Source organism: Mycobacterium sp. E2733 (assembly GCF_001667585.1).
In the GTDB taxonomy this organism is placed as follows: domain Bacteria; phylum Actinomycetota; class Actinomycetes; order Mycobacteriales; family Mycobacteriaceae; genus Mycobacterium.
In genome coordinates, this window is the sequence record NZ_LZJZ01000048.1 from 1 (window position 1) to 52425 (window position 52425).

Consider the following 52425-nt stretch of genomic DNA (forward strand, 5'->3'; position numbering starts at 1 on the left):
ACGGCTCCGCGATCATCCGGTTGCGGTCGGTCACGGTGATCAGTTCGTCGACCGTGCGCTCCACGGGCGCGGCCGCGCTACTGATGTCGGTCGACGCGGCGCGTCGCCTCGGGGTGCCCGAGGAGAACTGGGTCTACCTGCACGGCCACGCCGATATCGAGGAACAGGCGCTGCTCGAGCGACCCGATCTTGGGCATGCGCCGTCGCACGTGCTGGCGGTGCGCGAGGCGCTTGCGATGGCCGGCATCGGCGTCGACGACATCGCGACGTTCGATCTGTACAGCTGCTTTCCGGTGCCGGTGTTCAACATCTGCGACGGCATGGGCATCGCGCCCGACGATCCACGCGGCCTCACCCTGACCGGGGGGCTGCCGTTCTTCGGCGGCGCCGGCAACAACTATTCGATGCATGCCGTCGCCGAGACCGTCGCGCAAATGCGAAGGGCGCCGGGAGGATTCGGCCTCGTAGGCGCCAACGGGGGCATCCTGAGCAAGTACTCGGTCGGCGTGTACTCCACCACTCCGGCGGAGTGGGAGCCGGACCGCAGCGCGCAGGCGCAGGCGCAGGTCGCCGACTGGCCGACCGTGCCGGTGACTGAGCAGGCCGATGGCGTCGGCACCGTCGAGACGTACACGGTGCGGCGCGACGACGGCCGCCCGACCGGGATCGTCGTCGGCCGGCTCGATGACGGCAGCCGGTTCCTGTCCACCACCGAAGACGACGACCTCATCGCGCTGCTGATCGACGGCGACCCGCTCGGCCACTCGGTGCGGGTGCGCTCCTTCGACTACGGCAACCGCTGCACGATGGCCTGACGCCCCAGTGGTGAGCAGACGCAAACTCGCATAGGTCCGGGGCGCCGCATGCGATTTTGCGTCTGCTCGCGCGTCAGACGAGGGCGGCCAGCTTGCCGGCCAGGCGCTCCACGTAGGCGGCGATCTCGTCCTCGGGGCGGTCCGGCAGGCCGAACAGCACCTCGGTCACGCCCAGCTCGGCCCACTTCGCCAGCTTCTCGGGGACCGGCTTGAAGTCGAGCGCCACGATCTGCGGGGCGCCGTCGCGGCCGGCGGCCGCCCAGGTGTCCTGCAGCAACTTCACCGGCTCGTCGATGTCGAAGTCGCGCGGGGTGGTGATCCAGCCGTCGGCGCTGCGGGCGATCCACTTGAAGTTCTTCTCGTTGCCGGCCGCGCCGACCAGCACGGGGATGTGTGGCTGCACGGGCTTGGGCCACGCCCAGCTGGGCCCGAACTGGACGAACTCGCCGTCGTAGGCCGCTTCCTCTTTGGTCCACAGCTCCCGCATGGCTTCGATGTATTCGCGCAGCATGGTGCGGCGCCGCCCGGGCGGCACGCCGTGGTCGGCGAGCTCGTCGGTGTTCCATCCGAATCCGACGCCGAGGCTGACGCGTCCGCCGGACAGATGGTCCAGGGTGGCAATGCTTTTCGCCAACGTGATCGGGTCGTGTTCGACGGGCAGCGCCACCGCGGTGGACAGCCGCACCCGGGACGTGACGGCGCACGCCGCGCCCAGGCTTACCCATGGGTCTAGCGTCCGCATGTAGCGGTCGTCGGGCAGCGACGCGTCGCCCGTAGTCGGGTGCGCCGCCTCGCGCTTGATCGGGATGTGCGTGTGCTCTGGCACGTAGAAGGTTGTGAAGCCGTGGTCGTCGGCAAGCTTCGCGGCCGACGCCGGCGAGATGCCACGGTCGCTGGTAAAAAGCACAAGCCCGTAATCCATGGAGAGAATTAGAACGTGTTCTACCTTCGCTGAGCAAGCCGCCGCCGCAGCCGTCCAAGCCGGTCGGCACGGCACCGGCGTTCCGAAGTGCGCTAGCGTGGTTGATCGACCGCGTCGCAACGCAACCGCCGGGCACGGCGTTTATGGAACGGCGCGCCCGCAAGCACAGCGTCGCGACGCAACTGTGGCGCCCGCAAAGGCACTTCAAGGCACTGGAAGCAACAGGAGGAGCCATGACCTACTCGCCCGGTAGCCCCGGATATCAGCCCGCACAACAACCCGGGGGCTCCTACGCAGGCGCCACACCGTCGTTCACCAAGGACGACGACGGCACCACGAAGCTCCCGCTCTACCTGAACATCGCGGTGGTCGTGTTCGGCCTGGCGGTGTTTCTGCTGAACTTCGGGCCGACGTTCACCCTCGGGGCCGACCTCGGCCCGGGCGTCGGCGGACGCGCCGGCGACGCGGGTACCGCGGTCATCGTCGCGGTGCTGGCCGCGCTGCTCGCGGGCCTGAGCCTGCTGCCGAAGGCCAAGAGCTACACCGGAGTCGTCGCGGTCATCGCGGTGCTGGGTGCGCTGCTGGCCATCACCGAGACCATCAACCTGCCCGCCGGTTTTGCGATCGGCTGGGCGATGTGGCCCCTGGTGGCGTGCAGCGTGCTGGAGGCGATCGCCGCCGTCGTCGTCCTCCTGCTGGAATCGGGCGTGATCACGGCGCCGGCACCGCGGCCCAAGTACGACCCCTACGCCCAGTACGGCCAGTACGGCCAGTACGGGCAGTACGGCCAGCAGCCCTACTACGGTCAACCCGGGCAGCAGCAGTCGCCGCAGCACCCCGGGTACGGATCGCAGTACGGCGGTTATCCGGCCAGTCAGGCGCCGGCCCAAAGCGCGGTTCCGACCGGCGGTTTCGGTGCCCAGCCGCAGTCCGGCCCCCAAGCGACCGCGCAGCAGGGACCGTCCACGCCGCCCACCGGCTTCCCGAGCTTCAGCCCGCCGCCCGCGTCCGGCGCGAGCTCCGAGGGTTCGGCACCCAACTACTCCAGCCAGGGTGGCGGCCAGCAGCCGTACGGCCAGGAGCAGCAGCCGCCCTCTTCGTCGTCGGGTCCAGCGCCCTCCTAACCGTGCGCCCTCGCGCCTAGTCGGGATGTGCGCCAAAGAGTGAAAAGGGTGTTGGAAGGCGCGGACAACCGGCCAGCGGGCGCCCGCCAGGCACGTGACCTCGTCCGGGTAGCGTTCGGCCCGGCGGTGGTGGCCTTGGTCATCATCGCCGCGGTCACGTTGTTGCAGTTGTTGATCGCCAACAGCGACATGACCGGGGCACTCGGCGCGATCGCCAGCATGTGGCTGGGCGTGCACCAGGTGCCGATCTCGATCGGCGGCCGCGAACTGGGCGTCATGCCGCTGCTGCCGGTGCTGATCATGATCTGGGCCACTGCACGCAACACGGCGCGGGCCACCTCTCCCTATTCCTCGTGGTTGGTCGTCCGCTGGGTGGTCGCTTCGGCGCTGGGCGGCCCGTTGCTGATCGCGGCGATCGCCCTGGCCGTCATCCACGACGCGTCGTCGGTCATCACCGAGCTGCAGACGCCCAGCGCCCTGCGGGCGTTCACCAGCGTGCTCGTCGTGCATGCCCTCGGCGCCGCGATCGGCGTGTGCTCCCGGGTGGGACGGCGGGCGTTGGCGGCGTCGTCACTGCCGTTCTGGCTCGGCGATGCCCTGCGGGCCGCGTCGGCCGGTGTGCTGGCGTTGCTCGGGCTCTCCGGCATGGTCACGGCGGCTTCGCTGGTGGTGCATTGGGCGACGATGCAAGACCTCTACGGGATCACCGATTCGATATTCGGGCAGTTCAGCCTGACGGTGCTGTCCATGTTGTACGCGCCCAACGTCATTGTCGGCACCTCGGCGATGGCGGTGGGGTCCAGCGCTCACCTCGGTTTCGCGACGTTCAGTTCGTTCACCGTCTTCGGCGGCGACATCCCGGCGCTGCCGATCTTGGCCGCGGCCCCCCACCCGCCGCTCGGCCCGGTGTGGGTGGCCCTGCTCATCATCGGCGCGTCGTCCGGGGTGGCGGTCGGGCAGCAATGCGCGCGGCGTGCACTTCCGCTGATTCCGGCAATGGCCAAGCTTCTGGTCGCTTCCGTCGCCGGGGCGCTGGCGATGTGCCTGCTCGCATACGGCGGCAGCGGCCGGCTGGGAAACTTCGGTGACGTCGGCGTCGATCAGGGTGCCCTGCTGATCGGGGTGTTCTTCTGGTTCTCGGTCGTCGGCGGGATCACGCTCGTGATGAGCGGCGGCGTCAGGGCCCGGCCCCGGCGGCCCAAGCCCGCGCCCGCCGCTGCCGAAGAACCGGCGGACTTTGCCGGCGCCTTCGACGCAGCGGACGACGAACCGCCGCCCGTCTTCGCCGATCCAGACGACTTCGCCGCGCATGACACAGCGGGCAGTGACGGCGACGCAGAGGTGGGCGACGGCGACACCGCGGCGCCCCCCGACGAGGCGCAGCCGACCGCGACCGACCGCGAGCCCGGCGAGTAGCTCCCACTAGGCTCTCTGCTTGTGGCCGAACCGCTCCATGTGCCCCCGAGTGCGCCGGCGCGGGTGGTGGTGCTGGCATCGGGCACCGGGTCGCTGCTGAGCTCCCTGCTCGACGCCGCCGTCGGCGACTACCCCGCCCGGGTGGTCGCGGTCGGCGCCGATCGCGAGTGCCTGGCCACCGAGATCGCCGCGAGGGCGGCGCTGCCGACGTTTACCGCCCGGCTGAGCGATCACCCGGACCGCGCCGCCTGGGATGCCGCGGTCACCGAAGCCACCGCCGCGCACTCGCCCGACCTGGTGGTGTCCGCAGGATTCATGAAAATACTTGGGCCCCAGTTCCTTTCACGTTTCTACGGCCGGATCATCAATACCCATCCGGCATTGTTGCCGGCGTTCCCGGGTGCGCACGGCGTGGCCGACGCGTTGGCCTACGGTGTCAAGGTCACAGGTTGTACGGTTCACCTGGTGGACGCCGGGACGGACACCGGGCCGATCCTGGCGCAGCAATCCGTCCCGGTGCTCGACGGCGACAGCGAAGAGACCCTGCATGAACGCATCAAGGTCACCGAACGGAAGCTCCTGGTGGACGTGGTGGCCGAGATCGCGACCGGCGGCCTGACCCTGGTCGGGAGAACAGCGACGATCGGACGAAAGGCGACCGAGCGATGAGCACCGACGACTGGCCGGAGACGGCGAAGAGGCCGATTCACCGCGCGCTGATCAGCGTCTACGACAAGACCGGGCTGGTCGAACTCGCCCGGGGACTGGCGGAGGCGGGCGTCGAGATCGTCTCGACCGGGTCGACGGCGAAGACCATTGCCGGGAAAGGGATTCCGGTCACGCGGGTAGAGGAGCTGACCGGCTTTCCCGAGGTGCTCGACGGGCGGGTCAAGACGCTGCACCCGCGCGTGCATGCCGGTCTGCTGGCCGATCTCCGCAAGCCCGAACACGCCGCGGCGCTCGAAGAACTGGGCGTTGCGGCGTTCGAACTCGTCGTCGTCAACCTGTACCCGTTCAGCGAGACCGTCGACTCCGGCGCCAGCATCGACGACTGCGTCGAGCAGATCGACATCGGCGGGCCGTCGATGGTCCGCGCGGCCGCGAAGAACCACCCCAGCGTGGCGGTGATCACCGACCCGCTCGGCTATGACGGCGTGCTCGCCGCGGTACGCCACGGCGGCTTCACCCTCGCCGAGCGCAAAAAGCTGGCGGCGCTGGCGTTTCAACACACCGCCGAATACGACATCGCCGTGGCGGGCTGGATGGAGTCGACGCTGGCGCCCGAGCACCCGCCGACGGCGTTCCCCAAGTGGTTGGGGCGCAGCTGGAGCCGCTCGACGATGCTGCGCTATGGCGAAAACCCGCACCAGCAGGCGGCGCTCTACAGCGACCCCGGCGCCTGGCCGGGACTGGCGCAGGCCGAGCAGCTGCACGGAAAAGAGATGTCCTACAACAACTTCACCGACGCGGACGCGGCCTGGCGGGCCGCCTTCGACCACGAACAGACCTGCGTCGCAATCATCAAGCACGCCAACCCCTGCGGGATCGCCATCTCGTCGGAATCGGTGGCCGACGCGCACCGCAAGGCGCACGAATGCGACCCGCTGAGCGCCTTCGGCGGCGTCATCGCGGCGAACACCGAAGTCAGCCTCGAGATGGCCGACTATGTGAGCACCATCTTCACCGAGGTCATCGTCGCGCCCGCGTACGCGCCGGAGGCCCTGGAAGCCCTGACGCGCAAGAAGAACATCCGGGTGCTGCTGGCATCCGAGCCGCTGACCGGCGGCACCGAGCTGCGGCCGATCAGCGGTGGGCTGCTGGTGCAGCAGCGTGATGAGCTCGACGCGCACGGCGACAACCCGGCGAACTGGACGCTGGCGACGGGATCACCGGCCGATCCGGCCACGCTGACCGACCTGGTCTTCGCGTGGCGGGCATGCCGCGCGGTCAAGTCGAACGCCATCGTGATCGCCCGCGGCGGCGCGACCATCGGCGTCGGCATGGGACAGGTGAACCGGGTGGACGCAGCCCGGCTGGCCATTGAAAGAGGGAATGCGCGCGGCGACGACCGGGTCCGCGGCGCCGTGGCCGCATCGGACGCGTTCTTTCCGTTCCCCGACGGGCTCGAGACGCTGACCGCGGCCGGGGTGAAAGCGATAGTGCACCCCGGCGGGTCGGTGCGTGACGAGGAGGTGACCGCGGCGGCGGCCAGCGCCGGCGTCACGTTGTACCTCACCGGGGCCCGCCACTTCGCACACTGAACGCTCAGCGCGTGGCGGCTTTCCGCTACGCGTAGCGTGGAGTGGTGCCATCACCCAGCAATCTGCCCCGCACCGTCGGCGAGCTGCGTGCCGCCGGCCATCGTGAACGGGGAGTCAAACAGGAAATTCGGGAAAACCTGCTGACCGCATTGGCCGAGGGCGACGATGTTTGGCCGGGAATCCTGGGCTTCGAGGACACCGTCCTGCCCCAGCTGGAGCGGGCGCTCATCGCCGGACATGACTTCGTGCTCCTCGGCGAACGTGGTCAGGGCAAGACCCGTCTCCTGCGGGCGCTGACCGGGCTGCTTGACGAGTGGACACCCGTGATCGCCGGGGCGGAACTGGGCGAGCATCCCTACTCGCCGATCACGCCGGAGTCGATCCGCAAGGCCGCCACCCTGGGCGACGACCTGCCGGTGGAGTGGAAGCACCGCAGCGAGCGCTACACCGAGAAGCTGGCAACCCCCGACACCAGCGTCGCGGACCTCGTCGGCGACATCGACCCGATCAAGGTCGCCGAAGGCCGCACCCTCGGGGACCCGGAAACCATCGCCTACGGCTTGATCCCCCGCGCACACCGCGGCATCGTCGCCGTCAACGAGCTTCCCGACCTCGCCGAGCGCATCCAGGTGTCGATGCTCAACGTGATGGAGGAGCGCGACATCCAGGTCCGTGGCTACACGCTGCGCCTGCCGCTGGACGTGTTGGTGGTCGCCAGCGCCAACCCCGAGGACTACACGAACCGGGGCCGCATCATCACGCCGCTCAAAGACCGGTTTGGTGCCGAGATTCGCACCCACTATCCGCTGGAGCTGGAGGCGGAGGTGGGTGTCATCGTCCAGGAGGCGCACCTGTCCGCGCAGGTGCCCGATTACCTGATGCAGGTGATCGCCCGGTTCGCCCGGTATCTGCGCGAGTCCAACTCCGTCGACCAACGCTCCGGGGTGTCGGCGCGGTTCGCGATCGCCGCGGCCGAAACCGTGGCCGCCGCCGCCCGGCACCGCGGCGCGGTGCTGGGGGAGACGGATCCGGTGGCCCGCGTGGTCGACCTCGGCACGGTGATCGACGTCCTGCGCGGCAAGCTGGAATTCGAGTCCGGTGAGGAGGGCCGCGAGCAGGCCGTGCTCGAACACCTGCTGCGCCGCGCGACGGCCGACACCGCGTCGCGGGTGCTCGGTGGCATCGACGTCGGGTCGTTGGTGTCCGCGGTCGAGGGCGGTTCGGCGGTCACGACGGGTGAGCGGGTGTCGGCCAAGGACGTACTGGCCGCGGTTCCCGCCCTGCCCGTGGTGGAGAAGATCGCCGCCAAGGTCAACGCCCAGTCGGAGGGCGAACGCGCCGCGGCGCTGGAACTCGCGCTGGAGGCGTTGTATCTGGCCAAGCGGATCGACAAGGTATCCGGGGAGGGTCAAACCGTCTATGGCTGAGTTTGACGGTGACGACCCGCCGCGCCCGGCTACGCCGCGCTTGCGATCGTCACGAGGGCATTCGTCGCGGTACTCGGCGTATACCGGCGGGCCGGACCCGCTGGCCCCGCCGGTGGACCTGCGCGAGGCTCTCGAGCAGATCGGGCAGGACGTCATGGCCGGCACGTCGCCGCGCCGTGCGCTGTCCGAGCTGCTGCGCCGTGGCACCAAGAACATGCCGGGCGCCGACCGGCTGGCGGCCGAGGCGAACCGCCGCCGCCGGGAGTTGTTGCGCCGCAACAATTTAGATGGCACCTTGCAGGAGATCAAGAAGCTGCTCGACGAGGCCGTGCTCGCCGAACGCAAGGAACTGGCCCGCGCACTCGACGACGATGCCCGCTTCGGCGAACTGCAACTCGACGCCCTGCCGGCGTCGCCGGCCAAGGCCGTTCAAGAGCTTTCCGAATACAACTGGCGCAGCAACGAGGCCCGCGAGAAGTACGACCAGATCAAGGATCTGCTCGGCCGCGAGATGCTGGACCAGCGGTTCGCCGGCATGAAGGAGGCGCTGCAGGGCGCCACCGACGAGGATCGCCAGCGCGTCAACGACATGCTGAACGATCTCAACGAGCTGCTGGACAAGCATGCCCGCGGTGAGGACACCCAGCAGGACTTCCAAGACTTCATGAACAAGCACGGCGAGTTCTTCCCGGAGAACCCGCGCAACGTCGACGAGCTGTTGGACTCCCTTGCCAAGCGCGCCGCCGCCGCGCAACGCTTCCGCAACAGCCTGAGCCCGGACCAGCGCGCCGAGCTGGATGCCTTGGCGCAGCAGGCATTCGGATCACCTTCGCTGATGCAGGCGCTCAACCGGCTGGACGCGCATCTACAGGCCGCCCGGCCGGGGGAGGACTGGACGGGGTCCGAGCAGTTCTCCGGTGACAACCCGCTCGGGATGGGCGAGGGCACCCAGGCGCTGGCCGACGTCGCCGAGCTCGAGCAGCTGGCCGAGCAGCTCTCGCAAAGCTATCCGGGCGCCACCATGGACGACGTCGACCTGGACGCGCTGGCGCGCCAACTCGGCGACCAGGCCGCCGTCGACGCCCGCACACTCGCCGAATTGGAACGCGCACTGGTCAATCAGGGGTTTCTGGACCGGGGGTCCGACGGCCAGTGGCGGCTCTCGCCGAAGGCCATGCGCCGGCTCGGTGAGACGGCGCTACGCGATGTGGCACAACAGCTTTCCGGCCGGCGCGGCGAACGGGACCATCGGCGCGCGGGGGCGGCCGGCGAACTCACCGGCGCCACCCGGCCCTGGCAGTTCGGTGACACCGAGCCGTGGAACATCTCCCGCACGCTGACCAATGCGGTGCTGCGGCAAGCGGGAACGGCCACGCTGGACGGCACCGCCGGATCGCTGAAGATCACCGTCGACGACGTCGAGGTCTCCGAGACCGAGACGCGCACCCAGGCCGCGGTCGCGCTGCTGGTCGACACCTCGTTCTCGATGGTGATGGAGAATCGCTGGCTGCCCATGAAGCAGACGGCGCTCGCGCTAAACCACTTGGTGTGCACCCGATTTCGTTCGGACGCCTTGCAGATCATCGCCTTCGGCCGATACGCCCGGACGGTGACCGCCGCGGAGCTCACCGGCCTCGAGGGCGTCTACGAGCAGGGCACCAACCTACATCACGCGCTGGCCTTGGCCGGCCGACACCTGCGGCGGCATCCCAACGCGCAGCCCGTCGTGCTGGTGGTGACCGACGGTGAGCCCACCGCTCACCTGGAGGACTTCGACGGCGACGGCACGACCGTGTTCTTCGACTACCCGCCGCACCCGCGGACCATCGCCCACACCGTGCGCGGCTTCGACGACATGGCCCGCCTCGGTGCGCAGATCACCATCTTCCGGTTGGGCAGCGACCCCGGGCTGGCCCGCTTCATCGATCAGGTCGCGCGGCGCGTCGAGGGACGTGTCGTGGTGCCCGATCTCGACGGCCTGGGCGCCGCCGTGGTGGGCGACTACCTCCGGTCCCGCCGCCGCTAGCCCGTCGTCGGTCAAGGGATAGGTGCTCGCTCGAGCGGGTACAGGGACCGAGAAGGAGGAGATGCATGAGCAAGGTTCCAACGATCGAACTCAACGACGGTGTCCGCATTCCGCAGCTCGGCTTCGGCGTGTTCCAGATCAAGCCCAACGAGACCGCGGCGGCGGTCAAGACCGCGCTCGAAATCGGATACCGGCACATCGACACCGCCGAGATGTACGGCAACGAAAAGCAAGTCGCGCAAGGCATCCGCGACGCCGGTCTCGATCGTGCCGACGTGTTCGTCACCAGCAAGCTCAACAACGGCTTTCACAAACCCGACGACGCGCGCCGTGCCTTCGACGAAACGCTGAAGGCCCTGGACTCCGACTACGTCGACCTGTTTCTCATTCACTGGCCGCTGCCCACCCTCTACGACGGTGACTTCGTCTCGACCTGGAAGGTCTTCGAAGAGTTCGCCCGCGACGGGCGCGCCCGCAGCATCGGCGTCTCGAATTTCCAAGTCGCACACCTGGAGCGGCTCGCCAACGAAACCGACACCGTGCCGTCGGTCAACCAGATCGAGCTTCATCCGTACTTCGGGAACAAAGAGGTCCGCGCGTACGGGCGCGAGCACGGCATCGCCACCGAGGCGTGGGCACCGATCGCGCAGGGCAAGGTGCTCGACGATCCGGTGATCAACCGTGTCGCCGAGGGGCAGGGCAAATCGGCGGCGCAGGTGGTGTTGCGCTGGCACATTCAGCGCGGCGACATCGTGTTCCCCAAGTCGGTGACCCCGGAACGGGTCAAAGAGAACTTCGAGCTTTTCGACTTCGAGTTAGATGACTCCGACATGGACGCGATCTCAGCCCTGGACAAGGGTGAAGCGGGTCGGAACGGGCCTAACCCCGACAAGTTCGACTACGTGCCCGGCTGACGCTGGCCGCGGGGGCGGCGGGCCTTGCGAACGATGCCGACGGCGCCCCACAGCGAGAAGCCGCGAATGTTCACCTTGGGCGCGCCGGGGGTGCCCTGGCCCAGGACGCTGCGGTCGAAGTTGCCCATCACGCCGCGGCCGTGAATCTCGACGTTCACTTCGGGCGGCAGCAAAATCTTTGTCGCGCCCATGATCGACATCGCGTGGATGTCGACCTCGGTCGAGGTGAAGTCGGCGTAGCGCAGATCCACCACGCCGTTGCCCCACAAGGCGAAGGTGGTCAGCTTCTTGGGCACGTTCCACCGGCCCCGCCGCTCGAAGCCGCTCAACAGAGCCAGCAGCAGCGTGGACGGCGCCGGGTTGGGCTTGCCGCCCCGGCGCGGGTTGATCGGCGAACCCGGCAGATCGGCGCGCAACTGGTCCAGTTCCTCGTACGTCGTCGCTGCATAGGCCCTGGTCAGGCGGTCTTCGTAGTCCTTCATCTGCAGCCGGCCCTGCTCGGCCGCGTACGCCAGCAACTGCGCGAGCTGGATGCGATCAGTGTCGGCCGCGCGCGACGATTCGCCGCGCGTGTCCTTCGCGTCGCGTTGCGCAGAGTTGCTCATCACCCACGAGCCTACGACGTCCGGCTATCGCCGCAAGAGGATTGGTCAAACTGCAACCTTGGCCCGCGCCGGACGGTTCGGCCGGCGGCGTTTGTTTGACACCTGGCTAACTCGTCCAGCTCGGGGCGCGCTTTTGCAGAAACGCCATCATGCCCTCGCGGGCTTCGTCGGAGACGAAGAGCCGGGCCGATTCCTCGGCGAGCCGCTCGGCGTCGCGGTCGAATCCTTCCAGCACCGCCGCAGTGGTCAGCGCCTTGGAGGCCGCCAGTCCCTGGGGCGAACCGCGGCCCACATCGGCGAGCAGCTGCGCCACCGCGGCGTCGACGTCCTCGGCTGCCATGGTGATCAGTCCGATGTCCGCCGCTACGCGGGCGTCGAATGTCTCGCCGGTCAGGTAGTAGCGCGCCGCGGCCCGCGGCGCCAGTTTCGGCAACAGCGTCAGCGAAATGATCGCCGGGGCAACGCCGATCCGGGCCTCGGTCAGGGCGAAGGTGCTGCGCGGGCCGGCGACGGCGATGTCACAGGCACCGACCAAGCCGAACCCGCCCGCGCGAACATGCCCGTCGATGGCGGCGATCACCGGCAGCGGCGAGGAGACGATGGCCCGCATCACCACGGTCATCTCGCGGGCCCGGGCGACGGCCATGTCGTATGCCGTTGGTGGCGACCCGTCCCCCGCAAGCGGGAGGTGCCCCCCGCGCTCGGCTTCGTTGCGCTCGCGATCGCCACGTGGATCACCCGCGCCGGCCTCACTGAGATCCGCACCGGCGCAGAAGGTGTTGCCCGTATGCCCCAGCACCACTGCGCGCACGGCCGGGTCCGCCGCGGCGTCGCGCAGCCCTTGATGCAACTGCTCGACGAGCGCGGTCGAGAGCGCATTGCGGTTGTGGGGCGAGTCCAGCGTCAGCCGCGCGAACGGGCCGCCGGTATCGGCGGGCCCCGCGTATTCGACCAGCGTTTCCATCAGTAGCTTCGGGGCAGGCCCAGCGACGTCTGCGCCACGAAGTTGAGCACCATTTCCCGGCTCACCGGGGCGATCCGCCCGAGCCTGGCCGAGGCGAGCATGGCCGCGACACCGTACTCCTTGGTCAGCCCGTTGCCGCCCATCGACTGCACCGCCTGGTCGACCGAACGGGTAGCCGCTTCGGCCGCAGCGTATTTGGCCATGTTGGCGGCCTCGGCCGCGCCCGCGTCGTCGCCGCTGTCGTAAAGCGTGGCGGCCTTCTGCATCATCAGCTTGGCCAGTTGCACCTCGATGTGGCACTGCGCCAACGGGTGCGAGAGTCCTTGGTGCGCACCGATCGGCGTGCCCCACACCTGGCGGGTCTTGACGTAGTCGGCGGCCCTGTCGAGGGCGAACCGTCCCATCCCGACCGAGCTGGCGGCGCCCATGATTCGCTCGGGGTTCAGGCCCGCGAAGAGCTGCGCGATCGCGGCGTCCTCGGAACCGACCAGCGCGTCAGCCGGGAGCCGGACATCGTCGAGGAAGACCTGGAACTGCCGCTCGGGGCTGATCAGCTCCATTTCGATTGGCGTATAGGAGAATCCGGGGGCATCGGTGGGCACCACGAACAGTGCCGGGCGCAGTGATTCGGCCTTGGCCCCCGTCTCTTTGAAAGCGCGGCCGACGACCAGGACGGCCTGCGCCTGGTCGATGCCGGAGATGTAGACCTTCTGCCCCTTGAGGATCCAGTCGCCGCCGTCGCGCCGGGCGGTGGTGGTGATCTTGTGTGAGTTGGAGCCGGCGTCCGGCTCGGTGATGGCGAAGGCCATGGTCAGCGTTCCGTCGGCGATGCCGGGAATCCAGCGCTTCTTCTGCTCTTCGGTGCCGAACTTGCTGATGATGGTGCCGTTGATCGCCGGCGACACGACCATCAGCAGCAACGCGCTGCCCGCCGCCGCCATCTCCTCCATCACCAGTGACAGCTCGTACATGCCGGCGCCGCCGCCGCCGTACTCCTCGGGCAGGTTCACCCCGAGGAAGCCGAGTTTGCCTGCCTCGGACCATAATTCGTCGGTGTGCTGGTGCGCGCGTGCCTTCTTGAGGTAGTACTCGCTGCCGTAGTTGGCGGCCCACGCGGCCACCGACTTGCGCAGGGCCTGCCGCTCCTCGCTCTCAATGAAGCTGGTGTCGGTCATCTAGGAATCTCCTTCTGCTTGCGGCGCTTCCACTCGTGCCAGGACGGCGCCCACTTCGACCTGCTGACCGGTTTCGACGTTGAGCTCGACGAGCACGCCGTCGGAGGGTGCGGTGATGGTGTGCTCCATCTTCATCGCCTCCAGCCAGATCAGTGGCTGCCCGGCGGCGACGTTGTCGCCGACTGCGGCGGCGAGGCGGATGACGTTGCCGGGCATGGGCGCCACCAGGGAACCCTTTTCGAGGGTCGAACCCGGCTCCGGGAACCGTGGCAGCGCGACCAGGTGAACGGGTCCGCGCGCCGAGTCGACGTAGACGTCGTCACCGTGCCGGGCGACCGCGAAGCTGCACGCCACCCCGTCACCGTCGGCCAGTACGACCTCGTCCGGCGCGGACGAGATCAGGTGCACCGGCTCGGTGGGGTCGGCCAGGACCAATCCGTTGCGGGCGAAGCGGTATGCGACGCGGTGCTCGTTCCCCTCGCGGTCGCGGTATTCCTTGACCTGGTATCCGGACGCCAGGTTTCGCCACCCGCTGGGGACCGGGCCGAGGACGGGTGCGGCCGCGCGGTTATGGGCGGCGTCGGCCAGCGCGGCCGCGATCGCGGACAACCGGACGACAGCGGCGTCGGCCAGCGGTGCCGACAACTTGTCCAGCCCATGCGTGTCGAAAAACGCTGTGTCGGTGGCGCCGTCAAGGAACGCGGGGTGTCGCAGCACGTTGACCAGCAACTCACGGTTGGTGCGCACGCCGTGCAGGCGGGCGCGGGCCAGGGCGTCGGCGAGGACCAGCGCCGACTGCCGACGCGTCGGGGCGTACGAGATGACCTTCGCCAGCATCGGGTCGTAATGGATCGACACGGTGAATCCGTCAACGATCCCGGAGTCCAGCCGGATCCCGGTCCGCCGGCCCAGCGAGCCGAACTCGGTTCGAACCGCCGGCACGTCGATCGCGTGCAGCACGCCGGCCTGGGGCTGCCAGCCGCGGGCGGGGTCTTCCGCGTACAGCCGGGCCTCGATCGAATGACCCCGGGCGGCAGGGGGTTCGGCAGCGAGCCGGCCACCGTCGGCAACCATGAGCTGCAGCTCGACCAGGTCGAGTCCCGTGGTCTCTTCGGTCACCGGGTGCTCGACCTGCAGGCGGGTGTTCATCTCCAGGAAGTAGAACTCGCCGTCTTGAGAATTTGGGTCGGCGAGGAATTCCACCGTCCCGGCGCCGGTGTAGCCGATCGCGCCGGCCGCCAGCCGGGCCGCGTCGAACAGCTTGGCCCGCATGCCGGGGGTGCGCTCGACCAGCGGGGACGGGGCCTCCTCGATGATCTTCTGGTGGCGGCGCTGGATCGAGCATTCCCGTTCCCCCACGGCCCAGACGGTGCCGTGGGTGTCGGCCATGACCTGAACCTCGATGTGATGCCCGGTGGGCAGGTAGCGCTCGCAGAACACGGTCGGGTCACCGAACGCCGACTGCGCCTCACGCCGCGCCGCCTCCACTTCGCCCGCGAGGGAAGCCAATTCGTGGACAACCCGCATCCCGCGGCCGCCGCCGCCCGCGGAGGCCTTGACCAGCACGGGCAGCTGGTCCTCGGTGACCGTGTCGGGATCGAGTTCGTCGAGCACCGGAACACCGGTCGCGGCCATCAGTTTCTTGGACTCGATCTTGGAGCCCATCGCCCGCACCGCGTCCTCCGGCGGCCCGACCCAGGTCAGGCCCGCCTGCTGCACGGCCGCCGCGAAATCGGCGTTCTCCGAGAGGAACCCGTAGCCGGGATGCACCGCGTCGGCGCCCGCGGCGCGGGCGGCGGCGATGATCGCCTCGGCGTTCAGATAGTCGTTGGTCTTTTCGAGCCGCACCCGCGCGTCGGCCTCGGCCACGTGCGGTGCGGCGGCGTCGGGGTCGGTGTAGACGGCGACGGTGCCCAGGCCCAGCCGCCGGCAGGTGGCGAACACCCGCCGGGCGATCTCGCCGCGGTTGGCGACCAGCACTCGAGTGACCATGGGGCTCACATCCGGAAGACGCCGAAGTTCGACGTCCCCTTGATCGGGCCATTGGCGATGGCGGAGAGACACATTCCCAGCACGGTACGGGTGTCGCGCGGGTCGATCACTCCGTCGTCGTAGAGCATCCCGGACAAGACCAGCGGCAGCGACTCGGCCTCGATCTGCCCCTCGACGGCCGCGCGCATCGCGGCGTCGGCTTCCTCGTCGACCTGCTGGCCGCGGGCCTCGGCGGCTGCGCGGGCCACGATCGACAGGACGCCCGCAAGCTGGGCACCGCCCATCACCGCGGATTTGGCGCTGGGCCAGGCGAACAAAAACCTCGGGTCGTAGGCGCGCCCGCACATGCCGTAGTGACCGGCGCCGTAGGAGGCGCCGATCAACAGCGAGATGTGCGGAACGGTCGAGTTGGAAACGGCGTTGATCATCATCGACCCGTGCTTGATCATCCCGCCCTCTTCGTAGTCCTTGCCCACCATGTAGCCGGTGGTGTTGTGCAGGAACAACAATGGCGTGTTAGACCGGTTGGCCAGCTGGATGAATTGGGTTGCCTTCTGCGACTCCTCGCTGAACAGCACGCCGCGCGCGTTGGCCAGGATGCCCAGGGGGTAGCCGTGCAGCCGGGCCCAGCCGGTGACCAGCGACGAGCCGTACATGGCCTTGAATTCGTCGAATTCGGACCCGTCGACGATGCGGGCGATCACCTCGCGGGGGTCGAACGGGATGCGCAGGTCTGCGGGCACGATGCCGATGAGCTCGTCCGCGTCGTACAGCGGCTCGGCCACGGGCCCGGGGGCCGGTCCCTGCTTGACCCAGTTCAGCCGCGCCACGATGCGGCGCCCGATCCTGATGGCGTCGAGCTCGTCGGCGGCGAAGTAGTCGGCCAAACCGGAGATGCGGGCGTGCATTTCGGCGCCGCCCAACGACTCGTCGTCGGACTCCTCGCCGGTGGCCATCTTGACCAGAGGCGGACCGGCAAGGAAGACCTTAGAACGTTCCTTGATCATCACAACGTGGTCGGACATGCCCGGTATGTAGGCGCCACCGGCGGTGGAGTTGCCGAAAACCAGGGCGATGGTGGGAATTCCGGCCGCCGAGAGGCGGGTGAGGTCGCGGAACATCTGGCCGCCGGGGATGAAGATCTCTTTCTGCGTGGGCAGGTCCGCCCCGCCGGATTCCACCAACGAAATGACGGGCAGCCGGTTTTCGAACGCGATCTGATTGGCCCGCAGTATCTTTTTCAGGGTCCACGGGTTGCTGGTGCCACCCTTGACCGTCGGGTCGTTGGCGACGATCAGGCATTCCACACCCGACACCACGCCTATCCCGGTGACCGTGCTGGCGCCGACGGTGAATGCGCTGCCATAGGCGGCCAGCGGGCTGAGCTCCAGGAATGGGGAGTCGGGGTCGACGAGCAGCTCGATGCGTTCCCGCGCGGTCAGCTTGCCGCGGGCGTGGTGACGCTCGACGTACTTGGGCCCGCCTCCCGCAAGCGCTTTGGCGAGCTCGGCGTCGATCTCGTCGAGCCGCGAGGTCGCCGTCGACGCCGCGTCGGTGTAAGCCGCGGAGTTCGGGTCGAGTGTTGACTGCAGTGTCGTCATGATTGGAATCCAAGCGTTTTCGCGGCCAGCGCGGTCAGGATCTCGGTGGTTCCGCCGCCGATGCCGAGGATCCGCATGTCCCGGTATTGGCGCTCGACTTCGGATTCGGCCATGTAGCCCATGCCGCCGAACAGCTGCACGGCCTGGTTGGCCACCCATTCGCCCGCCTCCACGGCGGTGTTCTTCGCGAAGCACACCTCCGCGATCAGGTTGGTTTCGCCTGCCAGCTGACGCTCGACCACATGGCGCGAGTAGACCCGGGCGACGTCGATGCGCCGGGCCATCTCGGCGAGCGTGTTCTGTACCGACTGCCGGGAGATCAGCGGGCGTCCGAAGGTTTCCCGGTCGCGGCACCACTGCAACGTCAGGTCCAGACAACGCTGGGCGCTCGAATAGGCCTGGGCGGCAAGGCCGATGCGCTCGGCGACGAAGGCCTGCGCGATTTGCAGGAACCCGCTGTTCTCGGCGCCGACCAGGTTGGCCGCCGGCACCCGCGCGTCGACGAAGGAGAGCTCGGCGGTGTCCGAGGACCGCCACCCCATCTTGGCGAGCTTGCGGCTCACCTCGAAACCCGGTGTGCCCTTCTCGATCACCAGTAACGAGACACCGGCCGCACCGGCGCCGCCGGTGCGCACCGCGGTGACGACGTAGTCGGCGCGGACACCGGAGGTGATGTAGGTCTTGGCGCCGTTGACCACGTAGTGATCCCCTTGCGGACCGGAAGAGCGCACCGCCGACGTTCGTAGGTGCCCGACGTCCGAGCCGCCGCCCGGCTCGGTGATGGCGAGGGCGCCGATCTTGTCGCCGGTCAACGTCGGCCGGACGAACTCCTCGATCAGTCGCCGATCGCCCGAGGCGATCATGTGCGGCACCGCGATTCCGCAGGTGAAAAGTGAGGCGAAGACGCCTCCCGGGGCGCCGGCCTGATGCACCTCTTCGCAGATGATCACCGCGTCCGCGCCGTCACCACCACCCCCGCCGACCGCCTCGGGGAAGCCCGCACCCAGCAGGCCGGCCGCGCCGGCGCGCCGGTGCAAGTCGCGCGGCAGCTCGCCGATGCGCTCCCACTCGTCGGCGTGGGGCAGGATCTCGCGTTCGGTGAAGGAGCGCACCGTCTTTCGCAACTGTTCGCGCTCCGGCGTGGTCCACAGATTCATAAGAGCCTTTCGGGGATGTCGACATGCCGGCCGCGCAGCCATTCACCCAGCCCCTTGGCCTGCGGATCGAAACGTGCCTGATAGGCGACGCCCTGGCCCAGGATGCCGTCGATGACGAAGTTGACCGCGCGCAGGTTCGGCAGCACGTGGCGGGTGACGTCGAACTCCGCGGCTTCGGGCAGCAACTCCTTGAGCAGCTCGACGGTCAGCGTGTTGGCCAGCCAACGCCACTGTTCGTCGGTGCGGACCCAGACCCCGACGTTGGCCGATCCGCCCTTGTCTCCGCTGCGGGCGCCGGCGATGCGGCCCAGCGGCACCCGGCGGGTCGGACCGGCCGGCAGCGGATCGGGCAGCGGCGGGGGAGCGGCGGGAGCCAGTTCCAAAGTCTCGGTGGCGCAAGGGATGTAGGTCCCGGTGCCGTCGGCATGCACGGCGACATGCGGCACCTTCGTGGCGTCGACATAGCCGGCGGTGAACACGCCGTACACCTGGCCGTCGCCAGGCGGGGCCGTCACGTGAAACCCCGGATAGCTGGCAAGCGCCAATTCCACTGCCGCGGAAGAAAATTGGCGCCCAACGTTTGCCGGATCGGGGTCGCGGACCACGCAGTGCAGCAGCGCGCTGGCGGCCTCTTCAGTGTCGGCGTCGGTGTGGTCCGTGCGGGCCAGCGACCACTGCAGCTCCGTGGGCTTCACTGTCAACGCGGCCTCGAGCTGGCGGCGCACCAAGTCGGCCTTGGCCTCGATGTCCAGGCCGGTCAACACGAACGTCATGGAGTTGCGGAACCCGCCGATGCTGTTCAGCGACACCTTGTACGTGGGTGGCGGCGGTTCGCCGCGCACCCCGCTGATGCGCACCCGGTCGGGGCCTTCAGAAGCGGACAGCGCGATGGTGTCCATCCGGGCGGTGACGTCGGGGTTGGCGTAGCGGGCGCCGGTGATCTCGTAGAGCAGTTGCGCGGTGACGGTGTCGACGCTGACCACGCCGCCGGTGCCGGGGTGCTTGGTGATCACCGACGAGCCGTCGGCGTGGACCTCGGCCAGCGGGAAGCCGGCGTGGGTCAGGTCGGGTACCTCCGTAAAGAAGGAGTAGTTGCCGCCGGTGGCCTGCACGCCGCACTCGATGACGTGACCGGCGACCACGGCACCGGCGAGCGGGTCGTAGTCGGTGCGGCCCCAGCCGAAGTGCGCCGCGGCGGCCCCGACGATCACCGAGGCGTCGGTGACCCGGCCGGTGACGACGACGTCCGCGCCGCCCTGGAGGCAATCGACGATGCCCCACGCGCCCAGGTAGGCGTTCGCGGTCAGCGGCGTGCCCAGCCCCAGTTCCGCCGCGCGCGGCTGCAGGTCGTCACCCTCGACATGGGCGACGCGGGCCGGGACACCTAGGCGCTCGGCCAGCGCGCGGATCGCATCGGCCAGTCCGGCCGGGTTGAGGCCGCCGGCGTTGGCCACGATGCGGACGCCCCGGTCACGGGCCTCGCCCAGGCAGTCCTCGAGTTGGGTCAGGAACGTCTTGGCGTAGCCGCGTTCGGGATGCTTCATCCGGTCGCGGCCCAGGATCAGCATGGTCAGTTCGGCCAGGTAGTCGCCGGTGAGGTACTCCAGGTCACCGCCGGTGAGCATCTCGCGCATCGCCGACAGCCGGTCGCCGTAGAACCCGGAGCAGTTCGCGATCCGGACGGCGCCATCGGTGCAGGAAGCACCGGAAGCAGAGGCCATGCAGTCCTCCAATCTGCGTTTCACCGGGGAGCGCAAACCAACCAACCAACCGGTAGGTTAGCGGGTCGCGCCGGTGCCCCGTCAAGGACGCCGTTCCCGGCTGCCGCGCCCAGATTGCCGCCATGGTCGTCGACGGTGCCCGGATAATCCCCGTCACGGCAATGTCGGCGCCGGCGGGCGCCGTTTTGGTGCGCAGCAGGCCACCGACTATCCTGGTGGCAATCGTCGCACGTTCGGCCCCATCGGCCACGCCGTGCGACAAGCCCCCGACCCGAGGAGTTAGGCCCGACCATGGCCGTACCCAAGCGCAGGATGTCGCGCGCGAACACCCGAAGCCGTCGCGCGCAGTGGAAGGCCACCAAGACGGAGCTCGTCGGTGTGACGGTCGCAGGCCAGAAGCACAAGGTGCCGCGCCGGCTGCTCAAGGCCGCCCGCCTCGGTCTGATCGACCTGGACCGGCGTTAGTTAATCTCGGCAAACACCCGGCGCGCCTCTCAGGCCGCTCTCAGGCGCCGGGACGACACTAGGCCCGTGCGGATACTGGTCGTCGACGACGATCGCGCAGTGCGTGAGTCGCTGCGGCGGTCGCTTTCCTTCAATGGCTACTCGGTCGAGTTGGCCCATGACGGGCTGGAGGCGCTCGAGATGATCGCCAGCGACCGGCCCGACGCGCTCGTGCTCGATGTGATGATGCCGCGGCTGGATGGCCTCGAGGTGTGCCGTCAGCTCCGCAGCACCGGCGATGACCTGCCGATCCTGGTGCTCACGGCCCGCGATTCGGTCTCCGAGCGGGTCGCCGGGTTGGACGCCGGCGCGGATGACTATCTGCCGAAGCCGTTCGCCCTTGAGGAACTGTTGGCCCGGATGCGGGCGTTGCTGCGCCGCACCAAGCCGGATGACGATGACGCCGAATCGGTGGCCATGCAGTTCTCCGACCTGACGCTGGACCCGGTGACCCGCGAAGTCACCCGCGGGCAACGCCAAATCAGCCTGACGCGCACCGAATTCGCCCTGCTGGAGATGCTGATCGCCAATCCGCGCCGCGTGCTCACCCGCAGCCGGATCCTGGAGGAGGTGTGGGGCTTCGACTTCCCCACCTCCGGCAACGCGCTCGAGGTCTACGTCGGCTATCTCCGCCGCAAGACCGAGGCCGGCGGCGAGCCACGGCTGATCCACACGGTGCGCGGTGTGGGCTACGTCCTTCGGGAGACACCGCCGTGACGAGTCGCCCGCGACGATGATCCGGTACCAACGACCCCAACGCGTACCGCTGCGCGCCACCAGCTCGTTGTCGCTGCGGTGGCGCGTCATGCTGCTGGCGATGTCGATGGTGGCGATGGTCGTCGTGTTGATGGCATTCGCCGTCTATGCGGTGATTTCGGCTGCGCTGTACAACGACATCGACAACCAGCTGCAAAGCCGCGCGCAGCTGCTGATCGCCAGCGGTTCACTGGCCGCCGACCCCGGCAAGGCCATCGAAGGCACCGCCTACTCGGACGTCAACGCGATGCTGGTGAACCCGGGTCACTCGATTTACACCGCGCAGCAGCCGGGCCAGACGCTGCCGGTCGGCGCGCCGGAAAAGGCGGTGATCCGCGGTGATCTGTTCATGTCCCGCCGCACCGCCCTCGACCAGCGGGTCCTGGCCATCCACCTGCCCAACGGCTCTTCGCTGTTGATCTCCAAGAGCCTCAAACCGACCGAGGCGGTGATGACCAAGCTGCGCTGGGTGCTGCTGATCGTCGGCGGCGTCGGCGCCGCGGTCGCCGCGGTGGCGGGCGGCATGGTCACCAGGGCGGGGCTACGCCCGGTGGCGCGCCTCACCGAAGCGGCCGAACGGGTGGCGCGCACCGACGACCTGCGGCCCATTCCGGTGTTCGGTAGCGACGAATTGGCAAGGCTCACCGAGGCATTCAACTTGATGCTGCGGGCGCTGGCCGAGTCCCGCGAACGGCAGGCGCGGTTGGTCACCGACGCCGGCCATGAATTGCGCACCCCGCTGACGTCGCTGCGCACCAACGTCGAGCTGCTGATGGCCTCGATGGAACCGGGGGCGCCGCGGCTGCCCGAGCAGGAGATGGTCGAGCTTCGTGCCGACGTGCTGGCGCAGATCGAGGAATTGTCCACGCTGGTGGGCGATTTGGTGGACCTCACTCGGGACGATGCCGGCCAGGTGGTGCACGAGCCGGTCGACATGTCCGAGGTGGTCGATCGCAGCCTGGAGCGAGTCAGGCGGCGCCGCAACGACATTCACTTCGACGTCGACATCACGCCCTGGCAGATGTACGGCGACGCCGCGGGGCTGTCGCGGGCGGTGCTCAATCTCCTGGACAACGCGGCCAAGTGGAGCCCACCGGGTGGTCATGTCGGCATCACCATGCGACAACTCGACCCGACGCACGCGGAGTTGGTGGTGTCCGACCACGGCCCCGGCATTCCGCCGCACGAACGCCGGCTGGTGTTCGAGCGGTTCTACCGTTCGACGACCGCACGCGCCATGCCGGGCTCGGGGCTGGGGCTGGCGATCGTCAAGAAGGTCGTGCTGAATCACGGTGGATTGCTCCGTGTCGAGGACACCGTGCCCGGCGGACAGCCGCCGGGAACCTCGTTTTATGTGCTGCTGCCCGGTCGGCCGATGCCGCCGTCGCCGTATCCGACGCCCGCCGCAGGTAATCCCGAGGAAGAGTCCGGCACCGACGCCACGGTCCCCGTGGCCGGCGACCAGTCGAACTCTCGGGAACCAGCGAACGTTATCTCAGTGGACTCTCAGTCCGCGCGGGCAAGGTAGGTCTGCAGCTACTGTTGAAGAACCCAGTCGAGCCGACGAGCCGATACTGAGATAGAGGAAGTGCGACCCAGCGACATGACGAATGACCCGAGGTATTCGCCACCGCCGCAGCAGCCGGGATATCGTCCCGCGCCGAATCAGCCTGCGCCCACCCCGAGCCATTCGGGGACCTCTGCTTACGGCCAGGGGCATCAGCAACCGTATAGCCAGCCATTCGATTGGCGGCGTCAATCGCAGACGACCCAATTCCGCCAGCCCTACGACCCGTACAACGGCACCGGTCCGGGCCGGATACCGGGGGGCACCGGAGTAGGCCCCGTCCCCGGGGCCACCGGGACCGGACCGATTCCGGGCATGCTCCCGCCGATGCTGCCGCCGGCCCCCCGAAAACGGTCCCGCGCAGGGTTGTTGACCGTGGGCGCATTGGCCATCGCGGTGGTGTCGGCCGGCATCGGCGGAGCCGCGGCGACGGCTGTCGAGCTGGGCACGCACAACACCAACGGCAATGCGCACACCGTCATCGGTGCGCCCAGCGTCCCCGCGGCGAACATGGCGCCGGGCAGCGTCGAGCAGGTCGCCTCCAAGGTGGTGCCCAGCGTCGTCATGCTGGAGACGGATCTGGGCCGCCAGTCCGAAGAGGGCTCCGGCATCATCCTTTCCGCCGACGGGCTGATTCTGACCAACAACCACGTGGTGGCGGCGGCCGCGGGGCCGCCGAGGGGCCCCGCGGCTCCCCCCGGCGGTCCGCCCGGAGGCCCCGGTGGCGGACCCGGTGGTCCGGCTCCTAAGACGACGGTGACCTTCGCCGACGGCCGCACCGCACCCTTCACGGTGCTCGGCGCCGACCCCACCAGCGACATCGCCGTGATCCGCGTGCAGGGCGTCTCCGGCCTCACCCCGATCTCCCTGGGTTCCTCATCGGACCTGCGCGTCGGCCAACCGGTGGTGGCCATCGGGTCGCCGCTGGGTCTGTCGGGCACGGTGACCACCGGGATCGTCAGTGCGCTGAATCGGCCGGTGTCCACCACCGGTGAAGCGGGCAACCAGAACACCGTGCTGGACGCGATCCAGACGGATGCCGCCATCAACCCGGGTAACTCCGGTGGCGCGTTGGTCAACATGAATGGCCAGCTGGTCGGCGTGAACTCGGCCATCGCCACCCTGGGTGCCGACTCGCCGGACGCACAGAGCGGTTCGATCGGGCTCGGGTTTGCGATCCCGGTCGATCAGGCCAAGCGCATCGCCGACGAGCTGATCAGCAGCGGCAAGGCATCGCACGCCTCGCTCGGCGTGCAGGTGACGAACGACAAGGGCACCCCCGGGGCCAAGATCGTCGACGTCGTGCCCGGCGGCGCGGCCGCGAGCGCAGGCGTGCCCAAGAATGTGATCGTCACCAAGGTCGACGATCGCCCCATCAGCAGTGCCGATGCCCTGGTCGCGGCCGTGCGGTCCAAGGCGCCCGGCGACAAGATCTCGCTGACCTTCCAGGATCCCGCTGGTGGCAGCCGTACCGTGCCGGTGACCCTGGGGAAGGCGGATCAGTAATGCGAGTGGAAGAACCCTCGGCTGCGGGATTGTCGGAGCTCGGTTATACCGTGGCGCCCATGGAAACGGGTGCGGAGTTGGTGGTCGGCCGGGCCCTGGTCGTGGTGGTCGACGACCGCACCGCTCACGGGGACGAGGACCACAGCGGGCCGCTGGTAACCGAACTGCTGACCGAGGCCGGATTCGTTGTCGACGGTGTGGTTGCGGTTGCCGCGGACGAGGTCGAGATTCGCAACGCGCTCAACACCGCGGTGATCGGCGGGGTGGACCTGGTGGTCTCCGTCGGCGGGACGGGTGTCACGCCCCGCGACGTCACCCCGGAGGCCACCCGCGAAATCCTGGACCGGGAGATCCTCGGCATCGCCGAAGCCATTCGGGGGTCCGGGCTGTCCGCGGGGATCATCGACGCCGGGCTGTCACGGGGCCTGGCCGGGGTGTCCGGAAGCACGTTGGTGGTGAACCTGGCCGGTTCCCGCTACGCGGTGCGCGACGGAATGGCGACGCTGAACCCGCTGGCCGCTCAAATCATCGGGCAGCTGTCGAGCCTGGAGATCTGACCGCTCCTGGGGCTTGGCTGTGACCAGACCTTCCAGGTATCGACGCAGAATCGGGTTCACGCACTCAGAAGCCGATGTACGGGCTCGACGCGGACGCCTATAAGTACTCGACGCGGACGCCTATAGGTACGAGCAGCGGTGGCGGGAGAACGTGCCACCTCACCACGGCTGACAGGGCACCCGACCAAGGGGTTCTGTTTCCGGCGTCACGGCGCGGTCAACTTTTGGTAGCCAATTGTCCGCGAAATGTGCGATAGCGCCCAAACCTGGCATAGCGTTTTCTAGGGCGGCGGCGCGCTGCCCTGATAGTTGGCGCTACGGGAGGTCTGCGCATGTTCAAGGGATTCAAGAGTTTTGTGATGCGCGGTGACGTGATCACCGTCGCCATCGGTCTGGTTGTCGCCCTGGCCTTCTCGAACCTCGTCAAGGCCTTCACCGACAGCGTGATCAACCCGCTGGTTGCGGCCGTGCAGCCCAATGCCAAGTTCGGATTGGGTTGGCAGCTCGGCGATGCCGGCAACAAGGCGACCTTCCTCGACATCGGATCGTTCATCTCGGCGATCATCTATTTCGTCGTCTTCATGACGGCCATCTACTTCATGATCGTGTTGCCCTACAAGCACATCCAGGCCCGCCGCGGGGTCGCCGTGTTCGGCGAAGAACCGGCGACGAAGGCATGCCCGGAGTGCAAATCCGACATCCCCGAGGCCGCGCGCAAGTGCAAATACTGTGCCAGCCTCCAGACGTCCGCCTGATCCGGTTCACCTCGGGTGCGAAGTCGCAGCGAGGCACTCAGTGCAGGGTGAGGGTCACCGCCTGACCCAGCGCCGAGCCCGCGACCGTGTTCGCCACGCGAGCCGGCAGCGCAACTAACACTACGCGGTCGCCGTCGTTGCCCTGGATCTTTGGCTTGGCCGACACGAGCACCACGACGGCGTCGGTGGCCACCACCTTCGGGGCGGTCTGGGGAGTCTCCGGCGCGCCGGTGGCCGGCGCGGCCAGCACGTCGACGACGTCGCCGACGCGGACAAGGTCGATCAGACCGCTGTCCGCCAGCCGCAGCGGCACGATGCGGGCGCCGGGTCCCGCCTTCGACGCTATTGCGGCCTCGGCCAGCCGGCTCCCCAGTAACCGCACATCGGTGAGCACCTCGCCGCGTCTCGTCGGGCCGGCCAGCGTCGAACCGGCCACGGTGCTGACGTCGGCCAGTGACCCATCGGGAATGGTTGAGGCCAAACGTTTTTCGAGACGAACATCGGCGACGGTCAACGCGACGCCCGGCCGCAGGTCGTGATCGGCGACCACCACCTCGGCATAGTCACCGGCCGGATTGGAGCGCAGCGCCGCCAGGCCGGCCAGCACGACGAGCCCGCCCGCGGCGACCCGCCGCGCCAACACGGTCCGGGTCCAATCCGGACGCAGCATCAACAGGCGGCTGAATAGGCTTGGATTCAGCGATGATTCGCCCACGCCGCAAAGGTAAGCGCAACGCGATCACCGGCGACTGCCGGCGGCGGATGCGTTTGTGGATAACCCGTTAGCTCGAGGCGGCTGCGGTGGAGGCCGTGGAGGCGCTGCTCGACTTCTCGCTCGAGCTCGAGCCGGATTTCTCGCTCGACCCGGACTTCTGGGCGGATCCCGTCGTCGAACCGGAGTCGCTCGACGAGGACCCATTCGTGGAACTTGTGGACGTCTTGCCGGACTCTCGGCTGTCGGTGCGGTAGAAGCCGCTGCCCTTGAACACCACGCCCACGGAGTTGAAGCGCTTGCGCAGCCGCCCGGAGCAGCGGTTGCAGGTGGTCAGCGCGTCGTCGGTGAAGGCCTGCACGATGTCGAAGCGATCGTCGCACGCGGTGCACTGATAGCTGTAAGTCGGCACAAAAACCTCCGGATGATCGCAAAGTCTGTTAGCACTCTAGCGTCTCAAGTGCTAGAACCGCCACGTGACGCCACTCATTCCCGATCCGTTACCCCAGATTGAGTGCGATTAGTCCCATTCGCGGCGTGAGCGCATCGGTCATCGGTATGTCGTGCGGCTCGGCGGGCAACTCGTCCACCAACTCCGCGTCGCGCACCAGCGCGACCAGCCGGGCACGGGGGTCGCGGTCGGGCAGGGAGCGATCGTAGAAACCACGCCCCCGGCCCAGCCGCACCCCCGAGCGGTCGACGGCCAACGACGGCACCAGGATGACGCTCGCCTCCGCGATCGCCGACGCGGGCAGCCACGGCTCCGGCGGCTCCAACAACCCCCACCGCGCGGACGTCAAGGTGCCCGGCCGGTATTCACCCCAGCGCAGCGGCAGCGGCGTGTTGTCCGCGGCGGTGCGCGCAACCGGCAGCAGCAGCCGTCCGGCGCGCCTCAGCAACACGTCCAGCATCTCGATGGATCCGGGTTCGGCGCCCACCGGCACGTACGCGCATACCGTGCTGACGCTGTTCACAAAGTTTTCCGCGGCTTCCAGTCGCTCGCACAGCATCCGCGCCTCGGCGGACCGGACGGCGTCGGCAACGCCGCGCCGGGCCACCTGCAGCTGCTCCCGCAACGTGGCCTTGCTGGTAGTCGCCATCCCTTAACCATTGCAGCCGTGTCTTCGGCCGCGCCACACCGACTCGGCAAACCACATCGGGTTATCGTGTGAACAATGTCAAGCCCAAAAGTGGTGGTCCCACACACGGCGATCGTGCCCGCTGCCGGTCTTGGTACCCGATTCCTGCCCGCGACGAAAACGGTGCCCAAGGAGCTGCTGCCCGTCGTCGACACCCCCGGCATCGAGCTGGTCGCCGCCGAGGCGGCTGAGGCGGGCGCCGACCGCCTGGTGATCATCACCTCCGAGGGCAAGGACGGCGTCGTCGCGCACTTCGTCGAGGACCTGGTCCTCGAGGGCACGCTGGAGGCGCGCGGCAAGAAGGCGATGCTCGACAAGGTGCGTCGGGCGCCGCAGCTGATCAAGGTCGAGTCCGTGGTGCAGGCCGAGCCGCTGGGCCTGGGGCACGCCATCAGCTGCGTGGAGCCTGCCCTGACGCCCGACGACGACGCCGTCATGGTGTTGCTGCCCGATGACCTGGTGCTGCCGACCGGCGTCCTGGAGACGATGGCGAAAGTCCGGGCGGACCACGGCGGCACGGTCTTGTGCGCCATCGAGGTGACGCCCGAAGAGATCAGCTCCTACGGCGTTTTCGACGTCGAGCCGGTGCCCGGCGATGAAAATCCCGACGTGCTGAAGGTCAACGGCATGGTCGAGAAGCCCAAGCGCGAGGACGCTCCATCGATGCTGGCCGCGGCGGGCCGCTACGTGCTCGACCGCGCCATCTTCGACGCGTTGCGCCGCGTCGACCGCGGAGTGGGCGGCGAAGTCCAGCTCACCGACGCGATCGCCCTGCTCATCTCGGAGGGCCACCCCGTGCACGTCGTCGTGCATCGCGGATCCCGACACGACTTGGGAAATCCCGGCGGCTACCTCAAGGCTGCGGTTGACTTTGCATTGGATCGTGACGACTACGGCCCTGATTTGCGGCGATGGTTGGTGGCGCGGTTAGGCCTGGCCGAGAGGTAGCCGGCCGATGCGCCCAGCCCAGGACGGCGCCCGTCTAGGGCAGAGAGGCGCGCTGTGCGTTCTGTGGAGGAGCAGCAGGCCCGGATAACGGCTGCCGCGGTGGCTCCGCGGCCCATCCGGGTGGCCATCGCCGAGGCGCAGGGGCTGATGTGCGCCGAGGAAGTAGTCACCGAGCGCCCGATGCCCGGGTTCGATCAGGCCGCAATCGACGGCTACGCGGTGCGCAGCGTCGACGTGCTGGGCGTCGGCGAAGTGGGCGCCGACAGTTTGGGCGAGCCGCCCGGCGAGGCGGAGCGCGACGAAGACCGGCGCGAGGGGTTGGTGCTGCCCGTGATGGGAACCATCGAGGCCGGTGCGCGCACGCCCAGCCGCCTGCAGCCCCGACAGGCCGCCCGCGTGCACACGGGAGCCCCGCTACCCACGCTCGCCGACGCCGTGATCCCGTTGCGCTGGACCGATGGCGGCAGCTCGCGGGTGCGGATCCTGCGCGGGGCGCCGTCGGGCGCGTACGTGCGACGCACCGGGGACGATGTGCAGCCCGGTGACGTCGCGGTGCGCGCCGGGACGGTCATCGGCGCGGCCCAGGTCGGCCTGCTGGCGGCGGTCGGGCGCGAACGGGTGTTGGTGCATCCGCGGCCGCGGGTGACGGTGGTGGCCGTCGGCGGCGAACTGGTCGACATCTCGCGCACCCCCGGCAGCGGCCAGGTGTATGACGTCAACTCTTACGCGTTGGCGGCGGCAGCCCGCGATGCCGGTGCGGAGGTCAACCGCATCGGCATCGTCAGCAGCGATCCCGGCGAATTCCGCGAAGTCATCGAGGGCCAGATCAACCGGGCCGAGGTGGTGGTGATCGCCGGCGGTGTCGGGGGCGCCGCCGCCGAGCCGGTGCGGTTGGTCCTCTCCGAGCTCGGGGAGATGGAAGTCGTCCGCGTCGCGATGCATCCCGGGTCCGTCCAGGGATTCGGGCAGCTCGGCCGCGACGGTGTCCCGACGTTCCTGCTGCCCGCCAACCCGGTCAGCGCGCTGGTGGTCTTCGAAGTGATGGTGCGGCCGCTGATCCGGCTTTCCTTGGGCAAGCGCCAGCCGATGCGCAGAATCGTGCAGGCCCGCACGCTGTCGCCGATCACGTCGGTCGCGGGGCGTAAGGGCTACCTGCGCGGCCAGCTGATGCGCGACCAGGAGACCGGTGAATATCTGGTGCAGGCGCTGGGTGGTGGGGCCCCGGGGGCGTCCTCGCACCTGTTGGCCACCCTCGCCGAAGCGAACTGCCTCGTGGTGGTGCCCAGCGGCGCCGAACAAATCCGCACCGGCGAGATCGTCGACGTCGCCTTCTTGGCTCAACGCGGTTAAGTGCGACGACTCCGCGCGCGCGTGAACCTGTTGCGTACCAACGCCCGTCATCCGGGTTGGCCCCTGGACGTCGGCCCGTTGCGGGTCCCCGCGGGGGTGGTCCGGTTGCGGCCGGTGCGGATGCGCGATGGCGCCCAGTGGAGCCGCATTCGGTTGGCCGACCGGGCGCACCTCGAACCGTGGGAGCCAAGCGCGGAGGGCGATTGGACCACCCGGCACACGGTCGCCGCGTGGCCGGCGCTGTGCTCCGGTCTGCGTGCCGAGGCTCGTGCGGGCCGGATGTTGCCCTACGTCATCGAGCTCGACGGGCGGTTCTGTGGCCAGCTGACCATCGGCAACGTCACCCACGGCGCGCTGCGGTCGGCGTGGATCGGCTACTGGGTGCCCCGGTCGGCGACCGGCGGCGGGGTGGCCACGGCGGCGTTGGCGCTGGGCCTGGACCACTGCTTCGGCCCGGTGATGCTGCATCGCGTGGAGGCCACGGTGCGGCCCGAGAACGCCGCCAGCCGGGCCGTACTGGCGAAAGTCGGCTTCCGCCAGGAGGGACTGTTGCAGCGTTATCTCGAGGTGGACAAGGCGTGGCGAGACCATCTGTTGATGGCCATCACGGCCGAAGAGGTGTCCGGATCGGTGGCCTCGACGCTGGTCCGCGGAGGGCACGCCAGCTGGGCCTGACCGCCCCGCTTGATTGCCGCCCAACCCTCCGCTTTGTGGCTACCGCGACACGAGTGACTTGTGGTGCTTGTGAGAGGCAAATTACAGGTGTGTAATTGTCCTGGTCACTAAGACCCGGCCGTGCTGGCCCCGGTGGGCCTCGCGGGGATCGGAATCGAAGAGAGCAGGTCGTCATGCCAAGCATTCCGCAGTCACTGTTGTGGATCTCGCTCGTAGTGCTCTGGCTCTTCGTCTTGGTGCCGATGCTCGTCAGCAAACGCGACGCCGTGCGGCGCACCAGCGACGTGGCCCTGGCGACCCGGGTCCTCAACGGTGGCGAGAACTCGCGGCTGCTCAAGCGCAGCGGTCCGGCCGCCGGTCACCGCAGCGACCCCGACTGGAAGCCGCCGGAAGAGTCGGCCGAAACCGAGCTCGACGAGGACCGCGACCTCGCCGAGGATGAGGACGAAGAAGACACCGACGAGCTGCGCCAGCTGCGCCCAGTGGTCATGAAGGTCGCGGCGCCCGAGGACACCGAGCCGGACTACCTCGACGTCGACGTCGTCGAGGACTCACAGGCGCTACCGGCGGCCGCGGCGGTCGAGGAGGAAGCCGAAGCCGACGAGGACGACGAGGATTCCGACACCGACGTGGTCGCTCACGGGGGCGACGAGGGTGACGGGGGCGACGAGGGCTACGAATACGTCGAGGACTCTTCGGGTCTGGAGCCGGGGGCCGAGGCCGAGGCCGACGACGAGGAGATGCCGGCGCCGGCCCCCCGGAACGCGTCGCGCCGCCGCCGGTTCGACACCAAGACCGCGGCCGCGGTCAGCGCCCGCAAGTACGCCTTCCGCAAGCGCGTGCTGATGGTGATGGCCGTCGTCCTGGTCGGCACGGCCACGGCCGCATTCAAAATTTCGCCGAGCGCCTGGTGGGCGTGCGGCAGTGCCACGGCCGTGACGCTGCTGTACCTGGCCTACCTGCGGCGCCAGACCCGCATCGAGGAGAAGGTGCGTCGCCGCCGCATGCAGCGGATGGCGCGAGCGCGGATGGGCGTCGAGAACGCGTACGACCGCGACTACGACGTGGTTCCGTCGCGGCTGCGGCGTCCGGGCGCGGTGGTCCTGGAAATCGACGACGAGGACCCGATCTTCGAGCACCTGGATTACGCGATGCCGATGCGGAACTTCGGTTGGCCCCGCGACCTGCCGCGCGCCGTCGGCGAGTAGCGCCGGCGGTTCGGCGGTTCGTGCCGCGGCTGGTAGCCTGCTAGCGGTCAGGGGCTATGGCGCAGTTGGTAGCGCGACTCGTTCGCATCGAGTAGGTCAGGGGTTCGAATCCCCTTAGCTCCACCAAACTGGAATCCGCGTCAAGCTTGATCCAGGCCTGGCTGCTCTCCGAATTCGCCGTGCGGTGACGTCGCTGAGCTGCCGAACGGCGAAGGTCTCCACTCCTTCGCACGGTCGGTTCGAGCTCCGTCCTGCAGCGGTTGGTGTGCAGCGGGGTTCCTTCGCTTGTCAGCGAATCGAGAGGCCGTTAATCACCGTGTCGATCAGTCCCTCATAGCGGCCGATCGTTTCCTGCGCCGATGTCGTGACGCTGAGCATGCGGTACAGCATGGCTCCGATTATCGCGTCGGCCGCGGCTTCAATGTTGGCGTCGGCTCGGATCTGACCGCGCGAGATTCCGGTTCGTAACCGTTCACCCAAGGCGTCGTGAAAGCGGCCGGTGAGTTGGCCGTACAAGATGTCGCGGTCGTGAAGATCCTCGGCGGCCGCAACCGCTAAGGCGCGCACAAGCGCAACGTTGTCCGCCGCGGCGCTGAGTGCGGCAGACGAATGCATCCAGGTTCGCAGGTCTGCCACCGTGTCGCCCGTATCAGGAAGAGTGAAGTCGGCTTGGGCGTACGCGTGCATCACGGCCTCGGCCACGAGCGGAGCTTTTGACGGCCATCGGCGATAGACCGTCTGTGTGCCCACGCCGGCGCGAGCGGCGACCTTGTCCATGGACACCCCCACGTAGCCGCTCTCAACAAGCAGGGCGCGGGTGGCGTCGAGGATGGCCTCGTGCGCTGCAGCACTGCGCGGTCGCCCTGGCCGAGATCGGCTCACCAGACGACCCTAATCCAGGATGGTGAGTCGCTCCTGCCCCTACTGAGGTTGACCGCGGCGCTGTGTGCATGTGGACATAGCCTGTCACATCGTGCGACTATTTACGAGAAAATTCCTCTCGTATTGAAGGATGCTTGTGGTGTTCCCGTGGTAAGTGAACGCGATTCGATGGACGCACAACTGAGGCGTCTCGCGACGATTGACACTCAGGTTCGCAATGCCGAGGGAAACTACTATCGGGCACTAGTGGTCACCGTCATCGGGCTCGCGCATTTTGCGGTTCCCAGAGTCTTCGACCCCATCAACCGCCTTGCCTTCCGGGACAATCCGCGCACATTCACCTACATCAATGGCGCGATCGAAACGATGATGGGGGTCCTGATGGCCGTTTCACGGACCCGCGGGATATTGGCTTTCGTGTCCACCGGCTACGTCGTATACCTCGTCGTCAACATCATTCGAACGTGGACGGCAAGACGCAGCCACCCGGATCGCGCCGGCGGACAGTCCGGATAGGGGAGCCAAGATGTCGATCAGCGAGAAGGTGCGAACAGGCGTCGAGGCTGTCAAGCCGTTCAGTGACGCAGTGCATATGAACGTGGCTGCCGCGATTCGGACCCGCCGACGCGGCTACGACGGCTGGACTGGCGCGGTGAACACCGACTACGACCCACAAGATCCGGCTACTGCGGCACAGCCGTTCGGGGCCTACCGCGCCCTGCACAGCGGTGGGCGGGTGCACTACAACCCGCGGCGGGCTACTTGGATCTTGAGTCGTCTCGAAGACGTTCGGGCCGCGCTGCGTGACACTGACCAAGTCACCAGCACCGAAGGGGTTACCCGCCTGCGGATTTCGGCGCCGCTGGCGGTACTCACCGATGGCGAAGAGCACACCCGCCTTCGCAAACAGGTCCAGCCCGGCTTCAGCAAGGGTGCCATGGACGCATGGAAGGACATGACCGACAAGCTGGCCGTGGAGCTGGTGTCCAACCTTGTGTCCAGTCCCGGAAGCGACGTCGTTCAGCAGTTGGCAATACCGATGCCGATTCGGCTCATCGCTCAGATTCTCGGAGTGCCCGAGCGCGATGTCAGCGACTTCCGGCGTTGGTCCGAAAACCTCGTTGGCGTTATGGAACTGCGTGCCACCCCCGGAGCCCTCGCCGGAGCCGCGAAGTCGATGACCGCCGTAGTGGCGTTGCATCGTTATTTCATGCGGCAATTCGCCACGGGCGGACTCAAGGGCTCAGGCACCGTGTTGGGTCGGTTGCTCGAGCACAATACCGACGGCAGCCTCACCGATCGCCAACTGCTTCTGATCGCGATTCATCTGTTGATCGCTGGCAACGAAACGACGACCAACCTGCTCGGTGGGATGTTCGACACCCTTGCGCACAACCCCGAGCAATACAACTCGATCCGCGCAGATCCCGACCTCATTCCCATGGCGGTCGAAGAGCAATTGCGAATCACGACCCCCATCCAGAACCTCTATCGCTACACGCGCGCCGAATACCAGGTCGGCGATGTCACCATCCCGACCGGCTCACGAATCCTGTTGTCATTCGGTGCGGCCAACCGCGACCCGTCGATCTTCGACAATCCCGACGAATACCGCGCAGACCGCAACCCGCGCAATCACGTCGCGTTCGGGTACGGCGCGCATATGTGCCCGGGAGCGCCATTAGCCCGCATGGAAGCGCAAGCGGTGCTACGAGAACTGGCGAGCCGAGTCGCCCAGGTCTGTCCTGCCGGTCCAACGACTTGGTCCACCCACAGTTCCCTTCGCGGCCCAACCCGCCTGCCAGTGCGTCTCATGCCAGCCTGATCGACAGCCCCTAGGCTCCCGTATATACCCGGCAGTCAACGACTCTCGCTCCCGGTGCCGACGCTCCCGAATCGCCTACTGTCTGTCCCCGGCGTCGCCGAAAAGGAATCTGTCGGCGATCGCGTGTTCGTTGCGGATCGACATCTCCTGCGCGGTGTTGAGCCAGAGCCCATCAAATCCCGCGGAATGCATGCCGGCATGGATCGCGCCGATGTTCATCAGGTCTTGCGTCGGAAGCTCGCCCCAACCGTCGTGGTCCTGCCACCGCTTGAAGATCTGCCACTTTGTTTGGGGAACTTTCCCCGGCGCGAAATGCTCCAACGAGAACATTTCGAACGTGCACCGGTTCGGATCCTCGGCGTCGGGCAGCATGCGGTATCCGAGCAGGCATGACTTCTCGACAAGGATGACCATGCTGGGGAACACATGCCAGTCGCCGTTGCCCGCGAAGTACTCCTCCATCGACATCTGCGGAAAGTCGACGCCTTCGGCGCGTGCGAGTTCCTCACACATCTGGTGGTACAGCATGAATGGTGGGACGTCGCTGGGCTCCAGCGTGGCAAGCTTCTGCGCGGCGCGGTAGTCGCGCTCGGTGACCAGTGATCCGACTTCCAAGTACTGGTATTGCATCGAATTCGCGAACACTTCCGGTCGCGCTGACAGTTCTTGACGCCCTTTGTCGCGCCCGGCGTGTTCGGGGCGCTGCGTGTAGACGAACCGAGAGTGGTTTTTGTAGGTGATGGTCGGCGTGTAGGGAGCGTAGACGTACTCCTGGGGCGCTGCCGGGGCCGTGGAGGGCCGCGGGCCTTCCGCCGACCGCATCGTCTGCGGATGGGTGCCCGGCGTGTGATAACCCTCGATGAATGCGTCGACGACGGTTTTCCAGTTAGCCGGCAAGAACGTACGCTTGCGCCAGCGAAAGCGCATGTCCTGCAACCGGAACGGCGCTAGTGCGGTTGGCAGCGGGTCCAGCCATTCGAGCAGATCCGGCGGATTTTCCGCCATACTCACGAACACCCACCCGCCCCACATGCCGACATTCACTGGACGCAGGCCCCACTGCTCGCGCGGGCGGGACGCGAACTCCTCGCGGCAGGGAACGAAGGAAGACCGACCGTCCAACGCGTAGCGCCAGCCGTGGAACTCGCAGCGGAACTCCCTGTCCGGCAAGCATCCGCTGTCGCGGGCAACCTTCATCCCGCGGTGAGCGCAGGTGTTATGGAAGGCTTTGACGCCGCCGTCCTTCTGGCGCACCACCACGATGGATTGCCGTCCGACCGAGTATTCGTAATAGCTTCCGGCATCGGGAATTTCCTCTTCGCGACAAGCCGGCTGCCAAACCTGGGTGAATAACCGGTTCAACTCGAGTTGCAGGAACTCCGGATCGATGTACCGGCTTTTGGGAACGAATGTCTCTCCACAGGAGAACTTCTCGGGTATCCGTTCGGTGGCTAGCTCGGTCATGGTCACCCTCTCCCTGTGTTCAGCCGGCGGGTGGTTTGTCAAAGATGTTGGGATACAGGACGGCCTCCTTGAAGGCCGTCTCGATCTCCGCGAAGGCGGTGGGGATGTCCCAGGTTCCCGAGGCCGTCACGATTTCGCGTTCGACAACGGGATTAGACATCAGGCTGATGCGGCCGTTGCCGGCGAAGATCACGCGTCGGTTGAGCCAATCGGACTGCGTGCTGGCCAGATACGCCACGGGAGGCACACAGTTCCTGGGCGACAGGCGAACATTGCTGTCCGAATAGTCCATGCTTCCGCCACCCTTGATGCCCTGAGTCATGCGGGTACCGGCAATGGGCGCGATCGCGTTGGAACGCACGCCGTAATTTCGTAATGCGTTGGCGCACGAGAACGTCAGGCCGACGATTCCCATCTTGGCCGCCGCGTAGTTTGGCTGGCTCGGGGCGCCCTGCAGCCCCGACATCGAGGTGAAGTTGATCAGCCGGTACTGGCCTCCCCGGTTCTCGCGCCACCACGCCGCCGCGTGCCGCGTTACGTTGAAGGTCCCCTTGAGGTGCACCGAGATCACCGCATCCCAGTCCTGCTCACTCATCTTGAACACCATGCCGTCGCGCAAGATCCCGGCCGCGTTCACCACGACATCCAGACCGCCAAGCGTATGGGCCGCGCGGTCTATCAGCCTCCCGCACGCCTCGAAGTCGGTGACGTCGGTGGCATCTGCGAAGGCCTTACCGCCGCCACTGGTGATCGCCGCGGCCACCTTTTCGGCGGGGCCGCCGTCTTGCCCGGTTCCGTCGACGCTTACCCCGGCATCCGATACCAGGACGGTCGCGCCCTCGGCGGCCAGGCCCTCGGCGACCGCGGCGCCGATTCCGCGCCCGGCGCCCGTCACCAGCGCGGTACGTCCCTCAAGGACACCCATCGTCATGCAACTCCTTGCGCTAAGTTGTCTGTTTCAGCATACAGAACACAAATACATGATTTGTATAGTTGTCGAGCAGCCGGTTATTAGTCGAACCCCCACTCCCGATAGCGGCGCTCGAGCTCCGCCAGGGCCTCCCGGCCGCCGCGGGCGCCGCGTTCCTTCATGAAATTGAACTCGTCTTCGCGCCACGACAAGTTGCTGAACACGGCATGGGCCATCGGAACCCAATCGCCGAATTGCGCCATCCCGACGGCGTGCCAAAACGCGATCAGGGCGTGTTTGCCTACCATCAGCCCGTCAGCGGAGTGATGAGCGATCGCGCGGGCATAACGCATGGCCTCGTCACGCAATAACTCTGCGGGCACCACCGACGCGGCCACTCCCCAGTCACGGAGCTCGGTCGCGGGCACCTTCCGCCCAGTGATCATCGCTTCGTAGCCGCGATTCGGGCCCAGCTTGAGCAGCGCCAGCGGCATGGCTGTGGAGAAGCCGGCGAACCCGATGCGCGACTGCGGCCGGGCAAGATACATGTCGTCGGAAACCACCAGGATGTCAGCGGCGAGGGCAAGGTTCATCCCGGCGCCCAGCGTTGCGCCCTGGCAGGCGGCGATGACCGTCTTGGGAAATTCCAGCCAGGTCGTCAGGTGCCGGTGCAGGCGGCGCGCGTTTCCCAGGCGCGCGGTCTGCGGTAATCGCTTGCCTTTGGTCAGCCCCGCCTGTTCGACGGGGAGCCGCCGGACGTCGTCGCCGCTGCAAAAGTCCTTGCCCTCGGCGAGCAAGACGACCACTTTGATGTCGTCGTCGTCTTCGGCGCGCGTCAGCCGCTCTTTGAACAGGGTGTGCATGTCCGGCGAGAGAATGGCGTTGCGGCGGTCCGGCCGGTTAATGGTGATGTGGGCGATGTGCGGCTCCACCACCTCGTAGCGAACCCAGTCCTCATCGACCTCGAATTCGCCTTCAGCGGCGGCGTCGGTGCTCACATCACCCTCCTTCGCGCTTCCGCAGTACACAAGTACACTAGTCGATTAACTGTTACACCGGGTGATACGGTCAGCGGATGCCAACCCTCACGGTCACGAAGCGGCTTGCAGCATCACCAGAGGCGGTTTGGGCGGTCCTCGCCGACTTCGGTGACGTCGGCTGGATTCCCGGACCCAGCGACGTCAGGGTCGAAGGCGAGGGACCGGGTATGCGGCGGTTGATCGCTGCGAGCAGTGAGAAGCCGGTGATCGAGACGCTGATCTGGATCAAGCCGGAGCGGCGTGCGCTGTCATATGAGATCACCAACAATCCGATGCCGGTCAGCCGGTTTATCGCGGTGACGACCGTCTCCGATGCCGTTGACTCGCCCGACGAATCGACCGTCGCCTGGGAAATCGAGTACGAGGCGATCGGCGACGATGCCAGTGCGCGAGAAGCCATCGAGGGCGTCTATGGCCTGATGGCCGGCTGGGTGCAGGATTACGCCAACGCCCCCCGTTGACTGAATGGAACACTTAGACAATATCTGTTTATTAGTTTAAGATCTTTCAGGTGATTGATCCCTGCGATCTGGTGCTGATCAGTGTCGACGACCACACCGTCGAGCCCCCCGACATGTTTGCTGGACGAGTGCCGAGCCGCTTCGCCGACGACGCTCCGCGCGTCGTCGAGGATGCCGACGGCATGTGCTTCTGGGAGTATGACGGTCTGCAGTTGCCCAACATCGGACTCAACGCCGTGGTCGGGCGCCCCAACGACGAGTGGGGATTCGAGCCGTCGCGATTCACCGACATGCGGGCCGGATGTTATGACGTCGACGCCCGCGTCAACGACATGAACGCCTCGGGTGTGCTTGCTTCGCTGTGTTTCCCGTCGTTTCCGACCATCTCGGGGGCGCTGTTCACCTATCGGGGTGACCGAGAGGTTTCCGAGGTGATGGTCCGCGCCTACAACGACTGGCATATCGAGGACTGGTGTGGACGGCACCCCGACCGGTTCATCCCGATGGGCATTCTGCCGCTGTGGGATCCGGCGCTTGCGGCCGCGGAGGTGCACCGGCTGGCAGCGCTGGGCTGCCGGGCTGTGACCGCCCCACAACACATCAGCAACTACGACCAGCCACCTTGGCAGGACCCACGCTGGGACCCACTGTGGGAGGCGATCTGCGAAGAGAACACCGTCGTCAACATCCACATCGGCACCGGCGGCGGCCTCCCCGTGCCTTCCGACCTGACCACATACCTGGCCTACAACTCGATGTTGCCGATCGACACCCAGAGATTCACCGCCGACCTGTTGTTCTCTCCGATCCCGACGAAGTTCCCCACCATCAAGTTCTCCCTCTCGGAAGGGGGCATCGGGTGGATCCCGTTCCTACTAGAACGTTTCGAAGACATCTACTCACGCCAGCGGGCGTGGACGGGTGACGACCTCGGCGACGGCCTGAGCCCCACCGACGTGTTCCGCCGTAACTTCATGTCGTGCTTCATCCGGGACCGCGTGGGCATCGAAATGCGCGAGCGCATCGGCGTGGAGACCATCTGCTGGGAGATGGACTACCCACACTCGGACAGCAGCTGGCCCGACGCGCCCGAGCAGTTGGCCGCCCAGCTGGAGGGCTGTACCCCCGACGAGGTCGAAGCCATCACATGGAGAAACGCAGCGCGCGCCTTCGGCTATACCGGCGTTGAGCGGCTCGGCCGAGAGAACTGCACCGTGTCGGCGTTGCGGCAGAAGATCGCCGCCCTGGATCTGTCCGCGCCGAAGGTGGACGCCGGACGCGCGCCCAGGGCGGGCGCCACGGCGATCACCTACGGCGACATGAAGGTGCGGATGGCCTCTATCATCCGCGGTGGCGCGTGACCGAGCCAGACTACGGCGTCGTCCTCGGTGAGGCCGATCGCGGATTCCGCGACGAGGTACGCGCCTTTCTGGCATCAGCGCTGACCGCCGACGTACGCGGTACAGCGCGCGACGAGACCGATCGTCTTGATCGAATGCGGCTGTGGCAGAGCCGTCTTCACCACGCCGGCCTCGCCGCGATTTCCTGGCCTGAGCAATTCGGTGGTCGCGGTGCGTCGCCCGTCAAGCAGCTGATTTTCAACGCCGAGATGGCCGCCGCGCACGCGCCCGAGCCCATCAATCGCAGCGCCATCAATCAGCTGGGGCCCACCATCATCCAGTGGGGTACCGACGAGCAGCGAACCCGTTACCTGCCCAAGATTCTGTCCGGCGAGGAGGTTTGGTGCCAGGGGTTCAGTGAGCCCGACGCCGGTAGCGACCTCGCCGCGCTGAAAACCAGGGCCGAGATCGACGGCGACGAGCTGGTGGTCACCGGCCAGAAGATCTGGACCTCCAAAGCCCAATACGCCGACTGGATCTACATTTTGGCCCGTACCGATGCCCCGGCTGACGGCAAGGCCGACAGGCACGCTGGACTCAGTTACATATTGGTGCGGCTGGCCACTCCCGGGATCGAGGTGCGCCCGATCCGGCAGATCACCGGCCAGGCCGAGTTCAACGAGGTGTTCTTCGAATCCGTACGCGTTCCGCTCGCCAACGTGCTCGGGCCCCTGCACGGTGGTTGGAAGGTCGCCAAGTCGACGCTGGGCTACGAGCGCGTCGGCCAGAGCCGTACCCACCGTATCGAGCGAAGGCTGGCGATCCTGGTCAGGATGGCGCAAGAAGAAAATGCCCTGGCGAGCGAGGGGTTGGGCGATAGCTATGTTGCCGATCGAATCGTCGGGTTCGCCGCGCAGGTGGAAGCTTTACGGCAGATCTCTGCGCAGGCGACCGCCGCCGGCGTCCGTGGCGTCGCTCCCGGGCCCGAGGCGTCGGTGGCCAAGCTGCTGACCTCCGAGGTCGACCAGGCAATGGCCAACTTCGGATTAGACCTCGCCGGGCCCGGGGGGACGCTCGAGCGTGGCTCGGTGGGAGCGACCAAGGGCGGCAATGTCGCCCAGAGCTACCTCCTGATGCGGGCCGCGACATTCGGCGCCGGCACGTCGGAGATCCAGCGCAACGTGATAGCCGAGAAGCTACTGGGGCTGCCCCGTGACCCCTAACGCGCTGCCCCCATTGGACGAAATCAGCGACACTGCAGCCGAACTCGCACAACTGCGCGAGTCGGCCGACGATATCCTGCGGCGCGCGTGGTCGCTTGAACCGTTCCGGAGTCTCCTCGACGGTCCCGGCCCGGTGTTCGAACCGGGGTTGTGGCAAACCATAAGCGAGTTGGGCTGGCCCGACGTCCTGGTGAGTGACGACAATGGCGGCGGAGGCGGCAGTCTTCGGGAGCTCTGCGTGCTGGCCGAGGCGGCGGGCTTTGCGGCGGCCCCGCTCCCGTTGGCCGCGGCGGCCGCGGCCGGCTGGTGCGAGGATCGGTGTTCTGACGGCCTCAGTATGGTATTGCCCGGACACGCTGAGTTGAGCACCGACGGCGTCTCGGGTGTCTGGCAGGTCGTCGCATTCGGCGCCTGCGCCGACCGTATGCTCGTCTGCGCGGGCAACGACGACCGTACTGTTCTGGGCTTGGTGGATCCGACCGGCGCGGGCGTCGAACGCGAGCCGGTATCTCCACTGGATCACAACCCGGCCGCACGAATTACTCTGCGCAGTGTGCCTATTCAGGTCATCGAACAAGGGGAACGGGCCGGGTCCCGCCATCAGGAGGCGATGCAGCGCGCATTGATCGCGCAGGTGGCCGAGCTGGTCGGAATTGCGTCGGCCGCCAACGACGCCGCGACCGCCTATGCCAAGGTTCGCATCGCGTTCGGCCGGCCGATCGGGGCGTTCCAGGCCATCAAGCACCGTCTCGTCAACCAGCGCTGCGCGATCGAAGTCGGGCGTGCGCTGGTCAATCGCGCCGCCGACGCATGCCAGCATGGGCAGTCCGACGCCGCGGCCCTGGCATCGCTCGCGGCCTTCTGGGGTATCGACTCGCTGCGGGCCGTACCCGAGGGCGCCACACAGGTATTCGGCGGCATCGCCTACACCTGGGAGCACCCCGCCCATATCCACCTTCGGCGGGCGGCGAGCGCAGCCGCAGCGCTCGGGCCGCGCGCCTATCACCGCGACGTCGTCACGCGCTGGCTCAGTGCCCGCCACGCGTCCGCCGACATCGGAGGCTAGTGAGTGTGAACAACCGCGAACACATCCGCTTTTTGAGCGGAATCAGCGTGCTTCAGCTCGGCGACAGCATTGCCGGTTCGGCGGCCGCAGCGGTGCTGGCCAGCCTCGGGGCCGACGTCACCAAGGTGTCCACCGACGAGGTGACCGGACGGACAGGACCGGCGATCACCACCGCGGCGGGACGCGTTGCGGCCGTGGACATTACTCTCGATCGCGACAAACGCGTCGTCCCGGCGCACACCGACCTCACAGCGCCGATCACCGAACACGACATCGTGATTGTCGACTACGGCGTCGTCGTCGCCGCACCGGAGGCCGAAAACGCCGTCGTGGTGTGTGTCAGCCCGTTCGGTCTGGACGGCCCCCGGTCGTCGCAGCCGGGCGGGGAGCTGGTCGCCCAGGCCGCCGGTGGGATGCTGGCCACCATTCAGGGCTCCGACGGTGTTCCGGTCCCCGCCCCGGGATATGTGGCACTGAAGGCGGCCGGAGCGGTGACCGCGTTATCGGCGTTGCATGGCTTGGATCGGCGGAACACCACCAATGCTTCGGTCTACGTTGATGTTTCGGTGCAGGAGGCAGTGGCGTTCACTGCGGCCCTCCCAGAATGCGCCCACGTGTTGTACTCGTGCCCCGGAAAGGCGGGCAGTGGCCGCTACCTCGCGCCGTCGGGCCTCTTCGCATGCCGCGACGGGCTGGTCCGCATCACCGCCGTGGAAAATCACCAGTGGAGCGGGCTGCTTGCGGCCCTGGGCCACCCGGGATGGGCGGTTGGTCTCGACGAAAGGTCTGCCCGCATCGAACAGGCCGACCTGATCAATCAGCACGTCGCGGAGTGGGCGGCCGCACACGACAAAGAAGCATGTTCAGCACTCTTGCAGGCCAACGGTGTTCCGTCGACCCCGGTTAATACACCCGAGGAAATCCTGACCTCACCGCAGTTCGCATTCCGTGGGGCGTTGTCGTCAACGTGGCTTGACGGCGTCGAAGTTGCCGTCCTGGATGCCCCCTGGCTGGCAACCACCGGCGGTCTGTCCGACCGCAGCCGAACGGGCCGGCTGGCCGACTTGCGGATCGTCGAACTGACCCACGTGCTGGCCGGACCGATCATCGGGGCGCTCCTCGGCGGGATGGGGGCACGGGTGGTACGCCTGGAAGACCCCGACCGCCTCGACATCTACCGGCGCACCGGCCCGTTCGCCGAAGGTAAGCCCGGCGTGGAGCGCGGGGCCTACTTCACTGTGGCCAACCACTCCAAGCAGAGCATGCTGATTGAGCCCGCCCGGGCCGTTGTGGACGTCGCTGCCGCGCTCGCTGACGCCGATGTCGTCATCGAAAATGTCGGCAAGTCACGACTGGCCCGTCTGGGCGTGGATCTCACGTCGCTCGCCTGCGCGGGAAGGCTTGCGGTCAGCGTGTCCGGATTCGGGTCCAGTGGCCCCATGGCGGGATATCGGGTGTACGCCAACAATGTTCAGTCGTACGGCGGGTTGGCCGGGCTGACCGTCGGCGCAGACGGTTCGCCGGCGCGACTCGGCACGGTCATCGCGGATCCGTTGTCGTCGGTGGTGGCCGCCACAGTCATTGCGGCCTGGGCTATCGGGCCCGCCCGTGACACCGGCGCGGTGATCGATCTGTCCATGGCCGAGGTTGTCGCCGCAACGGTGGCTGAATTCGTCGCCGCGGCCTCGATCGACGCGCGACTCGTCACCGGCAGTGACGCACATCGCGGGGTCTACCTAGCTGCCGACAAACGGTGGGTGGCAGTCGAATTCGCCGAAAGCGGCGACAGCCTGATCGACGAACTGTCCGCAATGATCGCCGCGGTCCCAGCCGACGACGCAGCCGAGCGGTTGCGCGCGATGGGCGTGTCTGCCGCGCCGGTGCAGGCAGCCGAGGAACTGGTGGCCGACCCACATCTGGCTGCGCGCGGATTCTTTCCGGAGATCGCCCACCCCGACCCCGACATCGGCACCGCCCGGCTGGTCGGGTTGCCATGGCGGTTCACCGACGAAGGCCCCATACCGCTGGCGCCGCCCCCGGCTCTGGGCAGCGCAATCGTCAGTCAGGAAAGGAAGACCAGTGTTCGCTGACAAGTCCACCGACGTCACCGCGACCGTGTGGGCGTCGACCTTCGTCCCGTCGAAGTCACCGATCCCCGAGTACGGCCAGGAAGGCTATAGCGTCGCCTGGGTGGACACCACGGAAGGGCGACTGCAGCTCCTGGTATCCGGGACGCAGCCCGCGGCCGGCACCGTCGGCAGGATCGTCGAAAAGAAGCTTGGTGAAACGAAAACCAAGATGTTCGAAGCGGATCCGACATGACCGGCGTCCATGTCGCCGGTATCGGAATAACACCGTTCGGCAGGCACGGCGAGACCGCGCTGGCCGACCTCGGAGCCGTGGCGGCCGAGCAGGCGCTCGCCGACGCCGCCCTTGGCTACGACGCCGTGGGTGAGGTCTTCGCATCGTCGTCGATGGCGCCGCCGCAAACGGCGCTGAAGGTCGCGTATCGGCTGGGGCGCACTGGGGTTCCCGTGACCGCCATTGAAAGCGCCTCCGCGGGCGGCATGGTGGCGTTGCGGCACGCGGTTTGGGCGGTCGCCTCCGGCCGCTGTTGCACGGCGATGGCGATCGGCTACGAGAAAACCACCGTGTTGGAACCCGGCGGAGTGGTGCCCGCAGCGGTCGATTTCTGGGACCGCTTCCCGCCGCAGGTGCACTACGCCATCGAGGCAAATCGCTGGCTCCACGACGCGCAATGCGGGCCCGAAACGATCGGCGCTGTCGCCGCCAAGTCGTACAACCAGGCACGGCTCAATCCCTTGGCGGCGCGGCGCAACGAGGACGAGGTGACCGTCGAGCAGGTGATGTCGGCCCGGATGGTCGCCGAGCCGCTAACCAAAATGATGTGTCACGCCTCGGTCGATGGTGGTGCGGCGATCGTGGTGACCGCCGACCAGCCTCCGAGGTCCGTGGCGATCAACGCCATCGAGCAGACGAGCTGGCCCCAGGACCCAACCTGGCCGCTGACCGGTCCGTGTGTCGGCCCGCCCTCGCAGATCAGGCTCACCGCGCAGCGAGCTTTCGATGCCGCGCAGATCGCCCCGAACGATGTTGGCGTCGTTTCGCTCCACGACATGTGCGCCAGCGAGGAGATCACCGCGCTGATAGCGCTCGGGCTCGCAGACGCCAGGGAAGTAGCCGAGCTGGCACAGACGGGCGAGCTCGGGTTCGCCGGCCGACTTCCGACCAACACCGACGGGGGATGTCTGGCTCGCGGCCACGCGTTCGGCGCAACGGGTTTGGCCCAGGCGGGCGAAGTGGTCAGTCAGCTTCGGGGAGAAGCGGATTCGCGGCAGGTTCTCGATCCGCGGGTCGGGCTGGTGCAGGCGATGGGCGGCGGCGGCTCCTGCGTTGTCGCTGTGTTTGGTCGATGATCTGGGGTTTCAAGTGCGATTGAGATAGGACGGGCCAAGGAAGCCTTCCACAATGGCGCGTTCGGTCGCAGGGTCCTTCAGCGGCCAGCACCACAGCGCAAGAAACACGCGGATGAGCCACTGCGCCGCCAACGGATCGGGGTTGTCTTCACCGAGCATTTCCGAGGCAAAGGCGGTAATGACCGGCGAGGTGGTGAGCCATTCACTGCCCGGTACCAAATGCGGTGGCTGCATGAGCTGAACCAACGGATCTGAACGCATGCATTGCAAAGCAAGGATCGTGGCGGTCACCACCCGGTCCGGCCCGGTGAGGTCTTTGATGGCGTCGCGCACCGTATCGACGATGCGCGTCGCCTGGATGGCGACGACGGCGTTGCGGATGGCCGCTTTACCGCCGGCATGCCGGTAAATCGTCGCCGGTGAGCAGTGGACGCTCTCGGCCAACGCCTCGATGGTGAACGCGTCGTATCCGACATGCGAAATCAGGTCAGCGGCCGCTGCGTGGATCCGTTCCGCGGCTTCGCTGCGGCGATCCCGCCCCAGCAGCCAGTCGTTGTTCGGCATGCGTCCCTCAGCGTTGCAGTCTACCAAAAGTTTCTCTCACCGTGAGAATTCAGTGGAGAGTTTCTCATACTAACGCGCTGGTCGTGCTGCGCAATAGTTTTCGGGCGTGGGGGCGGCGCGACCGGGCCTTTATCAACTTATCCGAACCCTATTGACGCTGCCGGCGACCACACGCAGCCTGAAGTCATGGCGGTTTTGAGCGATCCGGTCGACTTTTTCGGCGTCGAGGCTTTGCAGGATCCCTATCCGCTTTATGACCGCATGCGCGCCGAGGCACCGGTGCACCGGATCGGTGACTCGGAGTTCTACGCCGTGTGCGGCTGGGATGCGGTGATCGAGGCCGTCAATCGCGTGGAGGACTTTTCGTCCAACCTCACCGCGACCATGGTCTACCACGAGGATGGAACGGTCACCCCGTTTCCGATGTTTGAGGCCGGAAGTCCCCACCACTCCCTGGCTACCGCCGACGATCCGGCCCACGCGATACATCGCAAAATCCTGCTGCCGCACTTGTCCGCGAAACGCGTGCGCATCATCGAAGAATTCGCCTACCAGGTCGCCGAACGCCTCTGGGACGAGAATCTGCACGATGGACGCATCGAGTGGATGAGCGCCATCGCCAACCGCCTTCCCATGATGGTGGTCGCCAAGCTGCTGGGCCTTCCCGATGCCGATGTTGACAATCTCATCCGGTTGGGCTTCGCCACCACCACGCTGCTCGATGGAGTCGTCAGCCAGGCGCAACTCGAGGCGGCCGGGGCTGCGGCGTTCGAACTGTCGGGCTACGTCATGGAACACTTCGAAAAGGCAAGCGGCTCAAGTGAATCCGGCCTGATCCCCGACATGGCCGCACGCTACGCCTGCGGCGAGGTGGACCAGACCGTTGCGATGGGCATCATGCTCACACTGTTCAGCGCTGCCGGCGAATCCACGGCTTCGTTGTTGGGCAGCGCCGCATGGATTCTCGCCGACCGCCCCGACATCCAAAAGCAGGTGAGGAATAACCCCGAATTGTTGAATGCCTTCATCGAAGAGGCGCTGCGCTACGAGGCGCCGTTTCGGGGGCATTACCGGCACGTGTGGCGCGACACGACCCTCGATGGAGTCGAGGTGCCCGCGAACGCTCATCTGCTGCTGATGTGGGGAGCGGCCAATCGCGATCCCGCACATTTCGAGACACCAAACGAATTTCGGCTGGATCGCAGCGGCGGCAAAGGCCATGTGACCTTCGGCAAGGGCGTGCACTTCTGTGTCGGAGCCGCTCTGGCGCGGTTGGAGGCCCAGGTCGTTTTTCGGACGCTTCTGGATCGTACGACGTGGATCGAGGCGACCGATGTCGGAGAGTGGTTGCCCAGCATTCTCGTTCGGCGCCTAAACCGCCTCGGGCTGGCCGCCCAATAGGCTTCTCAGCCGATTGCGCCACTGTCTTTGAGCGCGGCGATGTGGTCCCAGTCGCCACCGAGTTCAAGGATCAGCGCTTCGGTGTGTTCGGCGAACTCCGGCGACGTCCCAAGCCGCAGCGGCGTCTCATCGAACATCACCGGGCTGGCCACCAGGTCGTACGATTCGCCCTCTTGACCGACGGATACGATCCCCCCGTTGGCGCGCACTTGCGGGTCGGTCGCCACCTCGGCGGTGTTGAGGACCGGCGCCCACTGGCCGTCGAAATCCGCGAGCACCTTACGCCAGTGCTCCAGCGGCCGTGCCGCGATCGCGCCACGCAGAACCCTGGCGGCCTCGCCGGCGTTCTTAGCCAACAGCGCGTGACTGGAAAATCGCTCGTCGGTGGCGAGTTCCGGGACTCCCACCCGCGCACAGAAGTCGGCGAAGTAGCGGAACGCCTGCAGCATCGACAATCCCAGAAAACGGTCGTCGCTGGTCCGGTAGAACCCGGTGAGCGGGTTCTGCGGCGCAACGTTGGCACCCGCGGGATTGGCCACCCACGGCTCGCCGCTGACCAGGGCGGCGTTGACGGCCACGCCCATCGCCCACACTCCGACGCCGAGCAGCGAGATATCCACGGTGCGCGCCGCGCCGGTCCGCTCCCGTTCGAAGAGGGCTGCGGCGATGCCACCGGCTATGGTCATGCCACCAATCGAATCGCCGTATGCCGGACCCGGTTGGGCGACAACCCCGTTCACGTCGCTAGGCGTGGTGCTGGCCGCCCCGGCGGCACGACTCCAGAACCCGGTCATGTCGTAGCCGCCCTTGGAGCCGTCGTCACCGAGCGGACCGTAGGCGCTGCCCCGCGCATAGATGATGTTGGGATTCACCGCCCGTAGATCATCGACGTCGATCTTGAGTTTCTTGCGCGCATCGGGCAGGAAGTTCGTGAGAAAGACGTCGCTGGTGCGTGCGATATCCATCAGCAGTGCGTGCCCGTCGGGAGTCGAGATATCCAGCGCGATGGACCGCTTACCTCGGTTGGCATGTTCCATCACGGGATTACGGGCGCCGTCTATGGTGATGTTGCCAAGTTCGCGCAGGCCGCGCTGGGAGTCGCCGGTACGAGGATGCTCGATCTTCAACACATCGGCACCCCAGTCGGCGAGCACAGCCCCCGCGGCCGGAACGAACGTCCATTGCGCGACCTCGAGGACGCGCACGCCGGTCATCGGTCCGCTCATCGATGCGCCCCTCAGCGGTAGTTCAACACGACCGGCAAGTGGTCGTGGGTGTGCACCAGCGCGGATTTCCGTTGGACTCGCTGCCCGACCACGTGAATTCCCTTGGCACGTTTGGCGATTTCCTCTACCAACAAACGCGCCTCGCGTCGGGCGAGCGCGGCGCCCATGCAGAAGTGTTCGCCGACACCGAAGCCGAGGTGACCTGCGGCGTCGACGCGGGTGATGTCGAATCGCTCGGCTGTGGGCCCCCAGTGGTCTTGATCGCGATTCGCCGACGCGTAGGCGAGCAGCACACCGTCGCCTTCTTTGACGGTGACGCCACGCAGGTCCACGTCACGGGCGGCCTGACGTGCCATGCTCATCACGGGCGTCCAGTAGCGCAACACCTCCTCGACCGCGTTGGCGGCCAGGCTCGGTTCGGCGAACAACATCTCGGCCTGGTCCGGATACTGGTCGAGGCAGTCCGCGATCCCCGCGATCAGACTCTGTGTCGTTTCGCTGCCCGCCGCCAACAGCGTCAGCGCGTAGATCATCACCTGCGCATCGTTGAACGGCTCGCCGTCGATGGTCACTGTCGACAACATGGTCAGCAGGTCGTCTCGGGGGTTGTCTTTGCGCTCGGCGACCAAGCCCAGCAGGTAGGGACCGATCTGGTCGAAAATCAACGCCATGTCTTCATCGGTGGCCAGCCCGCCTCCCACATTCGCGATCGTGGTCGCCCAACCCGCCACCTTGGGCCAGTCCGCCTCCGGTACCCCGAGCAGATAGGCGAACACATACACGGGAATGGGCTCGGCGATCCGCTCGATCCAGTCGAATTCGCCATCTGGCAGATCGTCAAGGGCGTCGTTGACGACCTGGCGCACCCGAGCTTCCATCTTCGCTACCGCGGCCGGCGTGAAGCGAACGCCGATGGCCTTGCGGTGCGCGCGATGTTCCGGAGGATCCATGAACATGATGCCGCGAGACTGGTATCCCTGCGGATCTCGGCCCTCCCGGTGTGCGATCAGATCCATCATGATGCCGATACGCTCGGACTTGAACTTCTCGGGGCGGGCTGAGATTCCCTTGATGTCTTCATATTTGGTGATGACCCAGAACTTGCCCTCGTCATACCAATGCACCGGATCATTGGCGCGCAAGTACGCAAACATCGCGTTCGGGTCGTCGAGATAGAACGCCGGCTCGTCGAACCGAGCGGCTGCGATCGTCGCCATAGATATGAACAATAGAACATTTGGTGTAACTCTGCGAGCGCCCCAGATTACCGCTCGGCCGGGAGTCCAAGGGTTGGCAGAAGAACAAATTGTGTCATATTGTTGCATCATGACCGCTGGTTTGTCCCACCTTCGAGTGTGCGACCTCGGCGGTCAACTGGCTGGGGCGGGTGCGACAAAGATACTGGCGGCGTTCGGTGCCGAGGTGATCCGGGTGGAAGATCCCGTCACGCGTGGAATGTGGGATGCGCTCCGCGGCGTGGGGCCGTTCGTCGACGAGCGCCGCGGTGTCAACCTCGGTGCGGGCTTCAACAATCACAACGTGGGCAAGCTCGGCGTCACCATCAACTTGCGCACCGATGCGGGCAAGCAACTGCTGCGCGAGCTGATCGCGGTGTCCGACATCGTCTGTGAAAATTTCGCGGCGGGCGTGCTGGCCAGGATGGGTTTCGGCTACGACGAGCTGCGACGGATCAAGCCCGACATCATCTACGTCTCGAACTGCGGCTTCGGCCACACCGGCCCGTACCGCGACTTCAAAACCTGGGGCCCGATCGTGCAAGCGCTTAGCGGGTTGACCTTCACCGCCGGGCTGCCCGACCACGAACCCGCCGGTTGGGGTTATTCCTACATGGACCACATCGCCGCCTATTACATGACCGTCGCAATTCTGGCGGCCCTGCACCAGCGTGAACGCACTGGCGAGGGCCAGCACATCGATTTGGCGACGGTGCCGGCCGGTATCGCCATGCTGCCCACCGAAGTGCTCGACTGGACGGTCAACAACCGGCCCACCCGGCGGGCCGGAAGTCCGGACGGCAACCGGGCCGACTTCGGTGAAATGGCGCCGCACGGGATCTACCCGTGCCTGGGCGAGGATCGGTGGATTGCCATCGCGTGCCGCGACGAACGCGACGTCGCCCTGCTGGCCAAAGTCGTGGATGAACCGGAACTGACGGCCGACCGGTTCGCCACCCTCGAGCAGCGGGTGCGCGCCGCCGACGAACTCGACGAACTGATCGGTACCTGCACCCGGACTCGGGAGGCCTCTCTTCTGGCAAGCGAACTCAGCGCCGCGGGAGTTCCGGCCAGCGTCGTCAAATCGCCGCGGGAACGCATCGACGAAGATCCCGACTTGGCTGAGTGGGGGCTGTTCCCGACGGTGACGCACCCAGAGATCGGGGCGGTCCGGGTCGAGGGGCTTCCGCTGCGGCTATCGGCATCGCCGTGGAACATTTCGCGACCGGCGCCCTGTCTGGCACAACACAATCGCGATGTGCTGGGCGGCCTCCTCGGGCACAGCGATGAGGAATTGGACGGTCTTACGAAGCAGGGTGTGATCTGAACGCGTTAGCCGGACTTCGCGTCGTCGAGATCAGCGACCAATTCACCGCGATTGGCGGAAGGGTGCTCGCTGAACTCGGCGCCGACGTCATTGTCGTCGAACCCCCTGATGGGTCCTCGCACCGGCTGCGGCCTCCATTTGCGGGCGACCGTTCGGGGCCCGACACGAGTCTACGATGGTGGGCTGGCAACGTCGGGAAGCGTTCGGTGGCCGTCGATCTCGACGCCGCGCCGGGTGTAGCAGCGCTGCGCGGCTTGATCTCCAGCGCCGACATCGTGATCTCCGGAGCCGGCCCGGTTAACGGCGGCGCACTGAGTTACGACAACGTCAGAGCCGAGCATCCGTCGCTGATCTGGGTGGCAATCAGCCCGTTTGGACTCAGCAGCGTCCGGTCCGACCAGCCGGTCACCGACCTGACGATGCTTGCCGGCGGGGGCCCGGTATGGAACTGCGGCTACGACGACCATTCGTTGCCACCGATTCGCGGTGCCGGTGAGCAATCGGCCAACATCGCGGGTCTGTACTGCGCAATCGGAGCGCTGGTCGCGCTGGCGCATCGCGACCAGACCGGACAAGGCCAGCTCGTCGACGTCAACGTCAACGCCGCCTGCAACGTCAGCTGCGAGCAGACCACCTACCACTGGCTGGTCAACAACGAGACCTGCGTTCGCCAGACTGGCCGGCACGCGTACTTCACCCCAAGCCAGCGGACCCAGGTTCAATGCGCCGACGGCGCGTATGCCACCACCGGCGTGCTGCCCCGTAAGCCCCACGAATTCGCGAACCTACTGAACTGGCTCGCCGATCTGGGCATCACCGCCGACTTGCCCGAGGCGGTCTTCCTGGAAATGGCCGCATCCCGTGACGTTCCGGTGGATATCGCGTTGATCGGCGCCGACGACGAAACGACAGCGATGCTCACGGCGGCACGTGATGCGATCACCTTGATCGCGTCCCGGATGCCCGCCAAGGAGTACTTCCTGGAAAGCCAGCGGCGTGGATTCCCGGCCGGCGCGGTGGTCGGTGCGAGACCGAACACGTACGGTGTGCCCGGATAGGTGAATGTCTTTCCCAGCTCCGGATGGCTTACGAGAACGTGAAATCCGCGGGCGGCGATGTGCTCGTCCTCGATCGCCTCATCGGGTGACAACACCGCGCCGGCCGGGAATCCACGCCGCTGGCTTTCCAGGAAGTACTCCTTGGCGGGCATCCGGGACGCGATCAAGG

47 protein-coding genes, 1 tRNA gene and 2 pseudogenes are annotated in these 52425 nt (G+C 67.2%); 31 read left to right on the top strand and 19 right to left on the bottom strand.

Annotated elements, in window-relative coordinates; genetic code table 11:
• Positions 1-815 (top strand): annotated as a pseudogene (locus A5678_RS09720) (acetyl-CoA acetyltransferase); the annotation flags it as partial.
• Positions 816-888: 73 nt separating this feature from the next.
• Here the strand turns inward: A5678_RS09720 and A5678_RS09725 are convergent.
• Positions 889-1737 (bottom strand): LLM class F420-dependent oxidoreductase, encoded by an 849-nt coding sequence (locus tag A5678_RS09725; RefSeq protein ID WP_068041343.1) that lies wholly within the window; start codon positions 1735-1737, stop codon positions 889-891.
• A gap of 233 nt (positions 1738-1970) precedes the next feature.
• Between A5678_RS09725 and A5678_RS09730 the strand changes: the two genes are divergently transcribed.
• The 7 genes from A5678_RS09730 to A5678_RS09760 all read left to right on the top strand — a co-directional run bounded on the left by A5678_RS09730 (position 1971) and on the right by A5678_RS09760 (position 10905).
• Positions 1971-2861, top strand: a complete 891-nt coding sequence (locus A5678_RS09730; RefSeq protein WP_068041449.1) for a DUF5336 domain-containing protein — start codon at positions 1971-1973, stop codon at positions 2859-2861.
• A 48-nt stretch (positions 2862-2909) separates the two neighbouring features.
• Positions 2910-4277 carry a DUF6350 family protein gene (locus A5678_RS09735; RefSeq protein WP_231983620.1) on the top strand — a complete coding sequence of 456 codons (1368 nt, stop codon included), beginning with the start codon at positions 2910-2912 and terminating at the stop codon, positions 4275-4277.
• Between the two features lie 21 nt (positions 4278-4298).
• On the top strand, positions 4299-4946 hold the full coding sequence (purN, locus tag A5678_RS09740) for a phosphoribosylglycinamide formyltransferase (protein WP_068041344.1): 648 nt from the start codon (positions 4299-4301) through the stop codon (positions 4944-4946).
• Entirely contained in the window at positions 4943-6538 is a 1596-nt protein-coding gene (gene purH / locus A5678_RS09745; protein WP_068041345.1) for a bifunctional phosphoribosylaminoimidazolecarboxamide formyltransferase/IMP cyclohydrolase, read from the top strand. The genes purN and purH overlap by 4 nt, the downstream gene beginning before the upstream one ends.
• A gap of 41 nt (positions 6539-6579) precedes the next feature.
• Positions 6580-7965 (top strand): ATP-binding protein, encoded by a 1386-nt coding sequence (locus A5678_RS09750; protein ID WP_068041346.1) that lies wholly within the window; start codon positions 6580-6582, stop codon positions 7963-7965.
• The gene (locus A5678_RS09755) at positions 7958-9991 is read left to right on the top strand and encodes a VWA domain-containing protein (protein WP_068041352.1); all 2034 of its coding nucleotides are present in this window, start codon (positions 7958-7960) and stop codon (positions 9989-9991) included. The genes A5678_RS09750 and A5678_RS09755 overlap by 8 nt, the downstream gene beginning before the upstream one ends.
• A 65-nt stretch (positions 9992-10056) precedes the next feature.
• Positions 10057-10905, top strand: coding sequence for an aldo/keto reductase (locus A5678_RS09760; RefSeq protein WP_068041353.1), 849 nt, complete (start codon positions 10057-10059; stop codon positions 10903-10905).
• Here the strand turns inward: A5678_RS09760 and A5678_RS09765 are convergent.
• From A5678_RS09765 to A5678_RS09795, 7 genes are all read right to left on the bottom strand, one after another.
• Entirely contained in the window at positions 10890-11510 is a 621-nt protein-coding gene (locus tag A5678_RS09765) for a DUF1707 domain-containing protein (protein WP_068041355.1), read from the bottom strand. The two genes, A5678_RS09760 and A5678_RS09765, sit on opposite strands and share 16 nt — an antisense overlap.
• A 106-nt stretch (positions 11511-11616) precedes the next feature.
• Positions 11617-12474, bottom strand: coding sequence for an enoyl-CoA hydratase family protein (locus tag A5678_RS09770; protein WP_068041356.1), 858 nt, complete (start codon positions 12472-12474; stop codon positions 11617-11619).
• Positions 12474-13649, bottom strand: coding sequence for an acyl-CoA dehydrogenase family protein (locus A5678_RS09775; protein WP_068041358.1), 1176 nt, complete (start codon positions 13647-13649; stop codon positions 12474-12476). Before A5678_RS09775 ends, A5678_RS09770 begins: the two co-directional genes overlap by 1 nt.
• Positions 13650-15641, bottom strand: a complete 1992-nt coding sequence (locus tag A5678_RS09780) for a biotin carboxylase N-terminal domain-containing protein (protein WP_068041366.1) — start codon at positions 15639-15641, stop codon at positions 13650-13652.
• A 5-nt stretch (positions 15642-15646) separates the two neighbouring features.
• A complete protein-coding gene (locus A5678_RS09785; protein WP_068041369.1) occupies positions 15647-17242 on the bottom strand; it encodes an acyl-CoA carboxylase subunit beta in 1596 nt (531 codons plus the stop codon).
• Entirely contained in the window at positions 17239-18399 is a 1161-nt protein-coding gene (locus A5678_RS09790; protein ID WP_068041372.1) for an acyl-CoA dehydrogenase family protein, read from the bottom strand. The genes A5678_RS09785 and A5678_RS09790 overlap by 4 nt, the downstream gene beginning before the upstream one ends.
• A complete protein-coding gene (locus A5678_RS09795) occupies positions 18396-20120 on the bottom strand; it encodes an acyclic terpene utilization AtuA family protein (protein ID WP_068041374.1) in 1725 nt (574 codons plus the stop codon). The genes A5678_RS09790 and A5678_RS09795 overlap by 4 nt, the downstream gene beginning before the upstream one ends.
• A 291-nt stretch (positions 20121-20411) precedes the next feature.
• On the opposite strand from A5678_RS09795, the gene rpmF reads away from it, so the two are divergent.
• The 6 genes from rpmF (at position 20412) to A5678_RS09825 (ending at position 25765) form a co-directional block, all read left to right on the top strand.
• Positions 20412-20585: a 50S ribosomal protein L32 gene (gene rpmF / locus A5678_RS09800; RefSeq protein ID WP_007168835.1), complete on the top strand. Its 174-nt coding sequence runs from the start codon at positions 20412-20414 to the stop codon at positions 20583-20585.
• A gap of 66 nt (positions 20586-20651) precedes the next feature.
• The gene (mprA, locus tag A5678_RS09805; protein ID WP_068041375.1) at positions 20652-21341 is read left to right on the top strand and encodes a two-component system response regulator MprA; all 690 of its coding nucleotides are present in this window, start codon (positions 20652-20654) and stop codon (positions 21339-21341) included.
• A 16-nt stretch (positions 21342-21357) separates the two neighbouring features.
• Positions 21358-22908, top strand: a complete 1551-nt coding sequence (locus A5678_RS09810; protein WP_068041376.1) for a HAMP domain-containing sensor histidine kinase — start codon at positions 21358-21360, stop codon at positions 22906-22908.
• Between the two features lie 75 nt (positions 22909-22983).
• Positions 22984-24453 (top strand): S1C family serine protease, encoded by a 1470-nt coding sequence (locus tag A5678_RS09815; RefSeq protein WP_068041382.1) that lies wholly within the window; start codon positions 22984-22986, stop codon positions 24451-24453.
• Positions 24453-25010 (top strand): molybdenum cofactor biosynthesis protein B, encoded by a 558-nt coding sequence (locus A5678_RS09820; protein WP_068041385.1) that lies wholly within the window; start codon positions 24453-24455, stop codon positions 25008-25010. The genes A5678_RS09815 and A5678_RS09820 overlap by 1 nt, the downstream gene beginning before the upstream one ends.
• A gap of 332 nt (positions 25011-25342) precedes the next feature.
• Positions 25343-25765, top strand: coding sequence for an MscL family protein (locus A5678_RS09825; protein ID WP_068041388.1), 423 nt, complete (start codon positions 25343-25345; stop codon positions 25763-25765).
• A 37-nt stretch (positions 25766-25802) separates the two neighbouring features.
• Here A5678_RS09825 and A5678_RS09830 read toward each other — a convergent pair whose 3' ends face one another.
• From A5678_RS09830 to A5678_RS09835, 3 genes are all read right to left on the bottom strand, one after another.
• The gene (locus A5678_RS09830; RefSeq protein ID WP_068041391.1) at positions 25803-26480 is read right to left on the bottom strand and encodes an SAF domain-containing protein; all 678 of its coding nucleotides are present in this window, start codon (positions 26478-26480) and stop codon (positions 25803-25805) included.
• 67 nt (positions 26481-26547) lie between these two features.
• The gene (locus A5678_RS26410; protein WP_082945474.1) at positions 26548-26889 is read right to left on the bottom strand and encodes an FmdB family zinc ribbon protein; all 342 of its coding nucleotides are present in this window, start codon (positions 26887-26889) and stop codon (positions 26548-26550) included.
• Between the two features lie 88 nt (positions 26890-26977).
• Positions 26978-27577: a 5-formyltetrahydrofolate cyclo-ligase gene (locus A5678_RS09835; RefSeq protein WP_068041394.1), complete on the bottom strand. Its 600-nt coding sequence runs from the start codon at positions 27575-27577 to the stop codon at positions 26978-26980.
• 75 nt (positions 27578-27652) lie between these two features.
• On the opposite strand from A5678_RS09835, the gene A5678_RS09840 reads away from it, so the two are divergent.
• The 5 genes from A5678_RS09840 to A5678_RS09860 all read left to right on the top strand — a co-directional run bounded on the left by A5678_RS09840 (position 27653) and on the right by A5678_RS09860 (position 31923).
• Positions 27653-28564 carry a UTP--glucose-1-phosphate uridylyltransferase gene (locus A5678_RS09840; RefSeq protein ID WP_068041397.1) on the top strand — a complete coding sequence of 304 codons (912 nt, stop codon included), beginning with the start codon at positions 27653-27655 and terminating at the stop codon, positions 28562-28564.
• A gap of 54 nt (positions 28565-28618) precedes the next feature.
• Complete coding sequence (gene glp, locus A5678_RS09845; protein WP_068041401.1) at positions 28619-29914, top strand: gephyrin-like molybdotransferase Glp; 1296 nt, start codon at positions 28619-28621, stop codon at positions 29912-29914.
• Between the two features lie 21 nt (positions 29915-29935).
• Positions 29936-30589 carry a GNAT family N-acetyltransferase gene (locus A5678_RS09850; protein ID WP_197502088.1) on the top strand — a complete coding sequence of 218 codons (654 nt, stop codon included), beginning with the start codon at positions 29936-29938 and terminating at the stop codon, positions 30587-30589.
• A gap of 173 nt (positions 30590-30762) precedes the next feature.
• Entirely contained in the window at positions 30763-31797 is a 1035-nt protein-coding gene (glpR, locus tag A5678_RS09855) for a gephyrin-like molybdotransferase receptor GlpR (protein WP_068041405.1), read from the top strand.
• A gap of 50 nt (positions 31798-31847) precedes the next feature.
• Positions 31848-31923, top strand: a tRNA-Ala gene (locus A5678_RS09860).
• A gap of 162 nt (positions 31924-32085) precedes the next feature.
• On the opposite strand, the gene A5678_RS09865 is transcribed toward A5678_RS09860, so the two are convergent.
• Complete coding sequence (locus A5678_RS09865) at positions 32086-32679, bottom strand: TetR/AcrR family transcriptional regulator (RefSeq protein ID WP_068041407.1); 594 nt, start codon at positions 32677-32679, stop codon at positions 32086-32088.
• 168 nt (positions 32680-32847) lie between these two features.
• Here A5678_RS09865 and A5678_RS09870 point away from each other — a divergent pair, with 168 nt between their 5' ends.
• Together A5678_RS09870 and A5678_RS09875 are read left to right on the top strand one after the other, a co-directional pair.
• The gene (locus tag A5678_RS09870; RefSeq protein ID WP_231983622.1) at positions 32848-33195 is read left to right on the top strand and encodes a hypothetical protein; all 348 of its coding nucleotides are present in this window, start codon (positions 32848-32850) and stop codon (positions 33193-33195) included.
• Between the two features lie 10 nt (positions 33196-33205).
• Complete coding sequence (locus A5678_RS09875; RefSeq protein WP_068041411.1) at positions 33206-34504, top strand: cytochrome P450; 1299 nt, start codon at positions 33206-33208, stop codon at positions 34502-34504.
• Positions 34505-34579: 75 nt separating this feature from the next.
• On the opposite strand, the gene A5678_RS09880 is transcribed toward A5678_RS09875, so the two are convergent.
• The 3 genes from A5678_RS09880 to A5678_RS09890 all read right to left on the bottom strand — a co-directional run bounded on the left by A5678_RS09880 (position 34580) and on the right by A5678_RS09890 (position 37876).
• A complete protein-coding gene (locus A5678_RS09880) occupies positions 34580-35968 on the bottom strand; it encodes a Rieske 2Fe-2S domain-containing protein (protein WP_068041460.1) in 1389 nt (462 codons plus the stop codon).
• 19 nt (positions 35969-35987) lie between these two features.
• Positions 35988-36899 (bottom strand): SDR family NAD(P)-dependent oxidoreductase, encoded by a 912-nt coding sequence (locus tag A5678_RS09885; protein ID WP_231983623.1) that lies wholly within the window; start codon positions 36897-36899, stop codon positions 35988-35990.
• A gap of 80 nt (positions 36900-36979) precedes the next feature.
• The gene (locus A5678_RS09890) at positions 36980-37876 is read right to left on the bottom strand and encodes an enoyl-CoA hydratase/isomerase family protein (RefSeq protein WP_068041465.1); all 897 of its coding nucleotides are present in this window, start codon (positions 37874-37876) and stop codon (positions 36980-36982) included.
• Between the two features lie 77 nt (positions 37877-37953).
• Between A5678_RS09890 and A5678_RS09895 the strand changes: the two genes are divergently transcribed.
• From A5678_RS09895 to A5678_RS09925, 7 genes are read left to right on the top strand one after another with little or no spacing between them, the layout of a single operon-like run.
• Positions 37954-38379, top strand: coding sequence for an SRPBCC family protein (locus tag A5678_RS09895; protein ID WP_068041415.1), 426 nt, complete (start codon positions 37954-37956; stop codon positions 38377-38379).
• A 50-nt stretch (positions 38380-38429) separates the two neighbouring features.
• Positions 38430-39740: an amidohydrolase family protein gene (locus A5678_RS09900; protein WP_082945475.1), complete on the top strand. Its 1311-nt coding sequence runs from the start codon at positions 38430-38432 to the stop codon at positions 39738-39740.
• Positions 39737-40942, top strand: a complete 1206-nt coding sequence (locus A5678_RS09905; protein WP_068041418.1) for an acyl-CoA dehydrogenase family protein — start codon at positions 39737-39739, stop codon at positions 40940-40942. The genes A5678_RS09900 and A5678_RS09905 overlap by 4 nt, the downstream gene beginning before the upstream one ends.
• A 13-nt stretch (positions 40943-40955) precedes the next feature.
• The gene (locus tag A5678_RS09910) at positions 40956-42008 is read left to right on the top strand and encodes an acyl-CoA dehydrogenase family protein (protein ID WP_231983624.1); all 1053 of its coding nucleotides are present in this window, start codon (positions 40956-40958) and stop codon (positions 42006-42008) included.
• A gap of 5 nt (positions 42009-42013) precedes the next feature.
• Positions 42014-44098, top strand: coding sequence for a CoA transferase (locus A5678_RS09915; RefSeq protein ID WP_231983625.1), 2085 nt, complete (start codon positions 42014-42016; stop codon positions 44096-44098).
• Positions 44088-44330, top strand: a complete 243-nt coding sequence (locus A5678_RS09920; protein ID WP_068041423.1) for a hypothetical protein — start codon at positions 44088-44090, stop codon at positions 44328-44330. Before A5678_RS09915 ends, A5678_RS09920 begins: the two co-directional genes overlap by 11 nt.
• Positions 44327-45445 carry a thiolase family protein gene (locus tag A5678_RS09925; protein WP_068041427.1) on the top strand — a complete coding sequence of 373 codons (1119 nt, stop codon included), beginning with the start codon at positions 44327-44329 and terminating at the stop codon, positions 45443-45445. The genes A5678_RS09920 and A5678_RS09925 overlap by 4 nt, the downstream gene beginning before the upstream one ends.
• 9 nt (positions 45446-45454) lie before the next feature.
• Here the strand turns inward: A5678_RS09925 and A5678_RS09930 are convergent, their stop codons facing one another.
• The gene (locus A5678_RS09930; RefSeq protein WP_068041430.1) at positions 45455-46009 is read right to left on the bottom strand and encodes a TetR/AcrR family transcriptional regulator; all 555 of its coding nucleotides are present in this window, start codon (positions 46007-46009) and stop codon (positions 45455-45457) included.
• A gap of 186 nt (positions 46010-46195) precedes the next feature.
• On the opposite strand from A5678_RS09930, the gene A5678_RS09935 reads away from it, so the two are divergent.
• Entirely contained in the window at positions 46196-47410 is a 1215-nt protein-coding gene (locus A5678_RS09935) for a cytochrome P450 (RefSeq protein WP_068041433.1), read from the top strand.
• A 5-nt stretch (positions 47411-47415) separates the two neighbouring features.
• Here A5678_RS09935 and A5678_RS09940 read toward each other — a convergent pair whose 3' ends face one another.
• Together A5678_RS09940 and A5678_RS09945 are read right to left on the bottom strand one after the other, a co-directional pair.
• Positions 47416-48636 (bottom strand): CaiB/BaiF CoA-transferase family protein, encoded by a 1221-nt coding sequence (locus A5678_RS09940; RefSeq protein ID WP_068041437.1) that lies wholly within the window; start codon positions 48634-48636, stop codon positions 47416-47418.
• Between the two features lie 11 nt (positions 48637-48647).
• Entirely contained in the window at positions 48648-49853 is a 1206-nt protein-coding gene (locus A5678_RS09945) for a cytochrome P450 (RefSeq protein ID WP_068041440.1), read from the bottom strand.
• Positions 49854-49962: 109 nt separating this feature from the next.
• Between A5678_RS09945 and A5678_RS09950 the strand changes: the two genes are divergently transcribed.
• Both A5678_RS09950 and A5678_RS09955 read left to right on the top strand, forming a co-directional pair.
• Entirely contained in the window at positions 49963-51198 is a 1236-nt protein-coding gene (locus A5678_RS09950; RefSeq protein ID WP_068041444.1) for a CaiB/BaiF CoA-transferase family protein, read from the top strand.
• Entirely contained in the window at positions 51195-52256 is a 1062-nt protein-coding gene (locus A5678_RS09955; protein ID WP_082945476.1) for a CoA transferase, read from the top strand. Before A5678_RS09950 ends, A5678_RS09955 begins: the two co-directional genes overlap by 4 nt.
• Here the strand turns inward: A5678_RS09955 and A5678_RS27025 are convergent.
• A pseudogene (locus A5678_RS27025) lies at positions 52253-52408 on the bottom strand (carnitine dehydratase); the annotation flags it as partial. The gene A5678_RS09955 and the pseudogene A5678_RS27025 overlap by 4 nt on opposite strands.
• Positions 52409-52425: the final 17 nt, after the last annotated feature.

Bases quoted from the DNA above. Each gene is read 5' to 3' on its own strand.
- A5678_RS09725 (WP_068041343.1), bottom strand. From the start codon at position 1,737: ATGGATTACGGGCTTGTGCTTTTTACCAGCGACCGTGGCATCTCGCCG.
- A5678_RS09780 (WP_068041366.1), bottom strand. From the start codon at position 15,641: ATGGTCACTCGAGTGCTGGTCGCCAACCGCGGCGAGATCGCCCGGCGG.
- A5678_RS09775 (WP_068041358.1), bottom strand. From the start codon at position 13,649: ATGACCGACACCAGCTTCATTGAGAGCGAGGAGCGGCAGGCCCTGCGC.
- A5678_RS09795 (WP_068041374.1), bottom strand. From the start codon at position 20,120: ATGGCCTCTGCTTCCGGTGCTTCCTGCACCGATGGCGCCGTCCGGATC.
- A5678_RS09815 (WP_068041382.1), top strand. From the start codon at position 22,984: ATGACGAATGACCCGAGGTATTCGCCACCGCCGCAGCAGCCGGGATAT.
- purH (WP_068041345.1), top strand. From the start codon at position 4,943: ATGAGCACCGACGACTGGCCGGAGACGGCGAAGAGGCCGATTCACCGC.
- A5678_RS09930 (WP_068041430.1), bottom strand. From the start codon at position 46,009: ATGCCGAACAACGACTGGCTGCTGGGGCGGGATCGCCGCAGCGAAGCC.
- A5678_RS09810 (WP_068041376.1), top strand. From the start codon at position 21,358: ATGATCCGGTACCAACGACCCCAACGCGTACCGCTGCGCGCCACCAGC.
- A5678_RS09935 (WP_068041433.1), top strand. From the start codon at position 46,196: ATGGCGGTTTTGAGCGATCCGGTCGACTTTTTCGGCGTCGAGGCTTTG.
- A5678_RS09880 (WP_068041460.1), bottom strand. From the start codon at position 35,968: ATGACCGAGCTAGCCACCGAACGGATACCCGAGAAGTTCTCCTGTGGA.
- A5678_RS09730 (WP_068041449.1), top strand. From the start codon at position 1,971: ATGACCTACTCGCCCGGTAGCCCCGGATATCAGCCCGCACAACAACCC.
- A5678_RS09760 (WP_068041353.1), top strand. From the start codon at position 10,057: ATGAGCAAGGTTCCAACGATCGAACTCAACGACGGTGTCCGCATTCCG.
- A5678_RS09765 (WP_068041355.1), bottom strand. From the start codon at position 11,510: ATGAGCAACTCTGCGCAACGCGACGCGAAGGACACGCGCGGCGAATCG.
- glpR (WP_068041405.1), top strand. From the start codon at position 30,763: ATGCCAAGCATTCCGCAGTCACTGTTGTGGATCTCGCTCGTAGTGCTC.
- A5678_RS09840 (WP_068041397.1), top strand. From the start codon at position 27,653: ATGTCAAGCCCAAAAGTGGTGGTCCCACACACGGCGATCGTGCCCGCT.
- A5678_RS09875 (WP_068041411.1), top strand. From the start codon at position 33,206: ATGTCGATCAGCGAGAAGGTGCGAACAGGCGTCGAGGCTGTCAAGCCG.
- rpmF (WP_007168835.1), top strand. From the start codon at position 20,412: ATGGCCGTACCCAAGCGCAGGATGTCGCGCGCGAACACCCGAAGCCGT.
- A5678_RS09785 (WP_068041369.1), bottom strand. From the start codon at position 17,242: ATGACGACACTGCAGTCAACACTCGACCCGAACTCCGCGGCTTACACC.
- A5678_RS09895 (WP_068041415.1), top strand. From the start codon at position 37,954: ATGCCAACCCTCACGGTCACGAAGCGGCTTGCAGCATCACCAGAGGCG.
- A5678_RS09790 (WP_068041372.1), bottom strand. From the start codon at position 18,399: ATGAATCTGTGGACCACGCCGGAGCGCGAACAGTTGCGAAAGACGGTG.
- A5678_RS09925 (WP_068041427.1), top strand. From the start codon at position 44,327: ATGACCGGCGTCCATGTCGCCGGTATCGGAATAACACCGTTCGGCAGG.
- A5678_RS09770 (WP_068041356.1), bottom strand. From the start codon at position 12,474: ATGGAAACGCTGGTCGAATACGCGGGGCCCGCCGATACCGGCGGCCCG.
- A5678_RS09885 (WP_231983623.1), bottom strand. From the start codon at position 36,899: ATGACGATGGGTGTCCTTGAGGGACGTACCGCGCTGGTGACGGGCGCC.
- A5678_RS09755 (WP_068041352.1), top strand. From the start codon at position 7,958: ATGGCTGAGTTTGACGGTGACGACCCGCCGCGCCCGGCTACGCCGCGC.
- A5678_RS09820 (WP_068041385.1), top strand. From the start codon at position 24,453: ATGCGAGTGGAAGAACCCTCGGCTGCGGGATTGTCGGAGCTCGGTTAT.
- A5678_RS09940 (WP_068041437.1), bottom strand. From the start codon at position 48,636: ATGAGCGGACCGATGACCGGCGTGCGCGTCCTCGAGGTCGCGCAATGG.
- A5678_RS09835 (WP_068041394.1), bottom strand. From the start codon at position 27,577: ATGGCGACTACCAGCAAGGCCACGTTGCGGGAGCAGCTGCAGGTGGCC.
- A5678_RS09950 (WP_068041444.1), top strand. From the start codon at position 49,963: ATGACCGCTGGTTTGTCCCACCTTCGAGTGTGCGACCTCGGCGGTCAA.
- A5678_RS09945 (WP_068041440.1), bottom strand. From the start codon at position 49,853: ATGGCGACGATCGCAGCCGCTCGGTTCGACGAGCCGGCGTTCTATCTC.
- A5678_RS09825 (WP_068041388.1), top strand. From the start codon at position 25,343: ATGTTCAAGGGATTCAAGAGTTTTGTGATGCGCGGTGACGTGATCACC.
- A5678_RS09870 (WP_231983622.1), top strand. From the start codon at position 32,848: ATGGACGCACAACTGAGGCGTCTCGCGACGATTGACACTCAGGTTCGC.